We start from the raw sequence: 57,253 nt of genomic DNA, 5'->3' as shown, positions 1-57,253 counted from the left end.
TCCCGGCCCGGCGCGCTATCTCGGCCCGGTGCGCCAGGACGCCCGGGGGCTCGTGCAATGGATCCGCGTGTCCAACCTGCTGCCCGACGCCGTACATACCCTGCTGTTTCCGGAGCCAAATCCCGCATGACGGATCTGCCCCATCCTCCCACGCAGATCGAAGCCTTGCTCAAGGAGCGCATCGGGCTGGACGCCGCCGCGATCGGGCCGGCCGTGATTGCCCGCGCGGTAGATGAGCGCCGGCAGGCCGTCGGGGCGCGGGACCCTGCCGCCTACTGGAACCTGCTGCACGCGGTGCCTGACGAACTGCAGGCGCTGATCGAAGCCGTGGTGGTGCCCGAGACCTGGTTCTTCCGCCACCGCGAGGCCCTGCTGGCGCTGGGCCACTTTGCCGCCCACCGCGCGTTCGGCGACGGCGAGCGCCTGCTGCGCGTGCTCAGCGTGCCGTGCTCGACTGGCGAGGAGCCGTATTCGATCACCATGGCGCTGTTCGATGCGGGCCTGCCCGCCGACCGCTTCCGTGTGGATGCGGTGGACGTCAGCGCCCGGGCGCTGGAACGCGCCCGCGCCGGCCTGTATGGCAGCAACGCCTTTCGCGGCGTGCCGCTCGATTTTCGCGACCGCTATTTCGCCCCGGCACCCACCGGCTACCAGCTATCGGACAAGGTCCGCGCGCAGGTGCGGCTGCTGCAGGGCAACCTGATGTCACCCGGCCTGCTGGGCAATGAGCCTCCGTACGATTTCGTGTTCTGCCGCAACCTGCTGATCTACTTCGATCCGGCCACGCAACGGCAGGCAGCACAGACGCTGCAGCGGCTGACCGCCGCGCACGGGCTGATCTTCGTGGGGCCGGCCGAAGCGAGCCTGCTGACCCGCGAAGGCTTGACCAGTGCCGGGGTGCCGCTCGCCTTTGCGTTTCGTCCTGCGCAGGATGCGCCGGCCCTTGCCCCAACGTCCGCGCCGCCGCCCGCACCGTATCCGCGCCCGTGGCAGCCCGCGGCACCCGCAGCACCCGCAGCGTCTGTTCGCCAGGCGCCCCCGGCTGCCGCCATGCCAGCGCCCCGGGCCACGCGCATGCCGTCGGCCGGAGGTCCGGCCCACCCACCCAGCGCGGCGGCCGACAACCCGCTGGCATCGATTTCGGCCATGGCCGACCGGGGCGAGCTTGATGCCGCGACAGCAGCATGCCAGCAGTATCTGACGGGTCATGGATCGTCGCCCGACGGCTGGTGCCTGCTGGGCGTGCTGCACGACGCTGCCGGCCGCATCGCCGATGCACATGCCGCCTACCGCAAGGCGGTGTATCTTGACCCGGGACACGAGGAAGCGCTCTACCACCTGGCTGCCTTGCTCGATAGCGAAGGCGATGCCCCCGGCGCCCACCGGCTGCGCGAGCGCGCCCAGCGTCATGCCCGACTGAGCCATGGCTGATTCCATCATCCACCACGCCCCCACCACGTTGCCCGGCCTGGCCGCCGGCACCGTGGACGACTGCTGGCGCCGCATCGGCACCGGCGGCGACCGCTCCTGCCCCAGGCTCAACGATCACCTGCGCTGCCGCAACTGCCCGGTCTATGCCCAGGCCGCCGTGACGGTACTCGATTCCCTGTCCGCCGGCAGCCTGTGGGACAGCACTGCCGGCAACGCCGAAACCGCGGACACCGTGGGCCGTGACCGCACTGCCGCCCAGTCGCTGCTGATCTTCCGGGTGGGCGATGAATGGCTGGCCCTGCCCACCGCCGCGCTTGGCGAGATCACCGCGCCCGTGCCGGTGCATTCGCTGCCGCACCGGCGCCACGCCGCCCTGATCGGCGTGGCCGCGGTACGCGGGGTGCTGCTCACGTGCGTGTCGCTGGCGCTGCTGTTCGGCGCCCCCGAAGGCGCAGGCCAGCAGACCACGCGCTGCCTCGTCCTGGGCCAGGGCCGCAATGCCATCGCGCTGCCCGTGGCGGAAGTGGCGGGCGTCGAGCACGTGCCGCGCCTCGCGCTGCTGCCACTGCCCGCCACGCTGACGCGCGCTTCGTCGCGCTACACGCAAGCGCTGTTCGAGCACGCCGGCCGCAGCGTGGGATTGCTCGATGCCGACCTGTTGCGTCAGGCACTGTCGCGGAGCCTGGCATGAATCCGGAGCAATTGCGCGATGCCTCGATGCTGGACCTGTTCGCGCTCGAAGCCGACGCGCAGGCCGAGGTATTGAACACCGGCCTGCTGGCGCTGGAACGCGACCCCACCACCGCTTCGCATCTGGAAGCCTGCATGCGTGCCGCCCACTCGCTCAAGGGCGCGGCACGGATCGTCGGGCTCGATGGCGGGGTGCGCGTGGCCCATGTGATGGAAGACTGCCTGGTGGCAGCCCAGCGTGGCGGTATCGTGCTGCAGCCGGCCCATATCGACGCCCTGCTGCAAGGCACCGATCTGCTCCAGCGCATCGGGCACCCGCCCGGCGGCAACCTCAACTGGCCCGAGCTCGACGGGCGGCCCGAGATCGACGCCTGGATCGCGCGGATGAGCCGTCTGCTTGACGGTGACGAAGGGCTGCCGGATGCAGTGGCCGCGTCCGCACCGGCACCGCTGGCGGCCCAGCCCGAAGCGCACGCTGCCGCGCCGGCATCCGATGCCGGTCACGCGGCGCCTCCCGAGGCTGCGCCCGATCCTGCCTTCGGCGGCGACACGCAGGAACGCATGCTGCGCGTCAACGCCGACCGCCTGGACCGCCTGCTGGCGATGGCTGGCGAGGCCATGGTCGAATCGCACTGGCTGCGGCCGTTCGGCGGCGCCATGCAACAGGCGCGCCGCCAGCAGATGCGCGCGCTGCAGGCAATCGACAGCGTGCAGGCGCTGCTGGACACGCCCGAAGGCTCGGTGACGCGCATGCGCGCCGCCCTGGCCGAAGTGCGCCAGCTGCTTGAAGACGGACACGGCCAGCTTTCGCAACGCGTGGACGAGTTCGACCAGTATGATCATCGCGCCAGCCGCCTGTCGCGCCGGATCTACGACACCGCGCTGTCGTGCCGCATGCGTCCGCTGTCTGACGGCATGACCGGGTTTTCGCGCATGGTGCGCGACCTGGGCCGCACGCTGGGCAAGCACGTGCATCTGGTGCTTTCGGGCGAGCAGACGCAGGTAGACCGCGACATCCTGGAACAGCTCGATGCGCCGCTGGCCCACCTGCTGCGCAATGCCGTCGACCACGGCATCGAACTTCCCGATACGCGCCGCGCGGCCGGCAAGCCCGAGGAAGGCCGGATCACGCTGATGGCGCGGCATAACGCGGGCCGCCTGGTGATCGAGATCTTCGACGACGGTGCCGGTGTCGATCTCGACGCGCTGCGCGCAGCCATCGTACGGCGTGGCCTGGCCCAGGCCGACACCGCCGCGCGGCTGTCGCAGGCCGAGATGCTCGAATTCCTGCTGCTGCCCGGTTTCAGCCTGCGCGAAACCGTGTCCGAAGTTTCCGGCCGTGGCGTGGGGCTCGATGCCGTGCAGGACATGGTCCGCGCCGTGCGCGGCAGCCTGAAGCTGTCGCAGCAGCCCGGCAGCGGCCTGCACTTCCATCTGGAACTGCCGCTCACGCTGTCCGTCGTGCGTGCGCTGCTGGTGGAAATCTCGGGCGAGGCCTATGCGTTCCCGCTCGGGCTCGTGCATCGTGCCGTGGCCCTGCCACGCGATGCCATCGAGCAGACCGAGCAGCACCAGCACTTCCGCCACGAAGGCCGCCCGGTGGGGCTGGTCAGCGCGGCGCAGATCCTGCAGCGCCCGGAACAGCCGCGCGAAGGCGATACCACGCCCGTCGTGGTGATTGGCGAGCAGGAGCGCATCTACGGCATTGCCGTGGATCGCCTGCTGGGCGAGCGCATGCTGGTGGTGCAGCCGCTGGCGCAGGCGCTGGGCAAGATCAAGGACATTGCCGCCGGCAGCCTGACCGACGATGGCACGCCGGTGCTGATCTTCGATGTCGAGGACATGCTGCGCTCGGTGGAAAAGCTCGTCTCCGAAGGCCGTATCGAGCGCGTACGGCAGGCCGGCACCGAGGCCGCCGTGGTGCGCCGCAAGCGCGTGCTGGTGGTGGACGACTCGCTGACCGTGCGCGAACTGGAGCGCAAGCTGCTGGCCGGGCGCGGGTACGACGTGAGCGTGGCCGTGGACGGCATGGACGGCTGGAACGTGCTGCGCGCCGAGGCATTCGACCTGATCATCACCGACGTCGACATGCCGCGCCTGGACGGCATCGAGCTGGTCACCCGTATCCGGGGCGATGCACGGCTGGCGCAGTTGCCAGTCATGATCGTGTCGTACAAGGACCGCGAACAGGATCGCGAACGCGGCATGCAGGCCGGAGCGGACTACTATCTGGCCAAGGGCAGTTTCCATGACACCGCGCTGCTCGATGCCGTGCGGGACCTGATCGGCGAGGCGCGCACATGAAGATCGGCATCGTCAACGACTCCGCACTGGCCGTGGCCGCACTGCGACGCGCGCTGGCACTCGACACTTCGCTCGAGATCGCCTGGGTCGCCGGCAACGGCGAGCAGGCCGTGCAGATGGCTGCCAGCCAGACGCCCGACCTGATCCTGATGGACCTGCTGATGCCGGTGATGGACGGCGTGGAGGCCACGCGCCGCATCATGGCCGCCACGCCTTGCGCAATCGTGGTGGTGACGATGGACCTGGGCCGCAATGCCAACCAGGTGTTCGATGCCATGGGACATGGCGCCATCGATGCCGTCGACACGCCCACGCTGACCCAGTCCGACGCAACGCTCGCCGCGGGCCCGCTGCTGCGCAAGATCCGCAATATCGGCCGGCTGCTGGCGGGGCGGGCCCAGGCCCCGCAAACGCTCTCCGCCGCCGCGCCGGCACCGGCCGCGCCACGGCTGGTGGCGATTGGCGCATCGGCCGGCGGCCCGGCGGCGCTGGCGGCGCTGCTGGGCGCCCTGCCCGCCGAATTCGGCGCGGCGGTGGTGGCCGTGCAGCATGTTGACGAAGCCTTTGCGCAGGGCATGGCCGAATGGCTCGACGCGCAAAGTCCGCTGCCGGTGCGCATTGCACGTGCTGGCGAAACGCCGCAGGCCGGCACCGTGCTGCTGGCCGGCACCAACGATCATCTGCGGCTGGTAGCCGGTACGCGGATGGCCTATACGCCCGAGCCGGGCGACTATCTTTACCGCCCGTCGATCGACGTGTTCTTCGAAAGCGTGGTGGAACACTGGCGCGGCGATGCCCTGGGCGTGCTGCTGACCGGCATGGGCCGCGACGGCGCCCAGGGCCTGAAGGCCATGCGCGAGCGCGGCTTCCTGACCATTGCGCAGGACCAGGCCACCAGCGCCGTCTATGGCATGCCGAAGGCCGCCGCCGCACTGGGCGCGGCCAGCGAGATCCTGCCGCTGCCACGCATCGCGCCCCGGCTGGTCCGGGCCTTCGGCGGCCAGGCGACAACAAGAAACAAGGGGTAATGGAAAATGCCTAGACCTGGGAACCCGGCCGATCCGTCGGCCTCCGGCAACGAATACCTGGCCATGGTGCTGCTGGTCGACGACCAGGCCATCATCGGCGAAGCGATCCGCCGCGCGCTGGCCGGCGAGACCGACATCGACTTCCACTATTGCGCCAATCCCGAGGAAGCGGTGGCCGTGGCCGAACGCACGCAGCCCACCGTGATCCTGCAGGATCTGGTCATGCCCGGCACCGATGGCCTGACGCTGGTACGCCGCTATCGCGAGAACGCCGGCACGCGCGACATTCCGATCATCGTGCTGTCCACCAAGGAAGAGCCCACGATGAAAAGCGCCGCGTTTGCCGCCGGCGCCAACGACTACCTGGTCAAGCTGCCCGACACGATCGAGCTGGTCGCACGCATCCGCTATCACTCGCGCTCGTACCTGAACCTGCTGCAGCGCGACGAAGCCTACCGTGCGCTGCGCCAGAGCCAGCAGCAGTTGCTGGAGACCAACCTGGAGTTGCAGCGCCTGACCAACTCCGATGGCCTGACGGGCCTGTCCAACCGGCGCTATTTCGACGAATACCTGGGCGCCGAGTGGAAGCGCGCCCAGCGCGAGCAGACGCAACTGGCGCTGCTGATGATCGACGTCGACGCCTTCAAGGCCTACAACGACACCTACGGTCATGTGGCGGGCGATGAAGTGCTGCGCCGCGTCGCCACCGTGATCCGCGAGAACTGCGCACGGCCGGCAGACCTGCCCGCGCGCTTCGGCGGCGAGGAATTCGCGATGATCCTGCCGGCGACGTCGCCCGGCGGCGCGCGCCTGCTGGCCGAGAAGGTACGCCGCTCCATCGAGACGCTGCGTATCGCGCACAGCGGATCGCCCACCAGCGGCTTTCTCACGGTCAGCATCGGCGGCGCGGTGATCGTACCGGGCGCCGACGGCAACTTCAGCCGGCTGGTCGAAGCGGCCGATACCGGTCTGTACCAGGCCAAGCGCAACGGCCGCAACCAGGTGGTGATGGTGTAGGGACCCCGGCACGGCGGCGGCGCGCATATGCCAGCGTGCCCGCTTGGCATGCATTCTGCGGTACGAACGGCTCCACATACGTCTTCGTGCACACAAGGAGGCCGCCACCATGCCCAAGCAGTCACCACCAAAGTCGAACCCTGCCACGGCAGGCACCGGGAGCCAGACCACGCCCCAGCATTCTGGCAACAATCCCAGCCAGGACCGCGCGTCGGGCAGCAATCAGGACGGCACCTACGAAAAGGCCGTGGCCGACCGTCTGTCGGGCCGCCCCCAGCACCTGGGATCGCCGAGCGTCGGCAACCTGGTATCGAATGCCGGCAAGACGCTGACCACCAATCAGGGCCTGCAGATTCCCGAGGACGACGACTCGCTCAAGCTCGGCCTGCGCGGCCCCACGCTGCTGGAAGATTTCCACCTGCGTGAAAAGATTACCCACTTCGATCACGAACGAATCCCCGAGCGGGTCGTGCACGCACGCGGCGCGGCGGCGCACGGCTATTTCGAGCTGACCGAGTCGATCGAGGACTACACGACTGCCGGATTGTTCACCCGCGTCGGCGAGAAGACGCCGGTCTTCGTTCGATTCTCCACGGTGGCCGGATCGCGCGGGTCGGCCGACCTGGCGCGCGACGTGCGCGGCTTTGCCACCCGGTTCTATACACGCCAGGGCAACTTCGACCTGGTGGGCAACAACATGCCGGTGTTCTTTATCCAGGACGGCATCAAGTTTCCGGACTTCGTGCACTCGGTGAAGCCGGAGCCACATAACGAGATTCCGCAGGCAGCGTCGGCCCACGACACGTTCTGGGACTTCGTCTCGCTGCAGCCCGAGTCGATGCATATGGTGCTGTGGACGATGTCAGGCCGTGCAATCCCGCGCAGCTTCCGGACGATGGAGGGCTTTGGCGTCCACACGTTCCGGCTTGTCAACGCCAAAGGCGAGGCGACGCTGGTCAAGTACCACTGGAAGCCCGTGGGCGGTGCGCATTCGCTGATCTGGGACGAGGCGCTGAAGATCAACGGCAAGGACCCCGACTTCCACCGGCGCGACCTCTGGGAATCGATCGAGACGGGCCAGTTCCCCGAGTACGAGTTCGGCGTGCAGCTGGTGCCCGAGACCGAGATGCTCAAGCTCGGCTTCGACCTGCAGGACCCGACCAAGATCATCCCCGAGGAACTGGTGCCCGTGAAACGCATCGGGCGAATGGTGCTGGACCGCAACCCCGACAACTTCTTTGCCGAGACCGAGCAGGTGGCATTCCATCCCGGGCACCTTCTGCCGGGCATGGACTTCACCAACGATCCACTGCTGCAGGCGCGCCTGTTCTCGTATATCGATACGCAGATCACACGGCTGGGCGGGCCGAACTTCCATGAATTGCCCATCAACCGCCCGCTTTGCCCGGTACACAACAACCAGCGCGACGGGTTCATGCGGCAGACCGTGGTACAGGGCAAGGAAAGCTACCAGCCCAACTCGGTCAGTGGTGGCTGTCCGTTCCTGGCCGGCGACAAGGACGCCTACCGGCACTATCCGGCGCCCGCAGAGGACGGCGCGGTCAAGGCCCGCGTGCGCAGCAATACGTTTGCCGATCACTTTTCGCAGGCCAACCTGTTCTGGCGCAGCCAGTCGGACGTGGAGCAGCAGCAGATCATCGACGCCTACAGCTTCGAGCTGTCCAAGGTGCAGGACCCGGCCATCCGTTCGCGCGTGGTGGGCCAGATCGTACACATCGCGCAGGCGCTGGCCGATGGTGTCGCGCAGCAGCTCGGCATCGCCGTAGAGCCCGTGGGTCCGGCGGTGCAGATCAATGACTACGGCGTGCAGACATCGCCCGCGCTCAGCCTGGACGCCCAGCCCAAGGGCGATATCACGGGCCGCAAGATTGCGGTGCTGGTCAACGACGGCGTGGACGATGCGGCGATCCAGTCGCTGCGGTCGATGGCCGAAGGCCTGCGCGCCAGCGCGAAGATCGTGGGCCCGCGCGCCAGCAGCGTGACCACTGCAGGCGGCGCCACGCTGCAGGTGGACTTTGCGCTGTCGTCCGTCGGCTCGGTGCTGTTCGATGCGGTCTATGTACCCGACGGCAAGAACCCGCCCGCTGACCCGGACCCCCGGGCGCTGCTGTTCGTCAGCGAAGCCTACAAGCACTTCAAGGCAGTGGGCGCCGGCGGCAACGGCGCAGTGCTGGTGGCCGAGGCCGCGCGGCGAGCCGGCATACAGGGCGGCTTCGCCGGGCCCGGCCTGGTCATCGGAAAGAGCGAGGATGCCAAAACCCATCAGGCGTTTCTTGACGCCGTGGGCCAGCACCGCTGGTGGCAACGGCCCGATGCGATGAAGATTCCGGTCTGATTGACGTGACGGCGGCGCGATTGTGGCGCGGCGTGCCACCGTCGCGCCGCGCTACACCGCTCTTGTTTCGAGCGCGGGTTCGCGCGCCTCGGACGAACGCTGGCGCAAGGCGAACGACAGATGACAGGTCACCACCACGAGCATGTCGTCGCACGCCGCCATGTAGTTGCCTGCGCCGTCAGCTCAGGTTCAGCGTACGTTCCGATCGTTCGGCGCCCGCCCCGTCTTCGAGCCGGTCGTCATGCCGGTCGTGGAGATAGTCGCGGCGCTGCACGCGGATACGGTTTTCGATGTCCTGTACCCCGAACACGTCGTCGGCAATGTCTTCGATCAGGTGCTTCTCGTAGCGGTCGTCGACCATGCCGGACAGCGTGACGACACCGCTCTCGACTTCGACCGACACTTCTGACACATCGATACCGTCATGCATCGTCAGGCGCTCGCAGATGTCGTCGCGGATCAGGTCGTCGGCGCGCCGGTAGTCTTTCGGGCCCGTGTAACGTGCCGTGCCAATACGCGCGGAGCTGACCGGGTGGGTCGGATGCGCGCGGTATCCCGGGTCTCCCGGATACAGGCGCTGCGCACCATTGAATGACTGTCCACCGCTGTCGCTGCTGCCGAAGTACCCGGCGCCACCATAGCCCGGTTCATCGTGACGCTGCGCGCGGTCCCGGTGCGCGTGCGCGCGCCAAGTCTCGGACCCCGATGGCTCCCGGAATTGCGGGCCGGTATCGCGTGCCGCATCGCGCGTGGCATCGTCATCGCTCCGCTCATGCCGGTGACGGCGCAGAAAGTCGAACATGATCCGCTCCTGATGGTTGCAGATACCGTGCTTGGCGCAAGAAACGTGCCGCAACGGGCGAATGACCACGTAGGCTATTTGGGGCGCGGTGGCTTCAGGTCTTCGCCCACGGCGGGCAGCCTGCCCTGCTGCCGCAGGATGACCGCCTGGGCCACCGCCGCACCGGCATTCTCGACTTCCTTCTGCACCCCGGCATCCTCGTCGAGCGCGCGATGTGACGTGGCATACGGTGCGTAGTAGCCGATAAAGCGGTCAAGCCGCGCCGGGGCACCCGCTTCGATCAGACCCATCCAGTTCAGCCAGTCGGCCAGCGATCGGCGCACACCTTCGATGCCCGCGACATCGCCATGCACGACCACGCCGAAGACGCGCCCGGCCAGATGTTTGGGGTAGTCCCAGCCTTTCAATTCCAGTGCCTTGGCTTCCGGCACCGTCTTGCCATGCGTGCTGCTGGGATCAGGGTTGCCGCCATCGGCACAGACCAGCCGGTCCATCATCAGCTTCAGCGGGCTCGGCGACTGATACCAGTAGGTGGGCGTGACGATCAGCACGCCATGCGCCCGCACCCAGCGTGGATAGATCTCCGCCATCCAGTCATTGACCTGGCCGAGCGAGTGGTTCGGATAGCAGCTGCATGGCCAGTGGCACAGCGGCATCGACGTGGACACACAACCCTTGCAAGGATGGATATGCCGATCCGGGTCGGATGCCAGCAGGCTCAGGTCGAGCGTATCGACCGTCATGCCCAGTGCTTCCATGCGCGCCCGGGCGATACCGGCCAGGCGCCAGGACTTCGATATTTCACCTGGACAGGTGTAGTCGTTTCTGGCGGCACCGATGACCAGCAGCACGCGCAAGGGGCCGGTGGAGTCGTCGTGCTCGCGCTGGGCATCGCGCACGGCATCGCGTGTCTGGCGCCATTCGACGGAGATCTCATAGTCCGGATCGGCTGCGCCGGGGCCGGCCTTTTCGGTTACGGGCGCCTTGCGGCCTTCGCTATAGGCATCCCATGCGATGGCTTCGAGCCGGTCGATGGCGGCATCCTCGGCGCGAAAGGCCGGATCGTGAAAGCGCGCGCAAAAGCGTTCGCGGAACACGTCGCGCGTTACCTTGTCGGTAACCTGGCCCTTGCGTACATCGTGGGCGGCATCCGCGTTGGCGTCGGAGCGTTTCTTTTCTGCCATACAGGGTCTGATCCAGGGGCCACCCAGTCGCCGCTACTGCGGCGGCTGGCCGTTCGACGCACTCAGCCCGCCATCCACCGGGAGGTTCACGCCAGTGATGAAGCGCGCGTCATCGCTCGCCAGGAAGGCTATCGCCCCGGCGATATCGTCGGGCTCCGCTGTGCGCCCCAGCGCGATGCGCTCGCGGAATTTGTCGAGCAGCGCTTCGTTCTTGAACATGTCGACGGTCAGGTCCGTGCGCGTCAGTGTCGGGCACACTGCGTTGATACGCACGCCGTCGCGCCCATAGTCCAGCGCCAGCGCGCGCGTCAGATTGACCACGCCGCCCTTGGCCGCGTTGTAGAAACACAGCTTCCAGTCCGCGCCCAGCCCCGACACCGACGCAGTGTTGACGATGCAGCCCTTGGTGCGGATCAGGTGCGGCAAGGCGACGCGCGCGCCGAAAAACACGCCGTCAAGATCCGTCGCCATGACTTTGCGCCAATCTTCGACACTGGCTTCGGTTGCGCGGCCTTCGGGCGCCACCCCCGCGTTATTGACCATGACGTCGAGCTTGCCGAAACGGTCCACTGCAGCGCGGACAAGCGCCTCCACCTGGTCGAGCTGACTCACATCCGTCACCTGCACCAGACTTTGCCCGTTTGGCAGGTTGCTGGCGACCTGATCGAGTTTGGCGCGCGTACGGCCCGCCAGCACGACTGCCGCCCCCTCTGAGGCAAACCTGCTCGCGGCAGCAGCGCCGATGCCGGACCCCGCACCCGTCACGATCACGACCTTGTCCTGAAAACGGTTCATGGCCTGGCTCCCCGGCTTATCGCGCACCGCCGCCAGCGCTGCCGCCCATGCCGCCGCCCATGCCGCCGCCCGTGGCGCCACCCGAGGTGCTGCCACCCATGCTGCCGCCTGTGCCAGGACTTGTGGCGCCCGTGGTACCGCCGGTGGTGCCTGCCGCGCCGACACCGGTTCCTGTCTGCGCATACGCGGCGCCCATGCAGAGCGCCGCCGCTGTCATTGCGATCAGCTTGCGTGGTTCCATGCCTTGTCTCCCAATGGATGGATGAAGGATGAGTGGATGAAGGGTCTGCACGATGCTCGCAACGGCCGTGCCGGGTGGCTACCCACCGCCGCTGCGGCCCGCAACGGTCATCGGTGCCCGCAGCGTCGCCGCCACGTGACGGTCCCGCGCAGGTGTTGTGCGCCATACGTGGCGCCCTGCGAATCCGGTACCGGGCAGTAAAAATCTCCCTGTTGCCGTCAGATGTACGCGCAACGGCTGCATCCGAGGCTTCGGGCGCGCCCGAAGTGGCTTGGCACGCTCGATGCGTCGCTTGGAGCCCTTCGGATGCCATGCATGAGGAATGCGACCATGAGCGATACGCCAACCAAAGACACGCAAGCCGCCCGCCACGCCAGTCAGCCGCTGACCAACCATCGCTATGGCGGGCACAGCGGCGTGAGTGACGATCATCGCAAGTGCCAGTACGAACAGGCCATGCCCGCTCACCTGGACAACTCCCCTACGCCGCGCTACGCACCGTGCGGCACCACCGAGCCGGCCGGCATCGAACAACACGGGATGTATGGCACCGCGCCCCGCAAGTCCGCGCTGCCGTCATCGCTGGCCCAAGCCACGCGTCCGTTGCCCGGGCCCGCTTCGCTCGGGCAATACGACAACGACGACATGCGCCCCGTGGCACCGCTGAGCGATATCCAGCAGCGTGAGGTACTTGACGAGCGCCTGGCGCAATGGGTCGACCCCGGCACCGTCAAGGCAACATTGGCGGACGGCGTCTGCGTGCTGAGCGGCCGCGTGCATGACGCGGAAACGAGAGCCCGCATAGAGCATGCTGCGCACGAGTGCCTGCCGTCGTACGAGATCAGCAACCAGCTGGAACTGGCGACCTTGGCATAACGGCCTGAAAGGCCAGATCCACGGGCACGCTTGTTGCGCCACGGTGGTTTCCGATTGCACATCACAGGAGACTGCAATGGCATCCAATCTCTCTTCCTCACGGGGCGCCGGCATTGTTGGCTCAGGCGTTGGTGACGGCCCCGGCCCCGAAGTCATGGCCGCTTCGAGCCTGGACGACACCAAGGTCTATTCGTCCGACGGCGAGCACGTTGGCGAGATCAAGGAGATCATGATCGACGTACAAGGCGGTCGGGTCGCCTACGCGGTGCTGACCACTGGCGGCTTTCTGGGCATTGGCGATACGCTCCACGCCATTCCCTGGAGCGCGCTGGTAATGGACACCGACGCCAAGTGTTTCCGGCTGGGGCTGACGGCCGACCGCATCAAGGATGCTCCAGGCTTCAACAAGGATAGCTGGCCGCGCATGGCCGACCCGCAGTGGGCTACAACCGTCCACGAGTACTACGGACGCGATCCGTACTGGACCGATGTTGGCGGCACGATATAGCCAACCCGCACGGGGTGCCGCATTTGGCATCCTGCGGCATCGCGCACCTGTATGCCACGGGTGCGCGAACCCGGGCGACGTGCGGATCTACCCGCTGCGGCACGCCTTACAAGCCGGTGATTCAAACGCCGGTAAGGCAGCCTGCGGCAGGCCACGGGGTCACGTATGGATACTGCCGCTGATCGCCGCCGCAATATGGTGGAACTGCAGTTGCGTCGACGCGGCGTCGTAGACGCCCAAGTCCTGCACGCCATGGGCGACGTGCCGCGCGAGCAGTTCGTACCGGAATCGGCCCGGCCGAGTGCCTACGACGATGCGCCACTGGGCATCGGACAGGGCCAGACCATTTCGCAGCCGTATATCGTCGCCCGCATGATCGAAGCTGCCCGGCTGACCCCTGCGGCACGGGTGCTGGAGATTGGCACCGGGTCGGGCTATGCCGCCGCCATCATGGCGCGCATTGCTGCCCACGTCGACACAGTGGAACGACATGGCGCGCTGGCGAATGCCGCAGCGAGGCGGCTGGCCGGGCTTGGCCTGTCGAACGTGGACGTGCACATTGCGGACGGCACACTGGGCTGGCCGGACGGCGCACCGTACGACGCCATCATCGCCGCGGCCGGCGGCCCACGTATTCCCGATAACTGGATCGCGCAACTGGCGCCAGGCGGCACGCTGGTGATGCCGCTGGGCGCGCTGCATTCACGCCAGACGCTGGTGCGCGTCGTTCGCGAGGCAAATGGGCGCCTGACGCGCGACGATCTCGGCGAGGTCATGTTCGTGCCGCTGATTGGCGAACACGGGTGGGAAGACCCCCGCGCGCCAAACATGAGCCCGGCAGCGCGGGCGTTTGCCGACGCCGCCCTCCCGCTTCCCGACATCGACGATCCTGATTTTGCCGAATGGGTCGACCGCTTCGCCGATTGCAAGGTGGTGCTGCTGGGCGAGTCGTCGCACGGCACCTCCGAGTTCTATCGCGCGCGCGCCCGCGCCACCCAGCGGCTGATCGAACGGCATGGCTTTTCCATTGTCGCGGTGGAAGCCGACTGGCCCGACGCGGCCGCAATCGACCGTTACGTGCGCCAGCGGCCGGGCCTGGGAGGCAGCCAGTCTGTCCAGTCCGTCGATAGCAGCACCGAGGCATTCGCGCCGTTCTCGCGCTTTCCCACGTGGATGTGGCGCAATACAGAGGTAGCCGCATTCGTGCAATGGCTGCACGGCTACAACGCACAGCGGCCCGCGCTGGCACACGCCGGTTTCTTCGGGCTGGACCTCTACAGCATGAAGGCGTCGATGGCATCGGTACTGGCCTACCTCGACAAGGTGGACCCGGCAGCCGCGGCAGAGGCCCGCCAGCGCTACGCCTGCCTGGATCCGTGGCGGCAGCGGCCTTCGGTCTACGGGCGCGCGGTGCTGTCAGGCGCCTACTCGGCCTGTGAAGACGCAGTGATCGCACAACTGCAATCGCTGCGGGCACAACGCATCGACTATGGCAGCCACGGATTCGAAGACTACTTCGACGCGGCCCAGAACGCACGGCTGGTTGCCTCGGCGGAACAGTACTACCGCCTGATGTACTACGGCGCCGCCGCAAGCTGGAACCTGCGCGACACCCACATGTTCGATGTGCTGACCCGCCTGCTCGATGCGCACGGCCAGCAAGCCAGGGCGGTGGTCTGGGCCCACAACTCGCATATTGGCAACGCGGCCGCCACTGCCATGGGTACGGATCGGGACGAGCTGAATATCGGCCAGTTGTGCCGCCAGCGCTTTGGCGCCCACGCTGCACTGATCGGCCAGGATACCTACACCGGCACCGTGGCCGCCGCATCGGACTGGGATGGACCGATGGAGATCAAGCGCGTGTTGCCCGCTCGGACCGATAGCTACGCTTTCATTGCCTGCGAAGCCGGCGTGCCGCGCGCATTCGTGGATCTGCGCGCCAATGTGGCATCAGCCAGCGCAGCACTGCGGGCCGCGTTGATGACGCCGCATCAGGAGCGCTTTATCGGCGTCATCTACCGGCCCGATACCGAACGCGTCAGCCACTATGCGCGCGCCGTGCTGCCTGAGCAGTTCGATGCATGGATCTGGTTCGAGGAGACCACGGCGCTTACCCCATTGCCTGCAGCCACTGAAAACGCAGGAGGCATGCCCGAGACGTGGCCCTTTGGCCTCTAGGATTGTCGTTCTCCCCGTCGCCTCCGGCTTGCGCGCCTCGCATGCGCCGCATCGCACGAATGTTGCTTGAAGAAAAGCGGTGCAACCACCGGAGGACATCATGATGGACTTCCGCTCTCAACACCGCGCGCTACGCCGCCTTGTGATCTGCATGGTGCCCGTGGCAAGCGCACTTTGGTCGCTGCCGCATATCGCGACCGCCGCTGGCGCGGACGCCAGCATTCCTTCATCGACCGGCCGCACGGCAGCGCCGCGCGATACGGCCGCCGCGACTGACGAAACCATCATGGTCGACGTCAGGCAGGCGCTGGCCGGGATAGGTGGCCTGGACGCATCGCGTATCGACGTGCGTTCGGTCGACGGGGTCGTGCGCCTGCAGGGCGCGATTCGCGACGAATCACAGCGTGCCGCTGCACTGAAGGCAGCCAAGGATGTGCGCGGCGTCAGCGCCGTGTCGGACGAACTACGGGTAGCCCGAAGTGCGCGTTGAACCCATGATGCCGCTGTCGCCGTACGGATAGACCGGAATCCGGACAGGAGCGGCACGGTCCCGTTCGCGGCGCTCGCCCATCAGGCTGGTCATTCGTCTGACGATGCAGACGAAGCTGTGGGAGGCATGCGGGTGCTCGTTCCGGTTGACCCTTGCAGTTATCGTGCGAGGCGGGTCGCAGCGCTGTTGCGGCCCGTTTTTTTTTGCCTCTTTGACATGCCGCAGCATGGGGCGGCGCTGCGTTTGAAACGTACGCTCGTGTGTCAGCTTTGCAACCGAATTGTGGGATTCCTCCGACATTGATTTCGGAGCCCCGCGTCTGTCTCCCTTTTTCCCGGATGCCTATCGTTTCATCACGGCAAGCGCAATGACACAAGGCTGCCAGCTGCAACCCGCATCACGATTGCCGAGCGCGGCGCGCATCGCACGAAACGACGACTTCCTCTGGCAGCAACGTCGTCTCAGCATGTCTCGCTCGCTCCCTGAACTTCAAACGGAAAAGAGGTGAACACATGACGCAATTCAGGAAAAGGATCATTCTGGGACTGGCGCTGGCAACCACGGCGGTCCTCGCGGCCTGCGGTGGCGGCGACGACGGCATCGATGACCGCATCGGCGTCAGCAAGCCGTCGGTGCGCGTGATCCATGCGGTCACGGCTGGCCCCAATGTGGACGTGCTGCAGAACGGCGCACTGACATCGCTGCAGAACATCCCGTACAAGACCGTGTCCGGCTACTTCGATGTATCCACGGGCAACAACCTGTTCGCGTTCAACCTGACCGGTACGTCGACACAGATCGGCGCTACCACAGTTGACGCGCATACCGGTCACAAGTACACCGTGATCGCCCTGCCCGGCACCACGGCAGCCGACGTGGCGCAGATCGACGACCCGTACGGCAAGGGCCTGCTGGATACCTCGGCACGGGTGCGGACGTTCAATGCGTCGATCAATGCGCAGAACATCGACGTGTACCTGACGACGCCGGCCGTGGACCTGAACTCGGTGCAGCCGAACATGGCCTCGGTGCGGTACAAGGCCGCCGTGCCGGCATCGGGCCAGGATTCGCAGTATGTGGATGGCGGCACCTATCGCCTGCGCATCACGACGGCGGGCACGAAGACGGTGATCTTCGATTCCGGTGCGCTGACCATCAGCAAGAATGCCGACTGGCTGATCACCACGATCCCGGCCGACGGCTTTGGCGCGGTGGTGCCGAACAAGATCAAGGTACTGGTGGCGCAAAGCAACACCAGCAATGCGACGGCCCAGGAACTGGTGACGCAGACGGCGGCGCAGTAATCGCGGCCCGCCGGCAATGCCCCGGTGCCCTTGCGGCACCGGGGCATTTTCTATTGTGTACAGGCGCAGTCGCCTTACGCTTCCTCGCGCTTCAGCACGTCGAGGTGCGACAGGTAGGCGTCAAGTTCCGCCCGGCCCTGATCGGTGATCGTGTAGACACGACCATTGCCTTCCACCAGCTCGGCGGTAATGGCGCGCGCCATCATCAGGCTGCGCAGGATGGGGCGCAGCGCACGGATGTTCTTGTCTATTCCCCGGTCGCGCAGACGCTCCATCAGGTTGAACACCGTGGATGGGCTGGCCTGCACCAGCTTCAGGATGTACAGCCGGGAAACGACCCGGTCGAGCGAAGGCGTTTTCATAGGCGCAGGTGACGCAGCCAAAGGTGCGGTAAGTCTAATCATCATGCGCAGCCCGAGACTGCTGACGCAGCCAGGCTCCTCTTCTTCAATGGCTAAAAAAACGGGGTGCACGCAGTGGCACCCCGAAAGCTTGCTAGTTTCGCGCCGCCTGGGCGGCGCGATGGTTCAGGAACGCCACGGAGCGTTATTCTTCCTGGAACGCTTCTTCGCGCTTCGCCTTGATCGACGGCAGCGCCACCACGGCCACCAGTGCGGCTGCAGCAATCAGCAGACCCACCGACAGCGGACGGGTGAAGAACACCGTGAACTCGCCACGCGACAGCAGCAGCGTACGGCGGAAGTTTTCTTCCATCATCGGTCCCAGCACGAAGCCCAGCAACAGCGGAGCCGGCTCGCACTTGAGCTTCAGGAACAGGTAGCCGATCACACCGAAGGCGGCCGCCATGAACACGTCGAAGGTCTGGTTGTTGACCGAGTACACGCCAATGCAGCAGAACGTCAGAATGGCCGGGTACAGGAAGCGATACGGCACGGTCAGCAGCTTCACCCAGATACCGATCATCGGCAGGTTCAGGATGATCAGCATCAGGTTGCCGATCCACATCGAGGCGATCAGGCCCCAGAACAGCGACGGGTTGCTGGTCATGACCTGCGGGCCCGGCTGGATGTTGTGGATCGTCATCGCGCCCACCATCAGCGCCATCACGGCGTTGGGCGGAATGCCCAGCGTCAGCAGCGGGATGAACGAGGTCTGTGCCGCGGCGTTGTTGGCCGATTCCGGACCTGCCACGCCTTCGATGGCGCCCTTGCCAAACTCGTGTGCGTACTTCGAGGTCTTCTTTTCCAGCGAGTAGGCTGCAAACGAAGCCAGTGCCGCACCGCCGCCCGGCAGGATACCCAGTGCCGAACCCAGCATCGTGCCACGCAGCACGGCAGGGATCATGCGCCGGAAGTCGTCGCGGGTCGGGAACAGGTTCGTCACCTTGTTCGTGAACGTCTCGCGGGCTTCCTTCTGCTCCAGGTTCGCGATGATTTCCGCGAAACCGAACATACCCATTGCCAGCGCCACGAAATCGATGCCGTCGGTCAGTTCGGGCACGTCGAACGAGAAGCGCGCAGCGCCCGAGTTCACGTCGGTACCGATCAGGCCCATCAGCAGGCCCAGCACGATCATCGCCACAGCCTTGGGCAGCGAGCCCGAAGCCAGCACCACGGCACCGATCAGGCCCAGCACCATCAGCGAGAAGTACTCGGCGGGACCGAACTTGAATGCCAGTTCCGACAGCGGCGTTGCGAAGGCAGCCAGGATCAGCGTAGCCACGCAGCCTGCGAAGAACGAACCGATACCGGCGGTGGCAAGCGCCACGCCAGCGCGGCCGCGCCGTGCCATCTGGTAGCCGTCGATGGTGGTCACCACGGACGACGATTCACCCGGCAGGTTCACCAGGATGGCGGTGGTGGAACCACCGTACTGCGCGCCGTAGTAGATACCGGCCAGCATGATCAGCGCGGCCACCGGGGGCAGCGAGTACGTCACCGGCAGCAGCATGGCGATGGTAGCCAGAGGCCCGAGGCCCGGCAGCACGCCGATCAGCGTACCCAGCACGCAGCCCAGGAAGGCGTATGCCAGGTTCTGCAGGGTCAGTGCCGTGGAGAAGCCCAGGGCAAGGTGTTCAAACAATTCCATTTGGGGCGACTCCTTAGCCGGTGATGAAGGCAGGCCACACCGGCATCTGCAGATTGATGCCGTACACGAACGCGCCCATGCTGATCAGCACGAGCACGACGCTGTTGAGCAGCGCGCCCTTCCAGCTGAACTCATGGCTGGCCATCGACGACACGATCACCAGCACAAACACCGACAGCACCATGCCGAGCGGCTTGAGCAGCAGGCCGAACAGCACGACGGAACCCAGGATCCACAGCAGGATCTTCAGGTCCCAGCGGGCCAGCTGGTCTTTCTCACCCTTGGACGACAGGGCCCCGATCGTCACGACCGCACCCAGCAGTGCAAGCACCAGCCCGAGCAGGAACGGGAAGTATCCAGGACCCATCTTGGCGGCTGTTCCCATGGAATAGCCGCGAGCGACGAAGGAAAAGCCCAGGCCGACCAGAACGAACATCAGGCCGGAGGCAAAGTCCTTTTGGCTGCGTATGCGCAAAACGATTCTCCTCAAAGTTGTGAAAGCGGTACGCGTGGATCGCCGGCTCTGGCAGGCCACGCTGCGAACGCGCGAGTGCGGACACGTTCGACGCGATGGGACGAACGATAAAAATGGGAACTTTCAGCCGCCTTTCATTTGTCTGGGGTTTAGGGTATTTCCCGATACCTGCTTCAGCAGCCATCCTATTGCAATACATCACGTTGTGATGTATTTACCGCGCCGCGAATGCGTCGACGCAAGGCAATTGAAAGGCGTGGCAGAAAGACGAATGAAAGGAAAGACCGCGCAGTGAGGCGGCTGCGCGGCGGCGGGGCATCGCGCAGCTTTCGACTTGCTTACAGGCGCGCCGGGCGGCGGCAGACAGAGGTCATATGTGTGGTCATGCAGACCGCCTGGTTTATGTGTGCATGCGTCATGTTGTTCAGCGGACTGCTTCGGCACCGGCGTCGACGTCCTCGCATGGGCATCCCATGCTGGTGTCGGGCGCCTGTCCCACCGCTTCCGGGTGCGGCGTGGCGGGCAGGATATGGCTGCGCTTCCAGTTGCCGAACCGGTAATAAAGGAAGGCCAGCACCACCGAAACCACCGACCCCAGCGGGAAACTCCACCAGATCGATTCGGCCCCGACATGCTTTGCCAGGCCCCATGCGAACGGCAGCCGGATCACCCACATCGAGATAAACAGGATGACCAGCGGCGCCATCACCGCGCCGGTTGCCCGCACCGTGCCGAACACCACGATGGTGAATCCGAACAGGATGAACGACCAGAGCACCACCCGGTTGATATGCTGCGCGATCTCGATCGCCACGCTGTCGTCGCCCAGGAAGATGCCGAGCGAATGGCGGTTGAACAGGTAGACCAGCGCCACGAGCGCGCCGGTCATCAGCACGTTGAACAGCAGGCCCACCTGCGTGATGCGCGACACGCGCGCCCACAGGCCCGCCCCTACGTTCTGCGCCACCATCGACGACACGCTGGCCCCGACGGCCAGCGCCGGCATCTGTACATACGTCCACAACTGCGACGCCACGCCATAGGCGGCCGTGGTCTGCGATCCGTAGCCGTTGACCAGTGACATCATCACGATGGCCGACGACGAGATCACCACCATCTGCAGCCCCATCGGCAGGCCCTTGGCGACCAGCGCCCTGAGGATGGCCGTATCGGGCTTCAGCAGCGCCAGTTGCGTGCGATGCAGCAGCAGGAAGTGCTTGCGGCGGTAGAGCAGCACGATCATCGCCACCAGGCAGGTCATCTGCGCGATCAGCGTTGCCAGGGCGGACCCGGCAATGCCAAGCGCCGGGATCGGGCCCACGCCGAAGATCAGCACCGGGTTCAGCACCACGTCGAGTACCGCCGACAGCAGCATGAAATAGAACGGCGTGCGCGAGTCGCCTGCACCGCGCAGCGTCATCATCACGAAGTTGTAGAAATACATGAACGGCAGCGCCACGAAGATGATGCGCAGGTAGATCACGGCCAGCGGCGCGGCGTCTAGCGGCGTCTGCATCGCCGCCAGGATCTGCGGCGTGAAGACAAAACCCAGCGCCGCGGCCAGCACCGACAACCCCACGAAGAACGTGGTGCTGGTGCCCACCACCCGGCGTGCCTCATCGATATCGCGCGCCCCGATGGCCTGGCCGATCATGATCGTGTTGGCCATGCTGATGCCGAACACCACGCCCAGCAGGAAGAACAGGATGATGTTGGCATTGGACGTGGCGGTCAGCGCCGCCTCGCCCAGGTAACGGCCGACCCATACGGAGTTGATCGAGGCGTTCAGCGACTGGAGGATGTTGCTGCCCAGCACGGGCAGCGAGAACATCAGCAACGTCCGGCCAATCGGGCCGGTGGTCAGTCTGGCATCGGGCTTCATAGGGAAATCGGTTTTGCCGCGCTGCAACACGAACGGCTCGCGCGGGAGGGGTGGATGAGCAACAAGCAGGCGGCAGACCCGTCAGTCTAGTTCGCGGCCCGGCCCCGTGCCACCGGCAATCCGCATTATCGGCCAACCATCATCTCTGTGCGCAATCCGGCCCGAAGCGTTAAGCTTGCGTTTTTCCGACCGATCGTTCGCGGCCGCCGGCCGGCGCGCCGTCCCAACCCGCACAGGAGACACGCATGGTGTACCAGGATCTCGCCCTCTACATCGATGGAGAATTCGTCAAGGGAGGCGACCGGCGCGAGCAGGACGTCATCAACCCGGCCACCCAGGAACTGCTTGGCAAGCTGCCCCACGCCAGCAAGGCCGACCTGGACCGCGCGCTGGCCGCCGCCCAGCGTGCCTTCGAGACGTGGAAGAAGACCTCGCCGCTGGAGCGCTCGGCCATTCTGCGCCGCGTGGCGGAACTGACCCGCACGCGCGCCAGGGAAATCGGCCGCGATATCACGCTGGACCAGGGCAAGCCGCTGGCCGAAGCCGTGGCCGAAGTCACCATCTGCGCCGAGCACGCCGAATGGCACGCCGAGGAATGCCGCCGCATCTACGGCCGCGTGATTCCGCCGCGCAACCCCAATGTGCGCCAGATCGTGGTGCGCGAGCCGATTGGCGTCTGCGCAGCGTTCACGCCATGGAATTTCCCGTTCAACCAGGCCATCCGCAAGATCGTGGCGGCCATCGGCGCCGGCTGTACGCTGATCCTGAAAGGGCCCGAGGATTCGCCCAGCGCCGTGGTGGCACTGGCCCGCCTGTTCCACGATGCAGGCCTGCCCCCGGGCGTGCTGAACATCGTCTGGGGCGTGCCCAGCGAAGTGTCCACCTACCTGATCGAGTCGCCGATCGTGCGCAAGATCTCGTTCACGGGCTCGGTGCCGGTGGGCAAGCAGCTGGCCGCCATGGCCGGCGCCCACATGAAGCGCGTGACGATGGAACTGGGCGGCCATTCGCCGGTGCTGGTGTTCGACGACGCCGATATCGAGCCGGCTGCCGAGATGCTGGCCCGCTTCAAGCTGCGCAATGCCGGCCAGGTCTGTGTATCGCCGACGCGCTTCTACGTCCAGGAAAAAGCGTACGACCGCTTCCTGGCGCGCTTTACCGAGGTGATCGGATCGATCAAGGTCGGCAACGGCCTGGACGACGGCACCCAGATGGGCCCGCTGGCGCACGAGCGCCGCATTGCCTCGATGGAACAGTTCCTGGATGACGCCAGCCATCGCGGCGGCAAGATCGTGGCCGGCGGCTCGCGCATCGGCGACAAGGGCTTCTTCTTCGCCCCGACCGTGGTGACCGATCTGCCCGACGACGCCAAGCTGATGGTGGACGAGCCGTTCGGCCCGGTGGCGCCGGTGACGCGCTTCAAGGACACCGAGGAAGTGCTGCGTCGCGCCAACAGCCTGCCGTTTGGCCTGGCGTCGTACGTGTTCACGAACTCGCTGAAGACGGCCCACCAGGTCTCGAACGGCCTGGAAGCCGGCATGGTCAACATCAACCACTTCGGCATGGCGCTGTCGGAAACGCCGTTCGGCGGCATCAAGGATTCGGGCATCGGCAGCGAAGGCGGCCAGGAGACCTTTGACGGCTACCTGGTGACGAAATTCATTACGCAGGTCTAAGCCTTGCCTTACCCCTCTCCCGCCTGCGGGAGAGGGGCATCCCGCCCCTTCTGCCGTACCGTCGCCTGCGTCGCCCTCCGCCTGGCTACTTCCCGCCTTTCGCCTTCCGGTAGTCCTCTGCGTAGATCTTCCACTGCGCCAGCGACACGTCGCGCCCATGCCGCGCCAGCCGTAGCGCCATGGACTGCCAGCGACCGCCCGCGGCGTAGTCCTGCAGCTTCTCGATCCGGTCCGCCGCCTGATGGCCGCAGCCACGCAGGTGCGCCCACGCCGCCGCACGCGCCATGGTGCCGAGTACATCGAGCAACGCCACCTTGTTGCGGCAATGCGCCAGGTCCACGCGATCGGTGGTTGGCTGCAGGCTCTTGACGACGAACGACTCGCGCCGATCCAGCGCCACATACGACAGCAGCGCTGGCGACGCCGCCTGCATGATCTGCTGGGATGTGACCACGCGCTGGGCGTCGCTGCTCCAGTGCGGCTGGTGACGTTGCATGTCCACCCAGGCGCTGGGCGCCGCACGCTTGATATCGACAAGCCGGCGTGACGTGGGCAGTTGCGTGTCATGCACCAGCACGACGTAGCGCTCCAGCCCAAGGCTGCCCACCCCGGCCACGCGGCGGGCGACGTCTTCCCCGGTAAAGCGATGGCCGTGATGCTCCTGCTGCGAGTAGATGGCGAGGATGTGCGCGGCGCGATCACGCTGATCACGGTCTGCACGCAGCGCCCGCCGGTCGACGTTGAGCCGCCGGCGCCCGCCGCGCATCACGGTACGCGCCGCCAGCAGCGCTCCGCGCCGTCGGCGCTTCACCTGCCGCAGCAACGTGGCGACCAGTCCGGTTGCCGTGGCGCGTTCGATCCAGCGCGGCTTGCCGGTGCGCAGCGTATGCGTATACTCGCCCAGCATGTTGGCGCACGCCACGCGCGCATCCGCTTCGGACAGCCCATATTGGTGGGCGGCCACCAGTACGCTCGACAGCATGCGTACGGCATCCACGGTGAATGGCGCCACCAGCGCATCGTCGAAATCGTTCAGGTCGAAGTACACCAGCCCGTTGTCGCCCTTGAAGGAACCAAAATTCTCCACATGCAGGTCGCCGCAAACGTAGGTGCGCGGCGCATCGAGCCCGATCTCGCCTCGCAGCGACGCCGCGTAGAGATGGTTGGTGCCACGAAAGAACGCGAATGGCTCCGCCGCGATGGCGGCAAGCTTCATGGTCAGCCGGTCTGGATCACGGCCATGGTTGTAGAGCAGGATGCTTTCGGTGACGGCGTGCATAGGCGAGGTCCGGGGTGGATACGTCGCGGCGCCCGCCGCCGGCCGGTGGACACTAGCGGAAAAATGCGCCGCGGGTCAGGAAAGTGTAATCCGCTTCGGCCGCCATGAGCCATACCAGTACGAGCAGGCACAGTGGCGGCAGCAGTATCGCGCAGATCAGGGCCATGCGTTCCCAGGCCATATGCATGAACACGGCGATGATCAGTCCGGCCTTGAGCACCATGAACAGCAGAAGCAGGAACCAGCGCAGGTGGCCCGTCAGGTTGAAGTAGTCCACCATGTACGACATGGTGGACAGCACGAACAGCAGCAGCCAGACCTTCAGGTACAGCCTGATCGAATGCGACTGCCCGCCGTGCTCCTGGGCCGGCTCGGCGTGCGGTGCCGCTTGGGTTGGTGTCGATGCCATGATGCGCCTCACCACAGGTAGAACAGCGCGAAAATGAAGACCCAGACCAGGTCCACGAAGTGCCAGTACAGTCCGGCGATCTCCACCGGCTGGTAGTTGCCGCTGATGTCGTAATGGCCGCGAAGCACCTTGCTGGCGATCACCAGCAGGTAGATCACGCCACACGTCACGTGAAAGCCGTGGAATCCCGTAATCATGAAGAACACGGAACCGAATTGCGCGGCACCATGCGGGTTGCCCCACGGCCTCACGCCTTCCAGGACGATGAGCTTGGTCCATTCGAATGCCTGCATGCAGACGAAGACTTCCCCCAGCCACGCCGTCACGAACATCAGCTTGGCGCAGTTCATCCGGTCGCGCCGATAGGCGCAGTTCACCGCCATGGCCATCGTGCCGCTGCTGGTGATCAGCGTAAACGTCATGATCGCGATCAGCAGCATGGGCACCTGCCGGCCGCCGATGTTCATGCCGAAAAGTTCGGCCACGTTCGGCCAGGGCACCGTGGTCGAGATTCGCACGGTCATGTAGCCGGTCAGGAAACAACTGAAGACGAAGGTGTCGGACAGCAGGAATATCCACATCATCGCCTTGCCCCATGACACCTTGAACGCGCGCTGATCCGAAGACCAGTCTGCGACCAGGCCGCGCAGGCCGCCCGGTGGGTGATCGTGCGGCGACGCCACCGGCGTGGAGAGTTGCGAACTCATCGGTGTACCTCCCTCATCCCCGGCCGCAGATGTAGTTGACGACCTCGGGCGTCAGCCAGGCCAGCGCTGCCAGCAGCACGACCCACACTGCCAGCAGGAAGTGCCAGTAACGTGCGCAAAGACCGATGCGCACCTGGGTACGCGTGCCGCTGCCACGGTCGAACGCCACAAACGCAAAGCCCACGAGCCCGCCGATCATGTGAAGGCCGTGCATCGCCGTAAGCAAATAGAAGAAGCTGCCGGCGGGATTGCCGGCCGGCACCACATGCGCGGCGTACAGCGCCGCCCACGCCCAGAGCTGCGAGCCCACGAACGCCAGCGCGCCCAGTCCGCCCAGGCGCAGCGCCCCGCGCGCCCGCGCCATCCGTCCGGCCCCGGCCGCCCGCGACGCCACCGCCATCGACACGCTGGCCGTCGCCAGCAACACGGTCGACAACCAGACCTGCCAGGGCAAGGCGATCTGGTGCCAGTCGGGGCTATCCATGCGCATGATGTATGCCGCCAGGAACAGCGTGAACAGCGCCGTCACCACGCCCATGAAGACCCACAGCCCGGTGCTGCCCGGCGCGCGCTGGCCATGTCCATGCATGGCATCGCCGCCCGCGCCGCTGCCGGGCGAATCGGGCGATACGCGAAACACACCGGCGCTGGCGTCGGCGGCCATCGGATCGGCATTCATGCAACGGCTCCCCGGCTGGGATGCGGCTCGGGCTCGGCCCCGCCGGCATCGGGTGGCGCATTCTGCGCGATAAAGTCCTCGCTGGCGCCCGGCACGCTGTACGCATAGGCCCAGCGGTACACCACGGGCAGATGCGGCCCCCAGTTGCCGTGCACGGGTGGCGTCTGTGGGGTCTGCCATTCCAGCGACGCGGCGCGCCACGGGTTGCCCCCGGCCGCATGACCGTGCCGCAGGCTCCAGAACAGGTTGAAGACGAACAGTAGCTGGGCCGCCGCCACTACGAAGGCAGCCAGGGAGATATACATGTTCATCGTGTGCGCCGACTCCGGGATGAAGCTGTAGTTGTCCCATGCGTAGTAGCGGCGCGGCATGCCCATGATGCCCAGGTAGTGCATCGGGAAGAAGATGGCATAGGTGCCCACGAACGTCACCCAGAAATGGATGCGGCCCATGGTGTCGTTGAGCATGCGTCCGGCCACCTTCGGATACCAGTGGTAGATGCCGCCAAATACCACCAGGATTGGCGACACCCCCATCACCATGTGAAAGTGCGCCACCACGAAATAGGTGTTGGAAAGCGGTATGTCGACGCTGACGTTGCCAAGGAACAGCCCGGTCAGGCCGCCAATCACGAAGGTGCTGATGAACGCGATGGCAAACAGCATCGGCACCGTGAAATGGATATCGCCACGCCACAGCGTGATGACCCAGTTGTACACCTTGATCGCCGTGGGTACGGCGATGATCAGCGTGGTCGTGGCGAAGAAGAAGCCGAAGTACGGGTTCATGCCGCTCACGAACATGTGGTGCGCCCAGACCACCACGGACAGCAACCCGATCGCCAGGATGGCCCAGACCATCGTGCGGTAGCCGAAAATGCTCTTGCGCGAATGCACGCTGACCAGGTCGGAGACGATGCCGAACGCCGGCAGCGCCACGATATACACCTCGGGATGGCCGAAGAACCAGAACAGGTGCTGAAACAGCAGCGGGCTGCCGCCCTTGTAGTTGAGCTGCTGGCCCATCGATACCATGGCGGGCATGAAGAAGCTGGTGCCCAGCGCCTTGTCGAGCAGCATCATCACGCCGGAGACGAACAGCGCGGGAAACGCCAGCAGCGCCAGGATGGTGGCCATGAAGATGCCCCACACGGCCAGCGGCATGCGCAGCATCGTCATGCCTTCGGTGCGCGCCTGCAGCACCGTGGTCACGTAGTTCAGGCCGCCCATGGTGGCCGCGACGATGAAGATCAGCAGCGAGACCAGCATCAGGATGATGCCCCACTCGTGCCCCGGCGTTCCGGGCAGGATCGCCTGCGGCGGATACAGCGTCCATCCCGCGCCCGTGGGCCCGCCAGGCACGAAAAAGCTGGTCAGCAGCACGATCACCGACAGGAAGTAAACCCAGAAGCTGAGCATGTTCAGGAACGGGAACACCATGTCCCGCGCTCCCACCATCAGCGGGATCAGGTAATTGCCGAATCCGCCCAGGAACAGCGCCGTCAGCAGGTAGATCACCATGATCATGCCGTGCATGGTGACGAACTGGTAGTAGCGATTGGCGTCGATGAAATCGAACTTGCCCGGAAACCCCAGCTGCATGCGCATCAGATTGGACAGCGCCACGCCCACCAGCCCCACGAAGATCGCCACCAGCGTGTATTGCACGGCAATCACCTTGTGGTCCTGGCTCCAGATGTAGCGTGCCCAGAAGCTTTGCGGGCCGTGATGGGCGGCATCGTCGGCGTAGGCCATCGTGTCCCTCCTTGCCTATTTCCCGGCCTGGGGCGCCGCACCGGCGCCGGAGCCCAGCGAATGGATATAGGCGGACAGCGCCGCCACTTCCGCGTCGGTCACGGGCAGCTTCGGCATGACCGGGCCGAAGCCCTTGACCACCCGCGCCTGCGGATCCTCGATTTCCTTTCTCAGGAAGGCGTCGTCGACGGTGGCGCTGCTGCCGTCGGTGAACGTCTGCGTGCTGCCAAACAGCCCCTTCCACGTTGGCCCCACGCCCTGTGTGCCGTCGATGCTGTGACATGCCACGCAGCCCTTGCTCTGCGCCAGCGCCCGGCCCTGCTCGACACTGCCACTGGCACCCGAACCGGCGGCCACGCCGGTGCCCGGCAGTCCGGCCGGCTGCGCGGCCTTGGCCTGGGTCATCGCAAAGGTCTGCTGTTTTGCCAGCCATGCATCGAAGGCCGCGAGATCCTCCACCACGACATGTCCGCGCATGTTGTAGTGCCCCACCCCGCAAAGCTGGGCGCACAGGATGTCGAACTTGCCCGCCTGGGTGGGCGTGAACCAGAACGATGTGACCATGCCGGGCACCATGTTCATGCGCGCCCGGAACGGCGGCACGTAGAAATCGTGCAGCACGTCCTTCGATCTCAGCAGCACCTTGATCGGCCGGTTCAGCGGCAGGTGGACTTCCGGCCCCAGTACGACCACATCGTCCTGGCCGTTCGGGTCATCCGGGTTGAGCCCCATCGGATTGGTGGCGCTGGTGAAGCGCGGATCGGTGGTACCGAGTACGCCACCCCGGCCGGGAAAGCGGAAGGCCCATTGCCATTGCTGGCCCACCACCTCCATCGCCATCGCCTCGTGAGGCGGCCTGACATAGTCGGCATAGACGATCAGCCCCGGTGCCAGCAGCGCCATGATGCCGACCGCGCTGAGGCCGATCAGCCAGTGCTCCAGCCGACGGTTCTCGGGTTCGTAGGCGGCGCGGTGGCCTTCGCGATGCCGGAAGCGCCAGACGATGTAGCCCAGCAGCAAATTGATGCCGACGAAGAACAGGCCGGTGATGACGAGGGTAATGGTGAGCGTGTCGTCCATCTGTTGCCAGTTGGACGCCAGCGGTGTCAGCCACCATGGGCTCAGGAAATGAAAGAGCACCGAAGCGGCAACCATGATGACGAGCACGACCGCTATCGCCATGTCCCCCTCCTCTTACGCACGCAAGGGAACGGGCCGGAAGGCAGGGGCAGGCGGGTGCGCCCGTTCACGCACGTGGAATAAGACTAGTGCATCGGTTCAGGCCCCTGCAAGGCGACACACGCGCCGTCGCGTTCGGCGCCGCTCGCGGGCCGGTGCGCCCGGTGTCTCGCGTGCGGCACAGCAAAAAAATGGCAGTGGGGACCTTGCCGGTCCCGACTGCCATCCGTGGCGCACGCGGGCCGTGGCGCCCGGCCATGCCGTGCGCGCAACGCATTGCATCACATGACGATGTATCTAATGCACGACATCGCGCGATTCCAGTTTCCAGTAGCACAGCGCGATGCACATGCCGAAGATCAGGTGCCCCACCAGCGTGTGCCAGCCGCGCGCATCGACAAACCAGGGGAAGGCGGCCGTCATCACGTAGAAGTTGAACAGGTAGACCACCACCCCGAACGCTGCGCCCACCAGCATCGACATGCCCACGCTGGAATCAAGCTGGAACGGCGCGATCAGGGCACAGAGCACGCAGCCCAGCACAATGCCGATCACGAAGTGAATGATCAGCGCCACGGCCACCGTGCTGACGCTGAACATCGACGTCTGCAGCACGTCGCGCCCCATCACGATGGCGGCGATCAGGCGAGTGGTGCCCCACGGATGCACGCCAGCCACCATGCTCGACCAGAACATCTCCACAACGATCAGCAACGCACCCGCGGCCAGGCCCGATACCGCGGCGGCAGACCAGTCGGGCAGGCGGCGCACGTAATGGTGCGAATGCATGTGAAGTTCCATAGCTCCCTCCATTGGTGACCGATGATGGCCATCATGAGTCCAGCATAGGACACCGGGCATGGCACGTGCGCACGCTGGGGCCCGGTCACGTGTTGTGCAGCGCGGCGTGGCACACGTGCTGCCTGACAGAAGCTTCCTGTGCGATACATGCGCGGCACGCAGGAAATTCTGCAAGCGTTTCAAACATTGCGGGACAACCCTGACGCTTCCGGCCTTGTATTCGCCACCCACGGCCTATACTGGAAACAGAAAGAAACAAGACAGGAGACCGCCATGATTCACCTTCAGGCGCACGATCTTGTATTTTTGATCCCCATGGCACTCGTCGGGCTGTTGGCGATGGGTGCGATCCCGGTGGCCGCCAAGGCGCTGCGTATCAGTTGCCGTTGCGCGGGCGCAATCATCGGGGTACTGCTGGGGGTGCTCGTGCTGGAAGCGCTGCCACTGCTGATATAGCGGCCGGTAGCTCGGGAGTGAGGCGCCTTTGAGAGAGAAGGAGGCGCGATGTCGCTGACACTGCTCGCTGCCGCGATGGCCGCGCTGCTGGTCCTGACCGTGGCGTCCGCGCTATGGCGCTGCAGCCATCCCTACCGGATGCGCTACACGCGATGCGCACGCCGGCGCGCGCGCGCCGGGCTGTGCAGGGAGTTGCGGCAAAGACACTCCCACATGCCGTGAATCCCGGGCGGGATTCAGATCTCGATCATCGAGAAGTCGCCCTTGCTGACGTCGCACTCCGGGCAACGCCAGTCTTCGGGGATATCTTCCCAGCGCGTGCCGGGCACAATGCCGTCCTCGGGCCAGCCCTGTTCCTCGTCGTACACCCACCCGCAAATCAGGCAAACCCAGGTCTTGTAGGCAATCGCTTCCTGCTCCAACACTCGCTCCTTTGATCGTCAAACTTTTAGTCCGGGGCGAATGATACGCGGTTTCGATGCTGCCCCCCGGCGCGGCGTTCGAAGCTTCCGTTCAAACGCCGCGGCCGGCGGCATGCCCGGGCAACACCTACTGCCGGATCGAAAAGTCGACGCGGTTCGGCGTGCCCTTGTCCTTGATGCCCTCGGCGGTCAGCTTGGGCGCCGTCAGGAACAGCTTCGCGTCGGGCACCTTGCCGTCACGCTCCAGCGACTGCTTGACCGCCAGCGCACGCTGGTCCGCCAGCGCACGCAGTTCGGCATCGGTGACGGGTGCATTCTCCAGCAGCAGCTTTTCCATCTCGCCCGGCGGCAGCGACTTGTTGAGGCCGATGAAGTTCTTGGGCTTCTTGAACGACTCGCGCTTGTACACCGCTTCGAGGTACTTGGGGTACTCCTGCTTCGACACGGTCACCCGGGCGCCCTGGTCGCCGCCCTCGCCCTCTTCGGCCTGGGCGCCAGCCTGGGCCGAACGGCGCAGGTCGCGCTGCTTGGCCTCGGCCACGCGCTGGTCCAGCCAGACGCGGCGCGCGCCATCGGCGTCGGTAGCCGGGTCGATACGCCCGCTGATTTCCAGCCGCAGCGACGGGCGATCATTGAGCGCCTTGCCCACGGTCTCGATCTTCTTGCGCGCGTCATCGGTCAGCGTCGACGACCCCGGCGCGAATTCGATATAGCCAAGCTCCTCGCCGCCACCGCCAAATGCCGATGCGATCAGCGAGAACGGCGACGTGATCGCCTTCGTCAGCAGGTTCACGATCACGCGCATGATCACGCCGCCAATGCTGAACTCCGGGTCCGACAGCGATCCCGATACCGGCAAATTGATGTCGATGACGCCGTTGCGGTCCTTGAGCAGCGACACGGCCAGCAGCACCGGCAGCTTGACGGCATCGGGGCTATCCACCTTGTCGCCAAACGTGAGCTGGTCCAGGTACAGGTGGTTCTTCGCGTCCAGCTTGCCGTTCTCGATCTTGTACGCCACATCGACGGTCAGCTTGCCCTTGGTGATCGGGTAGCCCGCGTACTTGGCTGCGTACGGCGTCAGACGCGTCAGCTCCACGCCGGCAGCCTTGGCCGCGATGTCCAGGTAGAGCTGCTCGCCCAGCGGATTGAGCTTGCCGCTGATGCTGACCGGCGCATCGTCGTCGAGCCTACCATCAAGTACCAGGTCGGCCGGCGTGGGATCTGCCGACGACACCTTGGACACCGAACCCTTCATGTCGGTCAGGTTGGCCGAGTAGTTGGGCTTGACGAAGAAGTCCGAGAAATTGATGTTGCCCTTGTTGATCGTCACGCCACCCAGGCGGATCTGGGGCTTCGGGCCAGCAGCTTCCCTGGCGGGCGCAGCGGCGGCAGCCTGCGGGGCAGGGTTTGCCTCCGGCGCCGATGCCGGACTGGCCTGCGTCAGGCTCGTCGACGGGGCGGCCTCGCCCTTCTCCGCGCCACCGGCCATCACGTCCTGCAGGTTCAGCCGGCCGTTGGCATTGAGGATCACGCGTGCATAGAAGTCGTTCAGCGCCACATTGCTGACGCCCACCTGCAGCGGCCCCTTGGCATCGTCCATGTTGAAATCGATGCCATTGATCGCCAGCGCGCGCCAGCGCAGGAAGTCGTCGCCGGTAATGCGGTCGACGGTACGCACGTTGCCGGCAAACGCATTGCCGTTGAAGCGCACGGCGATCGGCTTGCCGGCCGGCGCATCGTAGGCCACCTTGCCCTTGACCGTCATGGTGCCGCTGCGCAGCGCGGCGTTGAAGCGGTCGGCCATGTACGGCTGGAGCGGCGCCATGTCGAGATCGCGCAGGTCCAGCTGCAGTTGCGCGGCGGGCCCGGTCGGCATGACCTGCCCGTCGATGTTCATGACGCCCTTGCGGCCGCTTTCCGCGTGCAGCTTCATCGGCAGCGCCCCCGGCGACAGCGGCCAGGTGATGGTGCCGGTGCTCAGCCCGATATTGCGGAACTGGTGGATCACCGGCCGGCCCCGATTCGCTTCGGCCGGCGCATAGTCCGCCAGCCGTGCCTCGCCGCCATCCACGGCCACCTTGCCAACACGCACCTTCCAGCCAGGCGCAGCCGCATCGCCGTTGGGCTGGGCCTGCGGCACGGGCCTGGCGGCGGTCTTCTGCGCCGCTGCCTTCTGTTCGGCGGACTCGGTCGCCCAGATCTGCGCCGATTCCAGCAGCTGGCCGCGGCGATCACGCGTGGCCGCGAAGCGCGGCTTCACCAGCGCCACCTGCCCGGCCTCGAAGGTCTGCCTGGCGAGATCCAGCTGGATATCGTCCAGGATCAGCTTGTCGGCGTTGATCAGCGGCAGGTTGGCACCTTCAGCGTCCGCCACGCGGGACGTGCGCACGTTACGCGCCGCCCGGGCGCCGCGCCTGGCCGGCGCGGCCCGGGCATCGTCGTCGCCGTCATTGGCGGCGGCCGATGTGCCCGACGACGCCGACGAAGCCGCCGCCACCTTTACCGGATCGCGCGTGGCCACATAGACCGGCGAAAGCTCGATCCTCGATTTCTGCAGCGTGAACTGGAATACCGGCTGCGTCCAAGCCATCGTGTAATGCAGTTCGGCATTGACGGCGGTCTCGCCGAACTGGCTGTGCAGCGCACGCGGCCACCACGCCGAAAAGCCCTGCGGCCGCAGGCCCGCCGTTTCCAGCGTACCCGTCAGCGTGCCCTGCTTCAGGCCCAGTTCGCCGGTGTGCTTGACAGTCTGACCATTGGCAATCGTGATGTTGGCATCGAGCTTCGCCGGCTTCTCGCCGGTGCTGGCCAGGTTGGCGATATCGATGTTGACCGGGCCGATATCGAGCTTTCCGGGGCCGGACGGCGCCAGTTCGTCGACAAACCCGAGCCGGGCCTCCTTCACCGTCACGCGGTCGACGGCATACGACCATGGCACCTCTTCGGCCTTGGACGGCGCCTGCACGCCTGCCGCTGCAGGCGCGGAGGCAGAGGCTGCCGCGGCAGGCGATGCGGCCGCCGCGGGCGAAGCAGGCGCTGCCGTCCTGGCCGGTGCCTGCGCAGCGGCGTTCGGCGCTGGCGCGCCTTCAGGCAGGAAGGCGCTCGCCAGGTTCAGCGTACCGTCCTGGCGGCGCAGCGCCTGCAGGTCGAATCCTTCAAGTTCGATGCTCTTGACGTGCGCGGTATGCGCCAGCGGCTCCACGCGGTTCAGGTCGACGGCCAGGCGGCCCGCCTTGACGATCGGCGCGCCGGCATGCGTCTGGACGTCGGCTTCGCGCAGTGCGATCGTGCCGGACACATACAGGTCCTGCTTGTCCTTTTCCTGCCGGAAGCCGACCTTCAGGCGGGTATCGAGGAGCCCGCCCTTGACCTGCGCATCCTTGAGTTTTGGCGCGAACGCCATGTACTTCGCCACCTCCAGCCCGTCCAGATTGACGTTGAGATCGGTCTGGTGGCTGTCGGAAAACGGCTGCGACGTGCCATCCAGCGCCAGCGGCGTGCCATTGATCTTGGCAAACAGCGACGGACGTGTATTGATCGTCACATCGTGTGGCAGGTTCGACAGGAACGGCAGCGTCAGCGTGAAGTTCTCCACGCGCTGTACGGTATCGAGCAGCTTGTCGTCATAGACAAAGCTGCTGTTGGATACGGCGATATTGCTGACCGAGAACCGCGCCGGCTTGCTGTCGGCCGGCTTGGGCGGCTGCGCGGCAAAGCGCTCCTGGATATCGGCGAAACTCATGCGGCCGTCGGCATTGCGCACCACATGCACGTTAAGCCGGTCCACATGGAGGAAATCGACCACGGGCGCCAGACGCCAGATCGACGCGGCCGACGTATTGGCCTCGACCTCGCCCAGCGTCAGCATGGGCGTCTTGCCATCGGGTTCGAAAATGGTCAGGTCGTTCAGCGTCGCGGCCAGTTCGAAAGGCCGGACTTGCGCTGCGCCCAACGTGACCTTGCGGCCCAGCGCCTCGGTGGCGTTCTTTTCTACCAGGTATTTGATCAGCGGCGGCCCGCCGAAATAGCCGGCCAGCCCGAAAACGGCCAGCGCAGCCACCACACCGCCCGCGACGCGCACTGCCACGCGCCGGCGCGGCGTCGCCATGGCCGCCCCTGTCGCAGCCTGGATGGAATCCTTGAAAGCCATGTCACCCCAGAAAATATGACCCCGCGCATTTGGCGCTTTGTGCCCCGGATTTCACTTGCTTTTGCATTATGGAGACGGATTATGGCAGCGCAAAGGACGATTTAGTATTCAATCTGATGAAAATCGGAGATGAAACACGTCGATCTGGTATCTTTACGCCTTTGCGAAGCGTCCCGTCGTGCCCGCCTGCTTACCCGCCGGCCCCGGTTCGCCAAGTTCGTGTCGTCATCCCTCGGCCGTCTCCCTCCACGTCATCCGTGTTGCGCGCTTCGCATGTGAATGTATCCATGCGAGTCTTTTCATGTCGACCTCCAGCAGTACTGCCGGGGCACTGGGCGCGCAAGGCGGCCACGCCGCCCGCCCGCTGACCGGCCAGGATTACAAGACGCTTGCCCTCGCTGCACTGGGCGGTGCGCTTGAGTTCTACGATTTCATCATTTTTGTTTTCTTCGCCAAGGTAATTGGCCAGCTGTTCTTTCCGGCTTCGGTGCCGGACTGGCTGCGCCTGCTGCAGACCTTCGGCATTTTCGCGGCCGGTTACCTGGCGCGTCCGCTGGGCGGCATCATCATGGCCCACTTCGGCGACCTGCTGGGCCGCAAGAAGATGTTCACGCTGTCGATCCTGCTGATGTCGGTGCCGACGCTGCTGATGGGCCTGCTGCCCACCTATGCGACCATCGGCCTGATGGCCCCGATGCTGCTGCTGGTGCTGCGCATCCTGCAAGGCGCCGCCGTGGGTGGCGAAGTGCCGGGTGCCTGGGTATTCGTGTCCGAACACGTGCCCAAGCGCCACATCGGCTACGCCTGCGGCACGCTGACGGCGGGCCTGACGGCAGGCATCCTGCTGGGCTCGCTGGTGGCTACCAGCATCAACGCGATCTTCGACCCGCAGGAACTGCTGGCCCATGGCTGGCGTGTGCCGTTCGTGCTGGGCGGCATCTTCGGCGTGGGTTCGATGTACCTGCGCCGCTGGCTGCACGAGACGCCGGTGTTCGCGGAACTGCAGCAGCGCAAGGCGCTGGCCGCCGAAATGCCGCTGAAGGCCGTGGTGCGCGACCATCGCGGCGCCGTGGTGATCTCGGTGCTGCTGACGTGGATGCTGTCGGCCGGCATCGTGGTGGTGATCCTGCTGACCCCCACCTACCTGCAGACGCTGTTCGGTTTCGACGCCCGCACGGCGCTGATTGCCAACAGTGCGGCCACGCTGTTCCTGTCGATCGGCTGCGTGGTGGCCGGCGTGCTGGCCGACCGCATCGGCGCCCGCCTGACGCTGACCATCGGCGGTGCGCTGCTGGCAGCCACGGCCTACCTGCTGTACACCACGATCGGCACGCGCCCTGACCTGCTGCTGCCGCTGTATGCGCTGGCCGGCTTCTTCGTCGGCACGATCGGCGCCGTGCCGTACGTGCTGGTGCATGCGTTCCCGGCGCAGGTGCGGTTCTCGGGCCTGTCTTTCTCGTACAACGTCTCGTACGCGATTTTCGGCGGCCTGACCCCGGTGATCGTCTCGCTGATGCTGAAGACGGACAAGCTGGCCCCGGCACACTATGTGGTCGGTGTCTGCATCATGGGCATCATCACCGCGCTGTTCGTGCGCAAGCGCGAAGCCTGATGTAACGCTTGCGGCGTTCTCCGGCGCGCCCGGACAAAAAAAGGGGAAGGCCAGAAGCCTTCCCCTTTTTTCATTCCGGTGGCCGCCGCGTCATGCCGCCCTGCGATGCTGCCGGAAAAACTGCCACATCATCCAGCTCGCGTCGGGGCCGATCTCGCTGTGGTACTGCACGCTGGCGTCACCACCGCTCCAGGCGTGATCCAGGCCAGCCACTTCCACCAGCCGTACCAGATCGCGATTCCAGCGGCCGAAGCGCGCTTCACGATAGTCGCCCGTCTCCAGCGGCCCGGCGTCGTTGGCGCAATCGAGACGCTTGCCGGCGCGTTCGCTCAGCCCGTTGTAGGTCAGGAACTGGCGTGCCAGCAGGCGGCCGTTGACCGGATTCACGGCATCATCGGTCATGCCATGCACGACGATGGCCGGCATCTCGGGGCCACCGGGCGTCACGCCGGCGGCATCGAGCAGCAAAGCCGGTTCCAGTTCGGTGCCATGGCGCATCGCCTTCAGCCCGGCGCCCGGATTTCCGGCCGCACCGATCACCACGCCCGAGTGCAAACCCACGGCCGCCACCTTCTCGGGGTAGCGCAGCGCCACCACGGCCGCCATGGCCGCCCCGGCGGACAAGCCCGCCAGATAGACCTCGCCGGGGCGTACGTCGGGCCGGCTCGCCAGTTCATCGATCAGCATGGCTACGGCCTGCGCCTCGCGCCCGCCCACGCCATCGCCGAGATCGAACCACTGCCAGCAGCGGTGTACCGAACGGCGCAATGGCTGCTGCGGATAGGCCACCATGAACCCTTCGCGCTCGGCCAGCGCGTTCATGCGCGTACCGGCGGCCAGGTCTTCGGGTGTTTGCTGGCAGCCGTGCAGCATCACCACCAGCGGCAACGCGCCCTTGGCGCCAGACGGAATATAGAGACGATAGGACAGCTGCGGCACCAACTCGCCTGGCAGCGGTTCCAGGCCCAGCTTGTGGGATTGCCACGCACCGGGCAGATCGGCCGGCGCAGGCTCATCCGCCGCGGGATATCGCAGTCGCTGTGCGGCCGGCTGCGCCGTACCAAGGCGCCCCAGCCAGGAACGAATTTGCTTCGCGGCCCGGTATTGCGAGTGACCGATTTGTCGCCACTGTGCATCCCAGGCCGGAGACAGGCTTTTGGCCATATGAAGACTCCTGCTCAACTAGGAACGAGTCCCCTCCTGTATTTGTGCGACGCAGCATAACACACGCGACGTGATGAATTACCGTCATTGTCTGCAAGATGCAACATGAATTTTGGAAACAAAGATTTCCTTGCAGGACCTCCCTCACCCGAACGCGGGAGCCGGTTCGAAAAAACTTACGTCATGCCGACGAAAGAATGCAGAACGACGGCAAATACATGTCATTTAGGGGCATTTATACTGGGCAGCATAAGAATCCAGTGGATCGATCCGCGCGGCGATGCCTTTCGACCGTCACGGCGCAAGCGCCCCCTCCTGCACGTTGTGCCCATTCCGCCAGGCATGTCGCCATGCCGGTGGCGATAGCGCTTTGCGCGCAAGCGCGCCACTGGCTCCCGGCCGCGTACGCCTGCGTGCCGGCGATGTGCTCTATGCGCAGGGCCGCCCCACGCTGGCGGTCTATCCCGTTCGATCCGGCGGGATCAAGCAGGTCTACGAATCCCACCTGGGATGGCGTCAGGTAAGCGGCTTCTTCCAGTGCGGCGACGTATGCGGCCTGGAAGCGAACGAGCCCGCCACCCATAGTGCGAGCGCCGTCGCGCTGCAAGACACCGAATGCTGTTCGATCCCCATTGAATCCGTCCATGGCAGCCTGGCTGACCCGGGCTTGCGCCCCGCCATCCAGGGCAATTTGCGGCGGCAGGCTAGCCGGCAGGCCGAACTGCTGGTTGCCATCGGGTCGATGAAGGCGTCCCAGCGGCTGGCGATGCTGCTGCTGGACCTGGCGGCCGAACAGGCGCGCCGCGGCATCACCGACGGCGAATTGACGCTGGCGATGACCCGCAACGATATCGCCAGCTACCTTGGCCTGACACTGGAAACGGTGTCGCGACTGCTGTCGCGTTTCCGCTCGGTGGGATTGATCACGGTGCGGCACCGCATGCTGCGGATCGTCGATCCCGACGGGCTGGCCGAAGTCCACGCGGACCCGGAGCGCATCGCGCTGCGCGGCCCGGGCGACTGAGCGTCCCGTTCCTGGCGCCCCGACCGACCGAGCAGAGAGATCTCGGCCCGGTCTCGGCTTCCGGCTACTGCTTTGCCACCTGGTCCCACCCCTCGGGCGCGAAGGTCCGGATGGCCCCGGCCCGCGACGCCGTACCCTTGCCCAGGTCGCGCTCGTAGAAGCGGCGCTCGCTGTCGAGCATGAACGTATGCACGCCCGATTCGGCATAGCGCGCCGGCCATGCGATAAACGCAAACTTGGCATCGCTGCCCTTCGGCGGCGCGATCACACGGTACCGATAGCCGAAGAAGGCTTCATCGGGCGGCGTCTCAGGGCCCATCGCCAGGGCGTCCGGACCCAGCGGACTATCGTTTTCCTTCGACGCCGACGGCCAGTACAGACCATTCGTCTTGCCTGGCGTGCTGACCAGCTGCCCGGCATAGGCGCCCTTGCCAACCTGCTCGGCATAGCGCTGCTGCGCATCCGCCAGTTGCAGCAGCGTGTCCATCGCCACAATCTCGTTGCGGCCGATCCGGCGAACCCGGACTTCACGCTCGCCCGCGGTCAGGTCGAACTGCCATCCCGCCTTGCGCTTCACGAGCGGTACCGGAAAAGTCCATCCGCTGCCTCCAACCTCCACGCTGGCCAAGTTCTCGCCGTCCTTGCGAATGGCATGGTGGCTGGCCCACGCGCCGAGGAAGTCGTAGATGTCCTGCTGGTCCAGACGCGGCGGCACGATGCGCAGGTACTGCGCGCCCAGCACGCGCTTGAGCGCGTCGGTGTCGCTACGCGCCACGCCATCGCCCAATGCATCCATCGCTGCCTCGGGCGAGGGGAATACCTGCTGCGCCATCGCCATGGCCGGCGCCGCGATCGACGCGGCCGCCAACACGGCCATGGCCAGCGCGCGCAACGACTTCCAACCGCGTGCGTTTCCGCCAGTTCCCTGGTTGAGCTTCATCGTTACCTCCGACCGTGACCGAAATGACCGCCGCCAGCACCGCCTCCGCCGCCGAAATGCGCGCCACCCGCGTTTCCGCCGCCGTGGAAGCCGCCCCCGCGTTCCGGCATCGACCGCTGCGTTGCCTGACCTCCCGCGTGCTGCAGCCCGCTGCCGCCGCGTTGGGTCTGCTGGCGCATGCGGTCGCCATTGCCGGCATCGTGGAAGGCGTTGGCATGATTGCTGTCACGCGCCCGGTTGCGCGCTTCCGCCTGGTCGGCGTGCTGGCGGTCGGCCCCGGCCGGGCGCGGATTCTGCCCGCCGCCCTGGCGGTTGACACCCGGCGAGCCATGTCCCGCGATCGACTGGCCGGTGCGGCCCTGGAACGACTGCGCGGCGCGGTCGCGTGCGGCATCGCGCTGGCTTTGCGCGCCGCCGGCCTGCCCGGGCCGTTGAGGATTCTGTACGCCTCCGCCGCCTTGCCCCAGCCGCTGCCCACCGGCCTGCCCCGGCTGGGTACGATTTGCCAGCGCCTGCTGCCGCTGCGAATCGAACCGGTTGGCGACATTGGGATTGTTGTACGGCACGTTGCCGCGGTTGGCGGGGTTGTGCTGCCAGTTCACGTTCGCGCGGTTGGCGTCGAGCCGCTGGTTCACGTTGATATTGTTGTAGCGATTGACGTTGATGTTGACGTCATGCGCGCCCCAGTTGAACCCGCCCCACATCGAATTCACGGCCGCCACGCCCAGCCCGAAGCCGATACCGGCAACCAGCGACGTCGCGAACACCGACCCCGGCGGCGGGGGATAGTAGGCGGGTGGATAGGCAGGGTACGGCCAGGTGCCGTAGACCACGGTGGGGTTGTACGCAGGCACGTACACCACCTGCGGGTTGGCCGGTTCGATCTGCACGATCGTCGTACCGCCGCTTTGCTGCGTCACCACCTTCTGTTGCTCGGTGGTCTTCAGCGTGCCGGCCTGCTGGGCCTGCACGCGCAGCCGCTGCACCGAATCCATGACGTCGTCGGGCTGCGCGAGGAACGCATCGCCGACGGACTGCACCCACTGCGGCTGGCGCCCCATCATGTCCATGACCGATGGGAACGCCACCAGCGACTGCACGCTTGGATCCCACTGCTCGCCGGTCACCGCCTTGGTGGCGGCATCTCCCGACAGGCTCGGATTCGACTTCGACCACTGCGCGGCGGCAGCCACGTCGGCGGGATACGTCGACGCCATCAGCACCTGCGACAGCAGTGCATCGGGATATAGCGCCACGGGCGCCAGCAACTGGTCGAGATGTGGCTTGTCGAGCCTGGCCTGGGCCAACGCACTGCCAGCCGCAGCCAGCAGGGTCAGCCCGAGCAGCCAGGCAAGGATTTGTCGCATGCGCAACATGATCACTCCCTCAATGACGAAAAAGGACCGCTACACCTGCCTGCCACCGCTGGCCCGGGCCGTTGCCCGATGTCGATGACTTACTTGCGGGCCTGCGCGCACTCCTGCCGGTAGGCTTCTTCCAGGCGTTTGCGTTCGGGCGCCCGTTCGAGCGTGGAATAGTTGCGCCCATCCGCCGTGGTGACACTCGACTGCCCCTGCGACCACTGCGGCCCGGCGGGCAATGCATTGATCTTGTCGAGCAACTGGCGGCAATGCTCCCGCTGCGATGTGCCGGACGAGGCGCCCGGATCATCCACGACAGACGTGGCGGGATCGAGCATGCGCGGCGGCAGCGGAGCAATCATCGGCGTGGACGGGTCCGTCGAGGGCGCCGCCTGCCCATAGGCGGTGAACGGGACCACGCATACTGCTGCAGCAATGGCTGCCAAAACCTTTCTCACCAGAAAAACTCCAGAATTCAACGGCAACGCGATCGTTGCCTTGCGACAGCTTCCGGCTTGCGTGGCCGCTGCGGTGTCATGCATCCACCTTGCCAGTGCCCCGCCTGCCGGTACGGTTGCGCAGCAGCTCCAGTTGCAGCAGCGCATCCGCAAGCATACTCTTCAGGCGCACATTTTCTTCCTCAAGCTGCCGCATGCGCCGTACGTCAGCGGCATCGGCATGCCTTGGCGGCCCGTACCTCGCGCGCCATCCATAGAACGAGGCATCGCTGAAGCCATAGCGCGCGCACAGTTCCCGCACGGGCACGCCATTCGCGGCCTCGGCGAGGTACATGCGGATCTGCTCCTCCGAATAGCGTCTGTTCACCGATGCCTCCGCTCGTGGCCTCCCCCGCGCGGCGGGCGCAACGGCCTGCCGTTCATGCCGGTAAGTTAGCGCAGCCCCTGCGCAAAAGGAATTCAGTGTCTTCGCCGTACGAGTTAAGCAAAATGAATCAGTCCATCGACAGGGTCGACGATCCTGGCGGCGGCAGCCCCATGCGGACTCGCCCCCCATATGGGGCATGCATTGCCAATGCCATTAAATTTTGTTTTTCCAACTTGGAATATTCCGATGCCGAATTCATGCCCGAACATCCAGTTGAAACACTTTTATGGTGCCCCGCGCGATAGCGTTTCGTGAATGCCGCGCACGGTCTTTCACCCTGCATCGTCCGTACCATGCGGGTTTCCGCCTTGTATGTATGTATGAACAAAGCACCTTTGCGCGTGCGATGACAAACATGACATCAAACGCGGTTCTAGTACTTTCCAAAATGTTGTATTAAGATTTCTTCGCATCAACTAAATTTCAAACGCCTGCAAGGCACGCCTCCCCGGCGTTCGCAGACAGGCGTCCGGCAGCCCCTTCACCGTCACGGTGATGATGGCGACTGCCGGGTCCGGGCCTGAGGAAGAGGAGCCACTGCCGTACCGCACATGCCTTCGACGCATCGTCGAAGAAGCGCGGCATTCGTGGATGTGCCCGCGTGCAAAGACGCGGGTTGCGTTGCCCGGGCGTACATGTTTTTCGTTCCCCGCCCCTTGTTGTTTCATGCTGTATTGGTCGCAGGCGTTGCGTGGTGTCAGGACCGGCAACGACAGGTCTCGCAGTCACGAAGTTGCAACGCTTCGCCACAACAAAAAAATAGAAGTCTCGGATCGGGAGAAGTCAGTATGCGGCACGTCAGTACCAAGCTATTGCATGTGTTCGTCCTGCTCATGGAGTACCGCGACCTTGGCGCGGTAGCAGCTTGCACCCAGGGACGCATTCCAACCGTGGCCTACAGCCTGGCCCGCCTGCGAGAGATCACGGGCGATGCGCTGTTCGTCAAGCGCAACGGCACGCTTGAGCCAACGCCGCATGCCGTGCGGCTCGAACAGACGGCCCGGCAGATCCTGGCGCGCTGGAGCCTGCTGGTGCAGCCGCAAGACCAGGCGGCCCAGGCGGCTGGCAATGGCCGGCGCATTTCGATCGGATTTTCATCGTCGATCGGCGATCCGGTCATCACGGAAATCCTCACCACCCTTTGCGAACGCTTTCCGCACGACAGCTTCGTCACGCGTCCGGTCATCGCCGATGCCGCGCTAGGCGACAGTCTCGATGCCGGCGCGCTCGATTGCGCGTTCGTGGTGGATGGCGGCCAGGTGCCGGACAACGTGACGCCGCATAGTATCCTCGCCACGCCCCGGCGCCTGGTGAGCGCCACGCGCGGCGGCACGAACGACGAAGCCGAAACCGACTGGATCCTGCTGCAGGAGGATTGCGAAAGCGGCAGCCCGCTGCATGCGTTCCTGGCGCGACGCGCCAATACGCCGGGGCATCGCGAGACGGTGGTGCCGTCGTGGCATACGCAGATTACGCTGCTGCATTCGGCCGGCGGCATCTGCCCGGTCCTTGACTTCAACGTACCGCTGGTCACGCGCGACCGCAAGACCCGGCTCCTGGCACCGCCGGCAGCCTTCCCCGCCTGGGCAGCACTGCATTTCTGGACCCCCCAGCGAGCGCAGGACCGCACGGCGCTGCGTGACATCATGGACGTGGGCGCATCGATCCTGCGCGATCCGCTCAAGGCCATCGACGGCCGCCGCCACGCACAGCACCACGCACCCGCACTGGCCGCGATAGCCTGAGCCCGGCGTCCGGCAGACACGACGCATCACAGAAAACTTATCGGCTGACAGGCCCCCGATGGCGACATCGCGGGGCCTTGTACATTTCCCCTGCGCAATCGCACGACTCTTTCGTGCATTTTGCGAATCCTCTTACTCCCATCTGCGCCCGCGGGCATTAACCTCGCCGGGCATCGCAGTATTGCGGATTCTCTCCCATTCGATCCGCAACGCCGGGTGCGCGCAGAAGATGCGTGTTTGCGCCGTACGCCACGCCCGCGTGCAGCGCAATTTTGACGCCAGCGCGAAGCCGAACGCTGAAGAGACATGTGTACAGGACAGGAGTCGATGGATGACGTTGAGGATTTTGCTGGCCGACGACCACCCCGTCATTACGGCGGCGATCCGGGCCAGGTTACAGACGCAGACCGGCTGGGAAGTCTGCGGGGAAGTGATCAGTGCCACCGAGTTGCTGCAGCAGGCCGATATCCTGCGACCCGATGTCGTGGTCACCGACTATCACATGCCCGGCCCTGCCGAGCTGGATGGCGTGCGCCTGATCACGGCGCTGCGCCGCCGGTACCCGGCCATGTCCGTGGTGGTGCTGACAATGATCACCAACCCGCTGGTGCTGCGCACGATTCTCGATGTCCGCGTGCAAGGCTTGATACTCAAGGACAGCCAGCTGTCCGAGATCGTGACGGCCATCGCGCGCGCGCAGCGGGGCTTTACGTATATCGGCAAGTCGGCCTTGCGGGCGCTGGCACCCACCGAAGTGCGTCCCATGATGCCCATTGGCCGCGAAGGCATGCAGCGGCTGTCGGCACGGGAAACGGAAGTCCTGCGCCTGTACCTGACCGGGCGCACGGTGACCGAGATTGCCGCCACGCTGTGCCGCAGCGTCAAGACCATCAGCAGGCAGAAAAACTGCGCGATGCACAAGCTCGGCGTCAGCAACGACCGCGAGCTGTTCGAATGCGCGGCCCTGCAGGGCATGGTGCTGCCACAAGGGTACTGACCATGGATGCTGCTCGCTATAATCAGCCACTCCCGCGGCCGCGCCCTCCGGCCCAGCCGAATCTCCTGCCGCGCGCGGGCATGCCCGCCGCGCCTTCCACGTCCATGTTGCCGCCATCCCCATCTTCTCCTGCCCCCCCGACACGCACGGTTCCGGCCCTGATGATCGCCGCACCGGCATCGGGTCAGGGCAAGACCACCGTCACCGCGGCGCTGGCGCGGCTGCACGCACGCCAGGGCCGGCGCGTGCGGGTCTTCAAGACCGGGCCCGATTTTCTGGACCCGACGCTGCTGGCGGCGGCAAGCGGCGCGCCGGTGCAGTCGATCGATCTCTGGATGACAGGGGAAGCCGACGCCCGGACGCGTCTGGCCGACGCGGCGGCCCAGGCAGACCTGATCCTGGTGGAAGGCGTGATGGGCCTGCACGATGGCACGCCAAGCAGCGCCGATGTGGCGCGCCTGTTCGGCCTGCCTGTGCTGGCCGTGATCCAGGCGGGCGCCATGGCGCAGACGTTTGGCGCGCTGGCCTATGGCCTGGCGCACTATGGCGCGCCGTTCCGGGCGATGCACGTACTGGCCAACGGCGTTGGCACGGCCCGTCATGCCCAGATGCTGCGCGAGAGCGTGCCGCCGGGTATCGCGTGTGCCGGCGCGCTGGCGCGTGACGCTTCGGCCAGCCTGCCGGAACGGCATCTTGGACTGTTCAGTGCCGACGAATTGCCCGATCTCATGACCCGGCTCGACACGCTGGCCGACGCGCTGGCCGCGTTGCCACTGGCGCACCTGCCGGAGCCCGTGACGTTTGCCCCGGCGGCCAGCCCGTCACCGCCAAGGCTGCTGGAGGGCCGGCGGATTGCCATTGCGCGCGACGAGGCCTTCCGCTTCATCTATCCCGCCAATCTCGAAACGCTGACCGCGCTCGGCGCGCACATCGCATGGTTTTCGCCGCTGCGCGACCACGCCTTGCCGCCATGCGACGCCGTGTGGCTGCCGGGCGGATATCCCGAGCTGCATGGCGCAGCGCTGGCGGCCAATACGGCGATGCACGCAGCCCTGCGCGACGCGCACGCGCGGGGCGTGCCGATGCTGGCGGAATGCGGTGGGATGATGGCGCTGTTCGAGCACCTGGTCGACAAGGAAGGCGTCAGCCATGCCATGGCCGGCCTGCTGCCGGGAACGGTGACGATGCAACGCAGGCTTGCGGCGATTGGTCACCAGGCGGTTACGCTACCCGAGACAGGCGAAGTGCTGCGCGGCCACACGTTCCACTATTCGAGCGCGGCAACGACGTTGACGCCGGCGGCCAGGGCCGTGTCGCCACGCGATGGCGGCACGGGCGAAGCGGTGTACCAGGCCGGCAACCTCACCGCGTCGTATGTCCATTTCTATTTCCCGTCGAATCCCGCCGCGATTGCGGCGGTGCTGGGGGCGTGATGACGGGCATTCGATAGCCGCGGCGCCGGGTGGCCGCCGGGCCGGTCAGGCGGCGTCGCGCTCGGTGCGGGCCACGGCGTCGGCGATACCGGCTTCCAGCTGGGCCAGCCCCTTCGACAGGTTGTGCATCGTCGTTTCCGACACGTCCGCAAGAATATCCTGCAGGAAAGCCGAACGGCGCGGCATGGCCTGATCGACGATGCCGCGGCCGAGGTCGGTCAGCGTCACGTTGGTCATGCGGTTGTCGCGCTCGCTGGTGGAGCGCTCGATCCAGCCCAGTTCCTGCAGGGCCTTGAGTTGGCGCGTCAGGGCGCCGGGGTCCATGCCCACGCGGTCGGCCAACGGCTTTTGCGCGATCGGGCCTTCGTGCCCGTACAGGGCAAACAGAATGCGCCAGCGCGGCAACGGATGCCCGATGCGCTGTTCGAACGCGGCGGCGTATGCGCGGTACGTGCGTCCGAACTGTTGCAGCACGGCCAGGCTTTGTCGCTCCAGTTCCAAAATCCAGTCTCCAGTTGGCAGATATCAGTCCGCGGCCATCGCGGGTTCATGCACCCGCGCCAGCCTGATCGGCGGTACGCGGCGCACCCGCCATATGCCGATCAGCGCCGCAACGGCCGCCAGCAGCAGGCCCAGATGGATGGCGCTTACCAGCGACACCCGTGCCTGCTCCAGCAGCAGGGCTCCATTGTGCCCTGCCTTTTGCAGATGGGTCAGCAATTCCACTTGGGCAGCCTTGTCGATCAGGATCTGCGGGTCGGTCATCCTGGACGCCCAGTCCGATGCATTGGCAGATGCCAGCGACGCCGTGACCCCTGCGGTATAGCTGCGCGTCACCAGCGTGCCCACCAGCGCCGTGCCGACCATCCCCCCAACCATGCGCAGCGACTGCAACATTGCGGTGGCAATGCCCAGATGGGAGCGTCCCGCCGTCTGCTGGGCGAATACGGTCAGGTTCGGCAGCACGAAGCCCAGCCCCAGACCTGCGCACAGCATGATGGAGAGCAGCACATTGTGATGCATGCTGCGCGTAGCCTGCGACAACCCCAGCAGCGCGAGCGCCAGCATGGCAAACCCGGCGTACAGCATGCTGTTGGGCTGCGGAATGCGCGTAATGATACGGCCATTGACGATGCTGCCAACCGTAATGCAGACCACCAGCGGCGTGACCAGCAGGCCCGCCTCCTTGGGCGAGTAGCCAAATCCGCCCTGGAACAGGAGCGGCGCGTACAGCAACAGCGCAAACATCGCAAAGCCGCCCAGCACACCAAGCAGGAACAATGGCGCCAGCGCCGGATTACGGAACATGTCGAGTGGCAGGATCGGCGCCTCACAGCGGCGCGACCATTGCCACAACGCAACGAACGAAGCACATGACAGCACCATCAGGCCGATGGTCACGATATCGAAGCCGCGCTCAGGCAGCCATTCCACCGACAGTTGCAGGCTGCCCAGCCCGGCCGCGATCAACAGTGCGCCCAGCCAGTCGATGCGAACCGCTCCGCCAGGCCGTTGCTGGCGCAGATGCGGCAGATAGCGCCAGGCAATGATCAGACCCAGCAGCCCCACCGGCACATTGATATAGAACACCGCGCGCCAGCCATACCACTCGGTCAGCAGGCCGCCCAGCGACGGCCCCAGCGCGTTGGCCAGTCCGAAGGCCGTACTCAGAATGACCTGCCAGCGCAGGCGGACATGCGAGTCGGGAAACAGGTCGGGAACGCAGGCGAACGCCGTGCCCACCAGCATGCCGCCGCCAATCCCCTGCAGGGCACGCGCCGCCACCAGGTAGGGCATGCTCGACGCCATGCCGCACAGCACCGAAGCCACCAGGAATACAACGATCGATGCCAGCACGAATGGCTTGCGCCCGTAGTAATCGCCGAGCCGGCCGAAGATTGGCACGGTGACCACCGATGTCAGCAGATACGCCGTGGCAACCCATGCGTAATACTCGAACCCCTGCAATTCCGCCACGACCGTTGGCAACGCCGTGGATACCACAGTCTGGTCCAGCGCCACGAGCATCACGACAAAGGCGATACCTAGCATTGCCAGCAGCGACTCACGGAATGGCAACACCTGCCCTTTGCTGCCCAACTGCGCCTCACCCTGCACGTGACCCGAATCCGATGCCATTTCTGTTGCCCGATCAATAATTGTGCGATCAATGATCTTCCGATTATAGGGCGGCCAAATTGGTTCCGCAGAAGATTTTTGGCGCTCCTGCGATGGGCTTTTCGGATCGGTGCGATGATTGGCGGCAGCAGGCTTGCAGATGGCTGCCACAGGTGCGCCAAAGGAAACACGACGATGACCTTCCCCCATCTGACCCGTTTCCTGCACAAGCGGGAACCGCTGCGGCACGCGCAGGCCTGAACAGGAAGCACCACGACGCATCATTCGCATCATCCAGCCCCCGGGAGATTGCATGAAGCCAGTCACATTGATCGGCGCACCCACTGATGTCGGCGCCAGCATTCGCGGCGCTTCGATGGGCCCCGACGCGCTGCGCGTGGCCGACATCGCCGGTGCCCTGGCGCGCAACGGACTGCAGGTGCGCGACCTGGGCAACCTGAGCGGACCCGGCAACCCGTGGCAGGCACCGGTCGACGGCATGCGGCATCTTCAGGAGGTGCTGTCCTGGAACGAGCAGGTGTTCGAGACCGCCTACGCCACGCTGGCCGCTGGTCATATGCCACTGCTGATGGGGGGCGATCATTGCCTGGCGATCGGCTCGGTCAGCGCGGCCGCCCGCCATTGCCGCGAACAGGGCAAGCGGCTGATGGTGCTGTGGCTGGACGCCCACGCCGATGCCAACACCGGCAGCACCAGCCCCACTGGCAATATCCACGGCATGCCCGTGGCCTGCCTGTGCGGCGACGGCCCGGCACCGTTGACGGCCCTCAGCGGGGTTACGCCGGCAATGTCGGCGCAGCAGATCCGCCAGATTGGCATCCGCAGCGTCGATGCCGAAGAAAAGCTGCGTTTGCGTCAACTGGGGCTCACGGTCTACGACATGCGCTATATCGACGAAAACGGCATGCGCCAGACGATGGAGCAGGCATTGTCCGGCATCGATGGCAATACCCACCTGCATGTCAGCTTCGACGTCGATTTCCTCGACAGCCAGATCGCGCCCGGCGTGGGCACCCCGGTGCGTGGCGGCCCCACCTACCGCGAGGCGCACCTGGCCCTGGAAATGATCGAGGACACCGGGGCGCTCGGTTCGCTCGACGTGCTCGAACTGAACCCGGCGCGCGACGTGCATAACCAGACCGCCGAACTGGTGGTGGAACTGCTCGAGAGCCTGTTCGGCAAGTCGACGCTGTAGTTACTGGCGCACGCCTGGTGCCGGTGCGGCGGCGGGAGCCGGATAGCCGAATGGATTGCCACCAGCCTGGCCGCCCGAATCGCGGTCATACCCCCATTCCTCCGCCACACAGGTGGCGCGCACCGCCTGGTCACCGCCCAGCGTCATCAGCACGAAAAACAGCAGCTCGACGATGTCGTTGCAGTAGCCGCTGCGGAAGTCCGGCAACGCCTTGCCTGCGCAGCGTGCGGCCCGCGCGGCAAAAAAAAGAGGCAGCCCGTAAGCTGCCTCCTTCATGCCTGCGGACCATGCCGCGGGACGGGGTCAGGACGCCGACTTGCTGCCGTTCGACGTGCTGCCCGTGGTGGTGCCGGCATCGGGTGCCGCCGCACCGGTCGCCTCGTTCAGGCCGCCACCCAGCGCCTTGTACAGGTTGACCTCGCTGGTCAGCTGGTTCAGGCGGGCCTCGATCAGCGCCTGGCGCGCCGTGAACAGCTGGCGCTGCGCATCGAGCACGGTCAGGTAGCTGTCGACACCGGTGCGATAGCGTCCTTCCGCAAGACGGTAGTAGTCGGAGCTGGCTTCCACCAGCCGCGTCTGTGCCGCGACCTGGTCGGTGTACGTACCGCGTGCGGCCAGGCCATCGGACACCTCGCGGAACGCGGACTGCACGGTGCGTTCATACGTGGCGACGTTGATGTCCTTCTGGATCTTCGCGTAATCCAGGCTCGCGCGCAGGCTGCCGGCCGTGAAGATCGGCAGCGTGATCTGCGGCGAGAACAGCCACGTGCCCGATCCCGCATCGAACAGGCCCGACAATTGCCGGCTGGCCGTGCCACCCGACGCCGTCAGCGTGATGCGCGGGAAGAACGCCGCGCGCGCCGCACCGATGTCGGCGTTGGCCGATTTCAGGCGGTGCTCGGCCGACAGGATGTCGGGGCGGTATTGCAGCAGGTCCGACGGCATGCCGGCGGGCACTTCCGCAACAAGCTTCTGGTCCAGCGGCAGGCCTGCGGGCAGGTCGGCCGGGATGCCGGCGCCAAGCAGCAGCGTCAGCGCATTGACGTCCTGTGCGACCAGGCGCGTATAGCGCGACAGCTGCGCACGCGCGTTCTCGACCTGCGTCTGCGACTGGCGCAGGTCCAGGCGCGATGCAATGCCTTCCTCGAAGCTGCGCCGCGTCAGGTTGTACGTGCGTTCATACGCGCCCAGCGTGTCGCGCGTGACCTGCAGGTTCGCTTCATCCGCAAGCTGCGTCAGATAGGCGTTGGCTACGCTGGCCACCAGCGCGATCTGCGTGCTGCGGCGCGCTTCCTCGCTGGAGAAATACTGCTCCAGCGCCGCTTCGCTGAGACTGCGCAGGCGCCCGAACAGGTCGATCTCCCATGCCGTGGTGCCCAGCGACACGCCGTACTGGCTGCTGATCACGCGCTGACCCGTACTCGAAAGATCGGCCGGCACGCGCTGGCGGGTGCCCTGGCCGGTCGCCCCTACTTCGGGGAACAGGTCGGCGCGCTGGATGCGGTACTGCGCCCGGTACGCGTCGACATTGAGCGCGGCCACGCGCAGGTCGCGGTTGTTGTCCAGCGCGACCTGGATCAGCCGGTGCAGGCGCGGATCGGCAAAATAGTCGCGCCAGCCCAGTTCCGCTGCGGCGGCCACCTGTGCATCGCCGCCCGAGGTTGCGTAGGCGTCGCCCTGCGGATAGGCCGCGTCAACCGGCGCAGCCGGCCGTTCATACGACGGGATCAGGCTGCAACCGGCAAGGGCCGCCACGGCGGACAGGCAAAGTAGCGTCTTTCTCATGCTTGGGCTCCCGTTTCCTGGGAGGACGGTCCGGATTTGCGGCGCCGCTCCTTGATCGACGTGACCACCACGAAGAACAGCGGCACCCAGAAGATTGCCAGCACCGTGGCGGTAATCATGCCGCCGATCACGCCGGTACCGATGGCGTGCTGGCTACCCGCGCCGGCGCCTTGCGACACCGCCAGCGGGAACACGCCAAGCATGAACGCCAGCGACGTCATGATGATCGGACGCAGACGCATGCGGCAGGCCTCGACCGCCGCCTCGACCACGCCCTTGCCGTGGTCATGCAGGTCCTTGGCGAATTCGACGATCAGGATCGCGTTCTTCGCCGACAGGCCCACCGTGGTGAGCAGGCCCACCTGGAAGAACACGTCGTTCGACAGCCCGCGCGCCAGCGTCGCCATCAGCGCGCCGATCACGCCCAGCGGCACCACCAGCATCACCGAGAACGGAATCGCCCAGCTTTCATACAGCGCGGCCAGACACAGGAACACCACCAGTAGCGACAGCGCATAGAGCGCCGGCGCCTGCGCACCGGACAGGCGCTCTTCGTACGACAGGCCGGTCCACGAGTACGCAATGCCCTGCGGCATCTGCTTCATGATGTCCTCGACCGCCGCCATGGCCTCGCCCGAACTCTTGCCGGCAGCCGGCTCGCCCAGGATTTCCACGGCCGGCACACCGTTGTAGCGCTGCAGCTTCGGCGAGCCATAGCCCCACTTTCCGGTGGCGAACGCCGAGAACGGCACCATGTCGCCCTTGTCGTTGCGCACGAACCACTTGTTCAGATCCTCGGGGTTCATCCGCGCGTTGGGACGGCCCTGCAGATACACGCGCTTGACGCGGCCGCGGTCGATGAAGTCGTTCACGTAGCTGGAGCCCCACGCGATCGACACCGTGCTGTTGATGTCGCTCAGCGAGATACCCAGCGCGCGGGCACGTTCGTCATCGATGTCGAGCACGTACTGTGGCTCGTCGTTCAGGCCGTTCGGACGCACGCGCTGCAGCGCCGGGTTCTTGGCGGCCAGCGCCAGGAACTTGTTGCGCGCTTCCATCAGTGCCTCGTGGCCCAGGCCGGCCTGGTCCTGCATGTAGAAGTCGAAGCCGGTGGCATTGCCAAGCTCCTGCACCGCGGGCGGTGCAAAGGCAAAGGCCAGCGAGTCGCGGAACGTGCTGAACTTGGCCTGCGCGCGCTTGGTCAGGTCGAACACGCTCGTGGCATCGCCCTCGCGTTCCTTGAACGGCTTGAGCAGGATGAACGCAAGACCCGAACTCTGGCCACGGCCGGCAAAGTTGAAGCCGTTCACCGTGAACAACGACTCAACGATCTTGCCTTCGTCATTGAGCAGGTAGTTGCGCATCTGGTCCAGCACGGTCTGCGTGCGCTCGGCCGACGACCCCGGCGGCGTCTGCACCTGGGCATACAGCACGCCCTGGTCTTCTTCCGGCAGGAACGACGTCGGGATCCGGGTGAACAGGAAGCCCATCGCCAGCAGGATCAGCACGTAGACCAGCAGGAACGGCGCGCGGCGCTTGAGGATGCCCACCACGCCACGCTCGTACTTCTGCGTGGACCGGATGAAGCCCCGGTTGAACCAGCCGAAGAAGCCAGCCTTGTGCTCGCCGTGGTCGCCCTTTTCGATCGGCTTGAGCATCGTCGCGCACAGAGCCGGCGTCAGGATCAGCGCCACCAGCACCGACAGCACCATCGCGGAGACGATCGTGATCGAGAACTGGCGATAGATGACGCCTGTGGAGCCGCCGAAGAACGCCATCGGCAGGAACACGGCGGACAGCACCAGCGCGATGCCCACCAGGGCGCCCTGGATCTGGCCCATCGATTTCCGGGCGGCCTCCTTCGGCCCCAGCCCCTCCTCGGACATCACCCGCTCGACGTTTTCCACCACCACGATGGCATCATCCACCAGCAGGCCGATAGCCAGCACCATCCCGAACATGGTCAGGGTGTTGATGGAGTAGCCGAACGCAGCCAGCACGCCGAACGTGCCCAGCAGCACCACCGGCACCGCGATCGTCGGGATCAGCGTGGCGCGGAAATTCTGCAGGAACAGGTACATCACCAGGAACACCAGCACGATGGCTTCGAGCAGCGTCTTGACCACTTCCTGGATGGAGTCGGCAATCACCGGCGTGGTGTCATACGGGAACACCGCCTTGATGCCCGGCGGGAACGACGGTTCCAGCTGGTTCAGCGTGTTGTGGATGTTCTTGACCGTTTCGAGCGCGTTGGCGCCCGATGCCAGACGAATGGCGATACCCGATGCAGGCTTGCCGTTGTACTGGGCATTGATCGAGTAATCCTGGCCGCCCAGACCCACTTCAGCCACGTCGCGCAGGCGCACCTGCGAGCCGTCCGGGTTCACCTTCAGCAGGATGTCGCCAAACTGCTCGGCGGTCTGCAGACGGGTCTTGCCGATCACCGTGGCGTTCAGCTGCTGCCCGCGCACCGCAGGCAGGCCACCCAGCTGGCCCGAAGCCACCTGGACGTTCTGCGCCTTGATGGCGTTGCTGACATCGAGCGGCGCCAGCTGGAAGCTGTTGAGCTTGGCCGGGTCGAGCCAGATCCGCATCGCGTATTGCGAGCCGAACACCTGGAAGTCACCCACGCCCGAGGTACGCGAGATCGGGTCCTGCAGGTTCGAGACGATGTAGTTCGACAGGTCTTCCCGCGTGGTGGCCGGATCGGTCGAGATCAGGCCCACGATGATCAGGAAGTTACGCACCGACTTGGTCACGCGGATGCCCTGCTGCTGCACTTCCTGCGGCAGCAGTGGTTGCGCCAGGGCCAGCTTGTTCTGGACCTGCACCTGCGCGATATCGGGGTTGGTGCCCTGTTCGAACGTGGCCGTGATGGTCATGCTGCCGTCGGAGTTCGATTCCGACGAGATGTAGCGCAACCGGTCCAGGCCGTTCAGTTGCTGCTCGATCACCTGCACCACCGTATCCTGCACGGTCTGCGCCGAAGCGCCCGGGTAGTTCACGGAGATGGCGATGGTGGGCGGCGCGATGGCAGGGTACTGCGTGACCGGTAGCGAGCGTATCGACAGCACGCCGGCCAGCATGATCACGAGCGCGATCACCCAGGCAAAAATCGGCCGCTCGATAAAGAAATTAGACATGGCAAATCCTTATGCGTCGGTCCCGATCAGGACTTGGCGGCCGGCGCCGAAGCTGCGGCCGGGGCAGAGGCCGGTGTCGCGCCCGCTTGCGCCGCGTTGGCTTCGGTCGCCTTCACCTTGGCACCGGGCCGCACGAACTGCAGGCCTTCGACGATGACACGGTCGCCGGCCTTGAGCCCATCGGTCACAAGCCAGCTGGTGCCGATAGTGCGGTCGGTCTTGAGCACGCGCAGTTCCACTTCGTTGTTGGCGTTGACCACCAGCGACGTCGGCTGCCCCTTCAGGTCACGCGTCACGCCACGTTGCGGCGCCAGGATGGCCGATTGCCTCACGCCTTCGGCCAGACGGGCGTGCACGAACATGCCAGGCAGCAGTTCGTTGCGCGGGTTCGGGAACACGGCGCGCAGCGTCACCGATCCGGTGCTCTGGTCGACGGCCACTTCGGAGAACTCCAGCCGGCCGGCTTCGGCGTAGGTGCTGCCATCCTCGAGTTGCAGCAGCACCTTGGCGGCATTGGACCCGGCGCCCTGAAGCTGGCCATTGGCGAGTTCCTTGCGCAGGCGCAGGATCGATGCCGACGGCTGGGTCACATCCACATAGATGGGGTCAAGCTGCTGGATCGTAGCAAGCGCGTTGGCCTGGCCGTTGGTGACCAGCGCACCTTCGGTGACCAGCGAACGGCTGATGCGGCCCGAAATCGGTGCCAGTACACGGGTGTAGCGCAGGTTGATATGCGCCTGATCCACCGTCGCCTTTGACTGCAGGTACGAAGCCTGGGCTTCGGCATACTGCTGCTTGCTGACCGCCTCGTCGCCAACCAGACGGCCGTAGCGTTCGGCCAGCAGCTTCGACGACGCGAGCGTGGCCTCGGCGCTCTTCGCGGTGGCTTCGTAGGTGGACGGGTCGATCTGGTAAAGCTGCTGACCCTGCTTGACGTCCGTGCCTTCGACGAACAGACGTTTCTGAATGATGCCGTTGACCTGCGGGCGAACTTCGGCGATCCGGTACGGCAGGGTGCGACCGGGCAGGGACGTATCCAGCGTGACGGTTTCGTCCTTCAGCGTGACAACTTTCACTTCAGGCGTCTGGGCCGCGGGGGCTTCGTTCTTCTTGCCGCAGGCGGTCAGGGCCGTCACGGCAAGAGCCAGCATGCCTGGAATCAAAGCACGCCTGGCGCGCATTGCTTGCATAGCGATTTCCTCGAGGATGAAACGGAATTGGTCTTCTTGGTCCCGGCCGAAGCCGGGCGGGCGCCACGGCGCGCGTGGACGCAATTGGCGTGCCTGCACCAGGCACGTATCGGATAACGGCTCAACGGATTGTCGCCATGGGCCCCTGCTTTCGCCGGCTTCGCCGGCCTGGAGGAAAACTGAACACCGGCCACGCCGCGCGCGCGTCCGGCACAGGACCGTCCGTCTGGACCGTCCTGCTCCCCGTACTCTCAAATGTCCTGCCCGAATCTTCGATTATCGGGACTACTGTTGCGTGCGTAAGGCCGTGCTCCGATCTGGGCGGGCATCGTCTTGCCGATCGACAACAATAATCGTTTTCACCGATATCTGCAGACGCTCACTTTTCTTGTGGCGTCTTTCACACAATCTGCGCCGGTTTCCCGGCTTCGGCAGTTCCCTCCTCCAAGGTGAGCCACCCATACCGCAATGCAGCATTTGAGCCGCCTGCCTGGCAAACAGTTCAATAAGCATGCTGCCTATTTCCGTCGCTGGCCGATATGCTACCAGCTGGAAGATAAATCAGGATGACAGAAAATTGCCTGTAATGAAGTGAAATACTCCATTTGTCCGGGGGAATTCGAAAGATTTGCTTGGAAATCGAATAGTGCCCCCACGACTTCGCCTGTTTGCGGGACAGTGTTTTGCGTGATTGGAACAGTGATCGGCATCCACGAGGTGTCGATTACTTCAATAAAAAACCCCGCCAGCTGGCGGGGCGGGTGATTCTCCAGGGTCCGAAGATCGTTATGCGCCATCGAGGAATCGATTGCGCGGACCGAGTCGACTGCCCAACATCGGACCATTCCAGCGCATGTCACCACGATAGGCGGACGCACCAACGAGATCCGGCTGGACCGCAGCGGGCGCCGGTTGATAAGACGGCGCAGGCGATTGATAGGACTGCGGCTGCGGCGCCAGGTTTTGTCTTGTCGAGCTGTCAGCGCCCTGGCTGTACGGGTCGAACTTGTCGCCGGCGCGAGCACCGCTGGTATTAGGATCGTAGGTCCCGCTGGCGGTCGCACCGCCTTGTGTATACGGATCGCGCGGTCCCGGCGTCATTTGCGCAAAAGCGGATATCGAAATCAGGGCAAGCGCCCCGGCTGCAATCACACTTCGGGGTCGAATCATCGGCATGGCCTCACCTCCGGAAAGCGGTGGGACAACAGGCGTGCTGTCCCTGTAGCCACTCATGAGCGAAAGGCGTGCCGGATATTTTTGCGCCGATATCGGCACATATAACGGGGATTACAAGGAAATCAGGCGGATGTGCCCTTGAGCTTTTACAAGGCTCCGGTAAGGGCTGCATCGAAGGGATCTGGCGCGCTGCGGCCACGCCTTCGCGCCCGCTCACATGACGGGGGGCAGTCATTTTTGGTACTTGCGCCGCATCCCAGCGCGCGATCGCATTTCATGCGCGCCAAAGCAAAACCCCCAAGCTTTTGGGCTTGGGGGTTCTGGGTATAAGAGCCT

At 65.5% G+C, this 57,253-nt stretch carries 51 protein-coding genes (1 of these 51 cut by a window edge); 21 read left to right on the top strand and 30 right to left on the bottom strand.

What is annotated here, in order from left to right; translation table 11 throughout:
* The 7 genes from A9J21_RS13555 to A9J21_RS13525 form a co-directional block, all read left to right on the top strand.
* On the top strand, positions 1-130 hold the final stretch of the coding sequence (locus A9J21_RS13555) for a chemotaxis protein CheW (RefSeq protein ID WP_066736370.1). Its footprint begins 344 nt before the window's first position; 130 of the gene's 474 nt are visible here — the last part of the coding sequence; its start codon lies beyond the left edge, outside the window; its stop codon occupies positions 128-130.
* Positions 127-1,431 (top strand): protein-glutamate O-methyltransferase CheR, encoded by a 1,305-nt coding sequence (locus A9J21_RS13550; protein ID WP_066736369.1) that lies wholly within the window; start codon positions 127-129, stop codon positions 1,429-1,431. Before A9J21_RS13555 ends, A9J21_RS13550 begins: the two co-directional genes overlap by 4 nt.
* Positions 1,424-2,122 carry a chemotaxis protein CheW gene (locus A9J21_RS13545; protein WP_066736368.1) on the top strand — a complete coding sequence of 233 codons (699 nt, stop codon included), beginning with the start codon at positions 1,424-1,426 and terminating at the stop codon, positions 2,120-2,122. The genes A9J21_RS13550 and A9J21_RS13545 overlap by 8 nt, the downstream gene beginning before the upstream one ends.
* Positions 2,119-4,425, top strand: coding sequence for a hybrid sensor histidine kinase/response regulator (locus tag A9J21_RS13540; RefSeq protein ID WP_066736365.1), 2,307 nt, complete (start codon positions 2,119-2,121; stop codon positions 4,423-4,425). The genes A9J21_RS13545 and A9J21_RS13540 overlap by 4 nt, the downstream gene beginning before the upstream one ends.
* A complete protein-coding gene (locus tag A9J21_RS13535) occupies positions 4,422-5,453 on the top strand; it encodes a chemotaxis response regulator protein-glutamate methylesterase (RefSeq protein ID WP_066736364.1) in 1,032 nt (343 codons plus the stop codon). Before A9J21_RS13540 ends, A9J21_RS13535 begins: the two co-directional genes overlap by 4 nt.
* 6 nt (positions 5,454-5,459) lie before the next feature.
* Complete coding sequence (locus A9J21_RS13530; RefSeq protein WP_066736362.1) at positions 5,460-6,470, top strand: PleD family two-component system response regulator; 1,011 nt, start codon at positions 5,460-5,462, stop codon at positions 6,468-6,470.
* 109 nt (positions 6,471-6,579) lie between these two features.
* Positions 6,580-8,826, top strand: a complete 2,247-nt coding sequence (locus A9J21_RS13525) for a catalase (protein WP_082926412.1) — start codon at positions 6,580-6,582, stop codon at positions 8,824-8,826.
* A gap of 178 nt (positions 8,827-9,004) precedes the next feature.
* Here A9J21_RS13525 and A9J21_RS13520 read toward each other — a convergent pair whose 3' ends face one another.
* From A9J21_RS13520 to A9J21_RS13505, 4 genes are all read right to left on the bottom strand, one after another.
* Positions 9,005-9,628 (bottom strand): BON domain-containing protein, encoded by a 624-nt coding sequence (locus tag A9J21_RS13520; RefSeq protein ID WP_066736360.1) that lies wholly within the window; start codon positions 9,626-9,628, stop codon positions 9,005-9,007.
* Between the two features lie 74 nt (positions 9,629-9,702).
* Complete coding sequence (locus A9J21_RS13515) at positions 9,703-10,812, bottom strand: flavodoxin family protein (RefSeq protein WP_066736358.1); 1,110 nt, start codon at positions 10,810-10,812, stop codon at positions 9,703-9,705.
* 33 nt (positions 10,813-10,845) lie between these two features.
* Positions 10,846-11,607 (bottom strand): SDR family NAD(P)-dependent oxidoreductase, encoded by a 762-nt coding sequence (locus tag A9J21_RS13510; protein ID WP_066736356.1) that lies wholly within the window; start codon positions 11,605-11,607, stop codon positions 10,846-10,848.
* Positions 11,608-11,623: 16 nt separating this feature from the next.
* Entirely contained in the window at positions 11,624-11,848 is a 225-nt protein-coding gene (locus A9J21_RS13505) for a hypothetical protein (RefSeq protein ID WP_066736354.1), read from the bottom strand.
* Positions 11,849-12,178: 330 nt separating this feature from the next.
* Between A9J21_RS13505 and A9J21_RS13500 the strand changes: the two genes are divergently transcribed.
* The 5 genes from A9J21_RS13500 to A9J21_RS13480 all read left to right on the top strand — a co-directional run bounded on the left by A9J21_RS13500 (position 12,179) and on the right by A9J21_RS13480 (position 17,207).
* Positions 12,179-12,724 carry a BON domain-containing protein gene (locus tag A9J21_RS13500; RefSeq protein WP_066736352.1) on the top strand — a complete coding sequence of 182 codons (546 nt, stop codon included), beginning with the start codon at positions 12,179-12,181 and terminating at the stop codon, positions 12,722-12,724.
* 76 nt (positions 12,725-12,800) lie between these two features.
* Positions 12,801-13,232, top strand: coding sequence for a PRC-barrel domain-containing protein (locus A9J21_RS13495; protein WP_066736349.1), 432 nt, complete (start codon positions 12,801-12,803; stop codon positions 13,230-13,232).
* A gap of 165 nt (positions 13,233-13,397) precedes the next feature.
* Entirely contained in the window at positions 13,398-15,413 is a 2,016-nt protein-coding gene (locus A9J21_RS13490) for a protein-L-isoaspartate(D-aspartate) O-methyltransferase (RefSeq protein WP_066736347.1), read from the top strand.
* 100 nt (positions 15,414-15,513) lie between these two features.
* Positions 15,514-15,903: a BON domain-containing protein gene (locus tag A9J21_RS13485; RefSeq protein WP_156545868.1), complete on the top strand. Its 390-nt coding sequence runs from the start codon at positions 15,514-15,516 to the stop codon at positions 15,901-15,903.
* Between the two features lie 512 nt (positions 15,904-16,415).
* The gene (locus A9J21_RS13480; RefSeq protein WP_066736346.1) at positions 16,416-17,207 is read left to right on the top strand and encodes a DUF4397 domain-containing protein; all 792 of its coding nucleotides are present in this window, start codon (positions 16,416-16,418) and stop codon (positions 17,205-17,207) included.
* Between the two features lie 74 nt (positions 17,208-17,281).
* Here the strand turns inward: A9J21_RS13480 and A9J21_RS13475 are convergent, their stop codons facing one another.
* The 4 genes from A9J21_RS13475 to A9J21_RS13460 all read right to left on the bottom strand — a co-directional run bounded on the left by A9J21_RS13475 (position 17,282) and on the right by A9J21_RS13460 (position 21,613).
* The gene (locus tag A9J21_RS13475) at positions 17,282-17,569 is read right to left on the bottom strand and encodes a helix-turn-helix transcriptional regulator (protein WP_066736345.1); all 288 of its coding nucleotides are present in this window, start codon (positions 17,567-17,569) and stop codon (positions 17,282-17,284) included.
* Between the two features lie 184 nt (positions 17,570-17,753).
* Entirely contained in the window at positions 17,754-19,256 is a 1,503-nt protein-coding gene (locus A9J21_RS13470) for a tripartite tricarboxylate transporter permease (RefSeq protein WP_066736344.1), read from the bottom strand.
* 13 nt (positions 19,257-19,269) lie between these two features.
* Positions 19,270-19,731, bottom strand: coding sequence for a tripartite tricarboxylate transporter TctB family protein (locus A9J21_RS13465; RefSeq protein WP_066736343.1), 462 nt, complete (start codon positions 19,729-19,731; stop codon positions 19,270-19,272).
* Between the two features lie 424 nt (positions 19,732-20,155).
* Positions 20,156-21,613: an MATE family efflux transporter gene (locus A9J21_RS13460; protein ID WP_066736341.1), complete on the bottom strand. Its 1,458-nt coding sequence runs from the start codon at positions 21,611-21,613 to the stop codon at positions 20,156-20,158.
* A 248-nt stretch (positions 21,614-21,861) separates the two neighbouring features.
* Between A9J21_RS13460 and A9J21_RS13455 the strand changes: the two genes are divergently transcribed.
* Positions 21,862-23,289, top strand: coding sequence for an NAD-dependent succinate-semialdehyde dehydrogenase (locus tag A9J21_RS13455; RefSeq protein ID WP_066736416.1), 1,428 nt, complete (start codon positions 21,862-21,864; stop codon positions 23,287-23,289).
* A gap of 85 nt (positions 23,290-23,374) precedes the next feature.
* Here A9J21_RS13455 and A9J21_RS13450 read toward each other — a convergent pair whose 3' ends face one another.
* The 7 genes from A9J21_RS13450 to A9J21_RS13420 form a co-directional block, all read right to left on the bottom strand.
* On the bottom strand, positions 23,375-24,568 hold the full coding sequence (locus A9J21_RS13450; protein ID WP_066736339.1) for a DUF2252 domain-containing protein: 1,194 nt from the start codon (positions 24,566-24,568) through the stop codon (positions 23,375-23,377).
* A gap of 52 nt (positions 24,569-24,620) precedes the next feature.
* Positions 24,621-24,977 carry a cytochrome C oxidase subunit IV family protein gene (locus A9J21_RS13445; protein ID WP_066736337.1) on the bottom strand — a complete coding sequence of 119 codons (357 nt, stop codon included), beginning with the start codon at positions 24,975-24,977 and terminating at the stop codon, positions 24,621-24,623.
* 8 nt (positions 24,978-24,985) lie between these two features.
* Positions 24,986-25,684, bottom strand: a complete 699-nt coding sequence (locus tag A9J21_RS13440) for a heme-copper oxidase subunit III family protein (protein ID WP_066736336.1) — start codon at positions 25,682-25,684, stop codon at positions 24,986-24,988.
* Positions 25,685-25,697: 13 nt separating this feature from the next.
* Positions 25,698-26,363 (bottom strand): cytochrome c oxidase subunit 3, encoded by a 666-nt coding sequence (locus A9J21_RS13435; protein ID WP_404851374.1) that lies wholly within the window; start codon positions 26,361-26,363, stop codon positions 25,698-25,700.
* The gene (gene ctaD / locus A9J21_RS13430) at positions 26,360-28,117 is read right to left on the bottom strand and encodes a cytochrome c oxidase subunit I (protein WP_066736334.1); all 1,758 of its coding nucleotides are present in this window, start codon (positions 28,115-28,117) and stop codon (positions 26,360-26,362) included. Before ctaD ends, A9J21_RS13435 begins: the two co-directional genes overlap by 4 nt.
* A 15-nt stretch (positions 28,118-28,132) precedes the next feature.
* Entirely contained in the window at positions 28,133-29,299 is a 1,167-nt protein-coding gene (locus A9J21_RS13425) for a cytochrome c oxidase subunit II (protein ID WP_066736333.1), read from the bottom strand.
* Between the two features lie 294 nt (positions 29,300-29,593).
* Positions 29,594-30,097, bottom strand: coding sequence for a hypothetical protein (locus A9J21_RS13420; protein WP_066736331.1), 504 nt, complete (start codon positions 30,095-30,097; stop codon positions 29,594-29,596).
* A 273-nt stretch (positions 30,098-30,370) separates the two neighbouring features.
* Between A9J21_RS13420 and A9J21_RS13415 the strand changes: the two genes are divergently transcribed.
* Complete coding sequence (locus A9J21_RS13415) at positions 30,371-30,553, top strand: hypothetical protein (RefSeq protein WP_066736414.1); 183 nt, start codon at positions 30,371-30,373, stop codon at positions 30,551-30,553.
* Between the two features lie 48 nt (positions 30,554-30,601).
* A complete protein-coding gene (locus A9J21_RS31950; protein WP_197497503.1) occupies positions 30,602-30,775 on the top strand; it encodes a hypothetical protein in 174 nt (57 codons plus the stop codon).
* A 14-nt stretch (positions 30,776-30,789) separates the two neighbouring features.
* Here A9J21_RS31950 and A9J21_RS13410 read toward each other — a convergent pair whose 3' ends face one another.
* Positions 30,790-30,975: a rubredoxin gene (locus tag A9J21_RS13410; RefSeq protein ID WP_066736329.1), complete on the bottom strand. Its 186-nt coding sequence runs from the start codon at positions 30,973-30,975 to the stop codon at positions 30,790-30,792.
* A 127-nt stretch (positions 30,976-31,102) separates the two neighbouring features.
* The gene (locus tag A9J21_RS13405) at positions 31,103-35,128 is read right to left on the bottom strand and encodes a DUF748 domain-containing protein (RefSeq protein WP_066736327.1); all 4,026 of its coding nucleotides are present in this window, start codon (positions 35,126-35,128) and stop codon (positions 31,103-31,105) included.
* Between the two features lie 301 nt (positions 35,129-35,429).
* On the opposite strand from A9J21_RS13405, the gene A9J21_RS13400 reads away from it, so the two are divergent.
* Positions 35,430-36,740: an MFS transporter gene (locus tag A9J21_RS13400; protein ID WP_066736326.1), complete on the top strand. Its 1,311-nt coding sequence runs from the start codon at positions 35,430-35,432 to the stop codon at positions 36,738-36,740.
* Positions 36,741-36,830: 90 nt separating this feature from the next.
* On the opposite strand, the gene A9J21_RS13395 is transcribed toward A9J21_RS13400, so the two are convergent.
* On the bottom strand, positions 36,831-37,679 hold the full coding sequence (locus A9J21_RS13395; RefSeq protein ID WP_231906920.1) for a PHB depolymerase family esterase: 849 nt from the start codon (positions 37,677-37,679) through the stop codon (positions 36,831-36,833).
* Between the two features lie 595 nt (positions 37,680-38,274).
* Between A9J21_RS13395 and A9J21_RS13390 the strand changes: the two genes are divergently transcribed.
* Entirely contained in the window at positions 38,275-38,928 is a 654-nt protein-coding gene (locus A9J21_RS13390) for a Crp/Fnr family transcriptional regulator (RefSeq protein WP_231906919.1), read from the top strand.
* 64 nt (positions 38,929-38,992) lie between these two features.
* Here the strand turns inward: A9J21_RS13390 and A9J21_RS13385 are convergent, their stop codons facing one another.
* The 4 genes from A9J21_RS13385 to A9J21_RS31945 all read right to left on the bottom strand — a co-directional run bounded on the left by A9J21_RS13385 (position 38,993) and on the right by A9J21_RS31945 (position 42,054).
* A complete protein-coding gene (locus tag A9J21_RS13385) occupies positions 38,993-39,868 on the bottom strand; it encodes a DUF2950 family protein (RefSeq protein WP_066736322.1) in 876 nt (291 codons plus the stop codon).
* Between the two features lie 2 nt (positions 39,869-39,870).
* Positions 39,871-41,244 carry a DUF3300 domain-containing protein gene (locus tag A9J21_RS13380; protein ID WP_066736320.1) on the bottom strand — a complete coding sequence of 458 codons (1,374 nt, stop codon included), beginning with the start codon at positions 41,242-41,244 and terminating at the stop codon, positions 39,871-39,873.
* A gap of 80 nt (positions 41,245-41,324) precedes the next feature.
* Complete coding sequence (locus A9J21_RS32320) at positions 41,325-41,771, bottom strand: hypothetical protein (protein WP_231906918.1); 447 nt, start codon at positions 41,769-41,771, stop codon at positions 41,325-41,327.
* On the bottom strand, positions 41,764-42,054 hold the full coding sequence (locus tag A9J21_RS31945; RefSeq protein ID WP_066736318.1) for a transposase: 291 nt from the start codon (positions 42,052-42,054) through the stop codon (positions 41,764-41,766). Before A9J21_RS31945 ends, A9J21_RS32320 begins: the two co-directional genes overlap by 8 nt.
* Before the next feature lie 848 nt (positions 42,055-42,902).
* Here A9J21_RS31945 and A9J21_RS13365 point away from each other — a divergent pair.
* From A9J21_RS13365 to A9J21_RS13355, 3 genes are all read left to right on the top strand, one after another.
* Positions 42,903-43,859: a LysR family transcriptional regulator gene (locus tag A9J21_RS13365; protein WP_066736317.1), complete on the top strand. Its 957-nt coding sequence runs from the start codon at positions 42,903-42,905 to the stop codon at positions 43,857-43,859.
* Between the two features lie 331 nt (positions 43,860-44,190).
* Positions 44,191-44,856, top strand: coding sequence for a response regulator (locus A9J21_RS13360; protein WP_066736312.1), 666 nt, complete (start codon positions 44,191-44,193; stop codon positions 44,854-44,856).
* A 104-nt stretch (positions 44,857-44,960) separates the two neighbouring features.
* Complete coding sequence (locus A9J21_RS13355; RefSeq protein ID WP_231906921.1) at positions 44,961-46,289, top strand: cobyrinate a,c-diamide synthase; 1,329 nt, start codon at positions 44,961-44,963, stop codon at positions 46,287-46,289.
* Between the two features lie 45 nt (positions 46,290-46,334).
* Here A9J21_RS13355 and A9J21_RS13350 read toward each other — a convergent pair whose 3' ends face one another.
* Complete coding sequence (locus tag A9J21_RS13350) at positions 46,335-46,790, bottom strand: MarR family winged helix-turn-helix transcriptional regulator (protein ID WP_066736310.1); 456 nt, start codon at positions 46,788-46,790, stop codon at positions 46,335-46,337.
* Positions 46,791-46,814: 24 nt separating this feature from the next.
* Entirely contained in the window at positions 46,815-48,428 is a 1,614-nt protein-coding gene (locus A9J21_RS13345; RefSeq protein ID WP_066736309.1) for an MFS transporter, read from the bottom strand.
* Between the two features lie 292 nt (positions 48,429-48,720).
* On the opposite strand from A9J21_RS13345, the gene rocF reads away from it, so the two are divergent.
* Complete coding sequence (rocF, locus tag A9J21_RS13340; protein WP_066736308.1) at positions 48,721-49,623, top strand: arginase; 903 nt, start codon at positions 48,721-48,723, stop codon at positions 49,621-49,623.
* Here rocF and A9J21_RS13335 read toward each other — a convergent pair whose 3' ends face one another.
* The 6 genes from A9J21_RS13335 to A9J21_RS30980 form a co-directional block, all read right to left on the bottom strand.
* Positions 49,624-49,899, bottom strand: a complete 276-nt coding sequence (locus A9J21_RS13335) for a hypothetical protein (RefSeq protein WP_066736307.1) — start codon at positions 49,897-49,899, stop codon at positions 49,624-49,626.
* Positions 49,900-49,926: 27 nt separating this feature from the next.
* On the bottom strand, positions 49,927-51,408 hold the full coding sequence (gene adeC, locus A9J21_RS13330; RefSeq protein ID WP_066736306.1) for an AdeC/AdeK/OprM family multidrug efflux complex outer membrane factor: 1,482 nt from the start codon (positions 51,406-51,408) through the stop codon (positions 49,927-49,929).
* Positions 51,405-54,551 carry an efflux RND transporter permease subunit gene (locus A9J21_RS13325; RefSeq protein ID WP_066736301.1) on the bottom strand — a complete coding sequence of 1,049 codons (3,147 nt, stop codon included), beginning with the start codon at positions 54,549-54,551 and terminating at the stop codon, positions 51,405-51,407. Before A9J21_RS13325 ends, adeC begins: the two co-directional genes overlap by 4 nt.
* Positions 54,552-54,577: 26 nt before the next feature.
* Positions 54,578-55,741 (bottom strand): efflux RND transporter periplasmic adaptor subunit, encoded by a 1,164-nt coding sequence (locus A9J21_RS13320; RefSeq protein WP_066736300.1) that lies wholly within the window; start codon positions 55,739-55,741, stop codon positions 54,578-54,580.
* Positions 55,742-56,283: 542 nt separating this feature from the next.
* Positions 56,284-56,538 carry a hypothetical protein gene (locus A9J21_RS31540; RefSeq protein WP_156545866.1) on the bottom strand — a complete coding sequence of 85 codons (255 nt, stop codon included), beginning with the start codon at positions 56,536-56,538 and terminating at the stop codon, positions 56,284-56,286.
* Positions 56,528-56,917, bottom strand: a complete 390-nt coding sequence (locus A9J21_RS30980) for a hypothetical protein (protein ID WP_082926409.1) — start codon at positions 56,915-56,917, stop codon at positions 56,528-56,530. Before A9J21_RS30980 ends, A9J21_RS31540 begins: the two co-directional genes overlap by 11 nt.
* Between the last annotated feature and the right edge of the window lie 336 nt (positions 56,918-57,253).

The sequence above is a fragment of the Cupriavidus sp. D384 genome (genome assembly GCF_001652915.1).
In the GTDB taxonomy this organism is placed as follows: domain Bacteria; phylum Pseudomonadota; class Gammaproteobacteria; order Burkholderiales; family Burkholderiaceae; genus Cupriavidus.
The sequence above is the reverse complement of the archived record's forward strand: the minus strand, read 5'-3'. Positions and strand labels throughout refer to the sequence as shown.

What these genes read in the sequence shown, in the direction of transcription:
- A9J21_RS13550 (WP_066736369.1), top strand. Translation starts at nt 127, where the DNA reads ATGACGGATCTGCCCCATCCTCCCACGCAGATCGAAGCCTTGCTCAAG.
- A9J21_RS13545 (WP_066736368.1), top strand. Translation starts at nt 1,424, where the DNA reads ATGGCTGATTCCATCATCCACCACGCCCCCACCACGTTGCCCGGCCTG.
- A9J21_RS13540 (WP_066736365.1), top strand. Translation starts at nt 2,119, where the DNA reads ATGAATCCGGAGCAATTGCGCGATGCCTCGATGCTGGACCTGTTCGCG.
- A9J21_RS13535 (WP_066736364.1), top strand. Translation starts at nt 4,422, where the DNA reads ATGAAGATCGGCATCGTCAACGACTCCGCACTGGCCGTGGCCGCACTG.
- A9J21_RS13530 (WP_066736362.1), top strand. Translation starts at nt 5,460, where the DNA reads ATGCCTAGACCTGGGAACCCGGCCGATCCGTCGGCCTCCGGCAACGAA.
- A9J21_RS13525 (WP_082926412.1), top strand. Translation starts at nt 6,580, where the DNA reads ATGCCCAAGCAGTCACCACCAAAGTCGAACCCTGCCACGGCAGGCACC.
- A9J21_RS13520 (WP_066736360.1), bottom strand. Translation starts at nt 9,628, where the DNA reads ATGTTCGACTTTCTGCGCCGTCACCGGCATGAGCGGAGCGATGACGAT.
- A9J21_RS13515 (WP_066736358.1), bottom strand. Translation starts at nt 10,812, where the DNA reads ATGGCAGAAAAGAAACGCTCCGACGCCAACGCGGATGCCGCCCACGAT.
- A9J21_RS13510 (WP_066736356.1), bottom strand. Translation starts at nt 11,607, where the DNA reads ATGAACCGTTTTCAGGACAAGGTCGTGATCGTGACGGGTGCGGGGTCC.
- A9J21_RS13505 (WP_066736354.1), bottom strand. Translation starts at nt 11,848, where the DNA reads ATGGAACCACGCAAGCTGATCGCAATGACAGCGGCGGCGCTCTGCATG.
- A9J21_RS13500 (WP_066736352.1), top strand. Translation starts at nt 12,179, where the DNA reads ATGAGCGATACGCCAACCAAAGACACGCAAGCCGCCCGCCACGCCAGT.
- A9J21_RS13495 (WP_066736349.1), top strand. Translation starts at nt 12,801, where the DNA reads ATGGCATCCAATCTCTCTTCCTCACGGGGCGCCGGCATTGTTGGCTCA.
- A9J21_RS13490 (WP_066736347.1), top strand. Translation starts at nt 13,398, where the DNA reads ATGGATACTGCCGCTGATCGCCGCCGCAATATGGTGGAACTGCAGTTG.
- A9J21_RS13485 (WP_156545868.1), top strand. Translation starts at nt 15,514, where the DNA reads ATGATGGACTTCCGCTCTCAACACCGCGCGCTACGCCGCCTTGTGATC.
- A9J21_RS13480 (WP_066736346.1), top strand. Translation starts at nt 16,416, where the DNA reads ATGACGCAATTCAGGAAAAGGATCATTCTGGGACTGGCGCTGGCAACC.
- A9J21_RS13475 (WP_066736345.1), bottom strand. Translation starts at nt 17,569, where the DNA reads ATGAAAACGCCTTCGCTCGACCGGGTCGTTTCCCGGCTGTACATCCTG.
- A9J21_RS13470 (WP_066736344.1), bottom strand. Translation starts at nt 19,256, where the DNA reads ATGGAATTGTTTGAACACCTTGCCCTGGGCTTCTCCACGGCACTGACC.
- A9J21_RS13460 (WP_066736341.1), bottom strand. Translation starts at nt 21,613, where the DNA reads ATGAAGCCCGATGCCAGACTGACCACCGGCCCGATTGGCCGGACGTTG.
- A9J21_RS13450 (WP_066736339.1), bottom strand. Translation starts at nt 24,568, where the DNA reads ATGCACGCCGTCACCGAAAGCATCCTGCTCTACAACCATGGCCGTGAT.
- A9J21_RS13445 (WP_066736337.1), bottom strand. Translation starts at nt 24,977, where the DNA reads ATGGCATCGACACCAACCCAAGCGGCACCGCACGCCGAGCCGGCCCAG.
- A9J21_RS13440 (WP_066736336.1), bottom strand. Translation starts at nt 25,684, where the DNA reads ATGAGTTCGCAACTCTCCACGCCGGTGGCGTCGCCGCACGATCACCCA.
- A9J21_RS13435 (WP_404851374.1), bottom strand. Translation starts at nt 26,363, where the DNA reads ATGAATGCCGATCCGATGGCCGCCGACGCCAGCGCCGGTGTGTTTCGC.
- ctaD (WP_066736334.1), bottom strand. Translation starts at nt 28,117, where the DNA reads ATGGCCTACGCCGACGATGCCGCCCATCACGGCCCGCAAAGCTTCTGG.
- A9J21_RS13425 (WP_066736333.1), bottom strand. Translation starts at nt 29,299, where the DNA reads ATGGCGATAGCGGTCGTGCTCGTCATCATGGTTGCCGCTTCGGTGCTC.
- A9J21_RS13420 (WP_066736331.1), bottom strand. Translation starts at nt 30,097, where the DNA reads ATGGAACTTCACATGCATTCGCACCATTACGTGCGCCGCCTGCCCGAC.
- A9J21_RS13415 (WP_066736414.1), top strand. Translation starts at nt 30,371, where the DNA reads ATGATTCACCTTCAGGCGCACGATCTTGTATTTTTGATCCCCATGGCA.
- A9J21_RS31950 (WP_197497503.1), top strand. Translation starts at nt 30,602, where the DNA reads ATGTCGCTGACACTGCTCGCTGCCGCGATGGCCGCGCTGCTGGTCCTG.
- A9J21_RS13405 (WP_066736327.1), bottom strand. Translation starts at nt 35,128, where the DNA reads ATGGCTTTCAAGGATTCCATCCAGGCTGCGACAGGGGCGGCCATGGCG.
- A9J21_RS13400 (WP_066736326.1), top strand. Translation starts at nt 35,430, where the DNA reads ATGTCGACCTCCAGCAGTACTGCCGGGGCACTGGGCGCGCAAGGCGGC.
- A9J21_RS13385 (WP_066736322.1), bottom strand. Translation starts at nt 39,868, where the DNA reads ATGAAGCTCAACCAGGGAACTGGCGGAAACGCACGCGGTTGGAAGTCG.
- A9J21_RS13380 (WP_066736320.1), bottom strand. Translation starts at nt 41,244, where the DNA reads ATGTTGCGCATGCGACAAATCCTTGCCTGGCTGCTCGGGCTGACCCTG.
- A9J21_RS32320 (WP_231906918.1), bottom strand. Translation starts at nt 41,771, where the DNA reads ATGCATGACACCGCAGCGGCCACGCAAGCCGGAAGCTGTCGCAAGGCA.
- A9J21_RS13365 (WP_066736317.1), top strand. Translation starts at nt 42,903, where the DNA reads ATGCGGCACGTCAGTACCAAGCTATTGCATGTGTTCGTCCTGCTCATG.
- A9J21_RS13360 (WP_066736312.1), top strand. Translation starts at nt 44,191, where the DNA reads ATGACGTTGAGGATTTTGCTGGCCGACGACCACCCCGTCATTACGGCG.
- A9J21_RS13355 (WP_231906921.1), top strand. Translation starts at nt 44,961, where the DNA reads ATGTTGCCGCCATCCCCATCTTCTCCTGCCCCCCCGACACGCACGGTT.
- A9J21_RS13345 (WP_066736309.1), bottom strand. Translation starts at nt 48,428, where the DNA reads ATGGCATCGGATTCGGGTCACGTGCAGGGTGAGGCGCAGTTGGGCAGC.
- rocF (WP_066736308.1), top strand. Translation starts at nt 48,721, where the DNA reads ATGAAGCCAGTCACATTGATCGGCGCACCCACTGATGTCGGCGCCAGC.
- A9J21_RS13335 (WP_066736307.1), bottom strand. Translation starts at nt 49,899, where the DNA reads ATGAAGGAGGCAGCTTACGGGCTGCCTCTTTTTTTTGCCGCGCGGGCC.
- adeC (WP_066736306.1), bottom strand. Translation starts at nt 51,408, where the DNA reads ATGAGAAAGACGCTACTTTGCCTGTCCGCCGTGGCGGCCCTTGCCGGT.
- A9J21_RS13325 (WP_066736301.1), bottom strand. Translation starts at nt 54,551, where the DNA reads ATGTCTAATTTCTTTATCGAGCGGCCGATTTTTGCCTGGGTGATCGCG.
- A9J21_RS13320 (WP_066736300.1), bottom strand. Translation starts at nt 55,741, where the DNA reads ATGCAAGCAATGCGCGCCAGGCGTGCTTTGATTCCAGGCATGCTGGCT.
- A9J21_RS31540 (WP_156545866.1), bottom strand. Translation starts at nt 56,538, where the DNA reads ATGGCGCATAACGATCTTCGGACCCTGGAGAATCACCCGCCCCGCCAG.
- A9J21_RS30980 (WP_082926409.1), bottom strand. Translation starts at nt 56,917, where the DNA reads ATGCCGATGATTCGACCCCGAAGTGTGATTGCAGCCGGGGCGCTTGCC.